Source organism: Paenibacillus sp. FSL W8-0439, from assembly GCF_038008995.1.
GTDB classification, from domain to species: Bacteria; Bacillota; Bacilli; order Paenibacillales; family Paenibacillaceae; genus Paenibacillus; species Paenibacillus polymyxa.
In genome coordinates, this window is record NZ_JBBPAK010000001.1 from 517,501 (window position 1) to 575,171 (window position 57,671).

General features: G+C 45.3%; 45 protein-coding genes, 18 tRNA genes, 2 rRNA genes and 3 pseudogenes (2 of these 68 only partly in view). 47 read left to right on the plus strand and 21 right to left on the minus strand.

The features are described 5' to 3' along the window. From MKX36_RS02245 to MKX36_RS02335, 19 genes are all read left to right on the plus strand, one after another. Positions 1–1,326, plus strand: a 23S ribosomal RNA gene (locus MKX36_RS02245) (it extends 1,600 nt beyond the left edge of the window). A 147-nt stretch (positions 1,327–1,473) separates the two neighbouring features. After that, positions 1,474–1,590: ribosomal RNA gene (gene rrf / locus MKX36_RS02250) — 5S ribosomal RNA — on the plus strand. 80 nt (positions 1,591–1,670) lie between these two features. Further along, positions 1,671–1,746, plus strand: a tRNA-Ala gene (locus tag MKX36_RS02255). Between the two features lie 4 nt (positions 1,747–1,750). Beyond that, positions 1,751–1,826: transfer RNA gene (locus MKX36_RS02260), tRNA-Asn, on the plus strand. A 3-nt stretch (positions 1,827–1,829) separates the two neighbouring features. After that, a tRNA-Ser gene (locus MKX36_RS02265) sits at positions 1,830–1,921 on the plus strand. Positions 1,922–1,940: 19 nt separating this feature from the next. Continuing rightward, a tRNA-Glu gene (locus tag MKX36_RS02270) sits at positions 1,941–2,012 on the plus strand. Between the two features lie 9 nt (positions 2,013–2,021). Beyond that, positions 2,022–2,097: transfer RNA gene (locus tag MKX36_RS02275), tRNA-Val, on the plus strand. A gap of 29 nt (positions 2,098–2,126) precedes the next feature. Continuing rightward, positions 2,127–2,200: transfer RNA gene (locus MKX36_RS02280), tRNA-Met, on the plus strand. Between the two features lie 25 nt (positions 2,201–2,225). Further along, positions 2,226–2,302 (plus strand) — tRNA-Asp (locus MKX36_RS02285). 13 nt (positions 2,303–2,315) lie between these two features. Continuing rightward, positions 2,316–2,391 (plus strand) — tRNA-Thr (locus tag MKX36_RS02290). A gap of 4 nt (positions 2,392–2,395) precedes the next feature. Continuing rightward, positions 2,396–2,481, plus strand: a tRNA-Tyr gene (locus MKX36_RS02295). A gap of 102 nt (positions 2,482–2,583) precedes the next feature. Beyond that, a tRNA-Gln gene (locus MKX36_RS02300) sits at positions 2,584–2,658 on the plus strand. A gap of 4 nt (positions 2,659–2,662) precedes the next feature. Then, positions 2,663–2,738: transfer RNA gene (locus tag MKX36_RS02305), tRNA-Lys, on the plus strand. A gap of 12 nt (positions 2,739–2,750) precedes the next feature. Then, positions 2,751–2,831, plus strand: a tRNA-Leu gene (locus MKX36_RS02310). Between the two features lie 11 nt (positions 2,832–2,842). Then, positions 2,843–2,917: transfer RNA gene (locus MKX36_RS02315), tRNA-Gly, on the plus strand. Between the two features lie 5 nt (positions 2,918–2,922). Next, positions 2,923–2,999, plus strand: a tRNA-Arg gene (locus MKX36_RS02320). Between the two features lie 12 nt (positions 3,000–3,011). After that, positions 3,012–3,091, plus strand: a tRNA-Leu gene (locus MKX36_RS02325). 7 nt (positions 3,092–3,098) lie between these two features. Further along, positions 3,099–3,175 (plus strand) — tRNA-Pro (locus MKX36_RS02330). Between the two features lie 8 nt (positions 3,176–3,183). Next, a tRNA-Gly gene (locus MKX36_RS02335) sits at positions 3,184–3,254 on the plus strand. Positions 3,255–4,056: 802 nt separating this feature from the next. Here MKX36_RS02335 and MKX36_RS02340 read toward each other — a convergent pair. From MKX36_RS02340 to MKX36_RS02385, 10 genes are all read right to left on the minus strand, one after another. Next, on the minus strand, positions 4,057–5,343 hold the full coding sequence (locus MKX36_RS02340) for a DUF418 domain-containing protein (RefSeq protein WP_340864140.1): 1,287 nt from the start codon (positions 5,341–5,343) through the stop codon (positions 4,057–4,059). Between the two features lie 212 nt (positions 5,344–5,555). Continuing rightward, positions 5,556–8,366, minus strand: a complete 2,811-nt coding sequence (locus MKX36_RS02345; protein ID WP_340864141.1) for a M14 family metallopeptidase — start codon at positions 8,364–8,366, stop codon at positions 5,556–5,558. Between the two features lie 110 nt (positions 8,367–8,476). Continuing rightward, a complete protein-coding gene (locus MKX36_RS02350; RefSeq protein ID WP_016819428.1) occupies positions 8,477–9,487 on the minus strand; it encodes an LCP family protein in 1,011 nt (336 codons plus the stop codon). Between the two features lie 47 nt (positions 9,488–9,534). Continuing rightward, complete coding sequence (locus MKX36_RS02355) at positions 9,535–10,233, minus strand: SGNH/GDSL hydrolase family protein (protein WP_107734761.1); 699 nt, start codon at positions 10,231–10,233, stop codon at positions 9,535–9,537. A gap of 27 nt (positions 10,234–10,260) precedes the next feature. Next, positions 10,261–12,069 (minus strand): acyltransferase family protein, encoded by a 1,809-nt coding sequence (locus MKX36_RS02360; protein ID WP_340864142.1) that lies wholly within the window; start codon positions 12,067–12,069, stop codon positions 10,261–10,263. A gap of 184 nt (positions 12,070–12,253) precedes the next feature. Further along, complete coding sequence (locus MKX36_RS02365; protein WP_016819431.1) at positions 12,254–13,399, minus strand: hypothetical protein; 1,146 nt, start codon at positions 13,397–13,399, stop codon at positions 12,254–12,256. 3 nt (positions 13,400–13,402) lie between these two features. After that, on the minus strand, positions 13,403–14,863 hold the full coding sequence (locus tag MKX36_RS02370; RefSeq protein WP_340864143.1) for a sensor histidine kinase: 1,461 nt from the start codon (positions 14,861–14,863) through the stop codon (positions 13,403–13,405). Continuing rightward, positions 14,853–14,993 (minus strand): hypothetical protein, encoded by a 141-nt coding sequence (locus MKX36_RS02375; protein ID WP_162835289.1) that lies wholly within the window; start codon positions 14,991–14,993, stop codon positions 14,853–14,855. Before MKX36_RS02375 ends, MKX36_RS02370 begins: the two co-directional genes overlap by 11 nt. A gap of 208 nt (positions 14,994–15,201) precedes the next feature. Beyond that, positions 15,202–15,699 carry a CcdC family protein gene (locus MKX36_RS02380; RefSeq protein ID WP_016819434.1) on the minus strand — a complete coding sequence of 166 codons (498 nt, stop codon included), beginning with the start codon at positions 15,697–15,699 and terminating at the stop codon, positions 15,202–15,204. 164 nt (positions 15,700–15,863) lie between these two features. Further along, positions 15,864–16,340 (minus strand): disulfide oxidoreductase, encoded by a 477-nt coding sequence (locus tag MKX36_RS02385; RefSeq protein ID WP_016819435.1) that lies wholly within the window; start codon positions 16,338–16,340, stop codon positions 15,864–15,866. Between the two features lie 230 nt (positions 16,341–16,570). Here MKX36_RS02385 and MKX36_RS02390 point away from each other — a divergent pair, with 230 nt between their 5' ends. Then, positions 16,571–17,197 carry a nitroreductase family protein gene (locus MKX36_RS02390; protein ID WP_013369121.1) on the plus strand — a complete coding sequence of 209 codons (627 nt, stop codon included), beginning with the start codon at positions 16,571–16,573 and terminating at the stop codon, positions 17,195–17,197. Between the two features lie 104 nt (positions 17,198–17,301). Here the strand turns inward: MKX36_RS02390 and mprF are convergent, their stop codons facing one another. Further along, the gene (mprF, locus tag MKX36_RS02395; protein WP_107734762.1) at positions 17,302–19,944 is read right to left on the minus strand and encodes a bifunctional lysylphosphatidylglycerol flippase/synthetase MprF; all 2,643 of its coding nucleotides are present in this window, start codon (positions 19,942–19,944) and stop codon (positions 17,302–17,304) included. Between the two features lie 213 nt (positions 19,945–20,157). On the opposite strand from mprF, the gene MKX36_RS02400 reads away from it, so the two are divergent. The 4 genes from MKX36_RS02400 (at position 20,158) to MKX36_RS02415 (ending at position 24,176) form a co-directional block, all read left to right on the plus strand. Continuing rightward, complete coding sequence (locus MKX36_RS02400) at positions 20,158–20,919, plus strand: AAA family ATPase (protein WP_017428075.1); 762 nt, start codon at positions 20,158–20,160, stop codon at positions 20,917–20,919. Between the two features lie 46 nt (positions 20,920–20,965). Beyond that, complete coding sequence (locus MKX36_RS02405) at positions 20,966–21,484, plus strand: GyrI-like domain-containing protein (RefSeq protein WP_340864144.1); 519 nt, start codon at positions 20,966–20,968, stop codon at positions 21,482–21,484. Positions 21,485–21,698: 214 nt separating this feature from the next. Beyond that, positions 21,699–22,901, plus strand: a complete 1,203-nt coding sequence (locus tag MKX36_RS02410) for an MFS transporter (RefSeq protein WP_016819439.1) — start codon at positions 21,699–21,701, stop codon at positions 22,899–22,901. A 222-nt stretch (positions 22,902–23,123) separates the two neighbouring features. Further along, a complete protein-coding gene (locus MKX36_RS02415) occupies positions 23,124–24,176 on the plus strand; it encodes a lactonase family protein (RefSeq protein WP_340864146.1) in 1,053 nt (350 codons plus the stop codon). 126 nt (positions 24,177–24,302) lie between these two features. Here the strand turns inward: MKX36_RS02415 and MKX36_RS02420 are convergent, their stop codons facing one another. Beyond that, a complete protein-coding gene (locus tag MKX36_RS02420) occupies positions 24,303–25,259 on the minus strand; it encodes an ArsR/SmtB family transcription factor (protein WP_016819441.1) in 957 nt (318 codons plus the stop codon). 274 nt (positions 25,260–25,533) lie between these two features. Further along, positions 25,534–26,502, minus strand: coding sequence for a hypothetical protein (locus MKX36_RS02425; RefSeq protein ID WP_340864147.1), 969 nt, complete (start codon positions 26,500–26,502; stop codon positions 25,534–25,536). A 143-nt stretch (positions 26,503–26,645) separates the two neighbouring features. Here MKX36_RS02425 and MKX36_RS02430 point away from each other — a divergent pair, with 143 nt between their 5' ends. The 3 genes from MKX36_RS02430 to MKX36_RS02440 all read left to right on the plus strand — a co-directional run bounded on the left by MKX36_RS02430 (position 26,646) and on the right by MKX36_RS02440 (position 29,518). Beyond that, entirely contained in the window at positions 26,646–27,119 is a 474-nt protein-coding gene (locus tag MKX36_RS02430; protein ID WP_330721778.1) for a GNAT family N-acetyltransferase, read from the plus strand. An 85-nt stretch (positions 27,120–27,204) separates the two neighbouring features. Beyond that, positions 27,205–27,837 (plus strand): NAD(P)-dependent oxidoreductase, encoded by a 633-nt coding sequence (locus MKX36_RS02435; protein WP_340864148.1) that lies wholly within the window; start codon positions 27,205–27,207, stop codon positions 27,835–27,837. 34 nt (positions 27,838–27,871) lie between these two features. After that, the gene (locus MKX36_RS02440; protein WP_340864149.1) at positions 27,872–29,518 is read left to right on the plus strand and encodes an NAD(P)H-hydrate dehydratase; all 1,647 of its coding nucleotides are present in this window, start codon (positions 27,872–27,874) and stop codon (positions 29,516–29,518) included. On the opposite strand, the gene MKX36_RS02445 is transcribed toward MKX36_RS02440, so the two are convergent. Then, complete coding sequence (locus tag MKX36_RS02445; RefSeq protein ID WP_045245087.1) at positions 29,502–29,996, minus strand: hypothetical protein; 495 nt, start codon at positions 29,994–29,996, stop codon at positions 29,502–29,504. The two genes, MKX36_RS02440 and MKX36_RS02445, sit on opposite strands and share 17 nt — an antisense overlap. Positions 29,997–30,166: 170 nt before the next feature. On the opposite strand from MKX36_RS02445, the gene MKX36_RS02450 reads away from it, so the two are divergent. Further along, positions 30,167–31,003: an HAD hydrolase-like protein gene (locus tag MKX36_RS02450; protein ID WP_290403668.1), complete on the plus strand. Its 837-nt coding sequence runs from the start codon at positions 30,167–30,169 to the stop codon at positions 31,001–31,003. A gap of 228 nt (positions 31,004–31,231) precedes the next feature. Here the strand turns inward: MKX36_RS02450 and MKX36_RS02455 are convergent, their stop codons facing one another. The 3 genes from MKX36_RS02455 to MKX36_RS02465 form a co-directional block, all read right to left on the minus strand. Continuing rightward, positions 31,232–32,986 carry a methyl-accepting chemotaxis protein gene (locus tag MKX36_RS02455; RefSeq protein WP_290403667.1) on the minus strand — a complete coding sequence of 585 codons (1,755 nt, stop codon included), beginning with the start codon at positions 32,984–32,986 and terminating at the stop codon, positions 31,232–31,234. 171 nt (positions 32,987–33,157) lie between these two features. After that, positions 33,158–34,189, minus strand: a complete 1,032-nt coding sequence (locus tag MKX36_RS02460; protein ID WP_016819449.1) for a ribonucleotide-diphosphate reductase subunit beta — start codon at positions 34,187–34,189, stop codon at positions 33,158–33,160. A gap of 20 nt (positions 34,190–34,209) precedes the next feature. Then, positions 34,210–36,543 carry a ribonucleoside-diphosphate reductase subunit alpha gene (locus tag MKX36_RS02465; RefSeq protein ID WP_016819450.1) on the minus strand — a complete coding sequence of 778 codons (2,334 nt, stop codon included), beginning with the start codon at positions 36,541–36,543 and terminating at the stop codon, positions 34,210–34,212. Between the two features lie 521 nt (positions 36,544–37,064). On the opposite strand from MKX36_RS02465, the gene MKX36_RS02470 reads away from it, so the two are divergent. The 3 genes and pseudogenes from MKX36_RS02470 to MKX36_RS02480 all read left to right on the plus strand — a co-directional run. Further along, entirely contained in the window at positions 37,065–37,412 is a 348-nt protein-coding gene (locus MKX36_RS02470; RefSeq protein WP_016819451.1) for an MTH1187 family thiamine-binding protein, read from the plus strand. Between the two features lie 73 nt (positions 37,413–37,485). Then, a tRNA-Thr gene (locus tag MKX36_RS02475) sits at positions 37,486–37,557 on the plus strand. Between the two features lie 66 nt (positions 37,558–37,623). Then, positions 37,624–38,244 (plus strand): annotated as a pseudogene (locus MKX36_RS02480) (transcriptional regulator); the annotation flags it as partial. A gap of 567 nt (positions 38,245–38,811) precedes the next feature. Here the strand turns inward: MKX36_RS02480 and MKX36_RS02485 are convergent. After that, complete coding sequence (locus tag MKX36_RS02485; RefSeq protein WP_019685981.1) at positions 38,812–39,159, minus strand: winged helix-turn-helix transcriptional regulator; 348 nt, start codon at positions 39,157–39,159, stop codon at positions 38,812–38,814. 160 nt (positions 39,160–39,319) lie between these two features. Continuing rightward, positions 39,320–40,066, minus strand: a complete 747-nt coding sequence (locus MKX36_RS02490; RefSeq protein ID WP_013369142.1) for an SDR family NAD(P)-dependent oxidoreductase — start codon at positions 40,064–40,066, stop codon at positions 39,320–39,322. Positions 40,067–40,558: 492 nt separating this feature from the next. Between MKX36_RS02490 and MKX36_RS02495 the strand changes: the two are divergent. The 8 genes and pseudogenes from MKX36_RS02495 (at position 40,559) to MKX36_RS02530 (ending at position 47,576) form a co-directional block, all read left to right on the plus strand. Beyond that, positions 40,559–41,768: pseudogene (locus MKX36_RS02495) on the plus strand (IS110 family transposase). Between the two features lie 202 nt (positions 41,769–41,970). Continuing rightward, positions 41,971–42,147 (plus strand): hypothetical protein, encoded by a 177-nt coding sequence (locus MKX36_RS02500; protein WP_340864150.1) that lies wholly within the window; start codon positions 41,971–41,973, stop codon positions 42,145–42,147. A 200-nt stretch (positions 42,148–42,347) separates the two neighbouring features. Further along, on the plus strand, positions 42,348–43,760 hold the full coding sequence (locus tag MKX36_RS02505; RefSeq protein ID WP_340864151.1) for a transcriptional regulator: 1,413 nt from the start codon (positions 42,348–42,350) through the stop codon (positions 43,758–43,760). A 178-nt stretch (positions 43,761–43,938) separates the two neighbouring features. Then, positions 43,939–44,157, plus strand: a pseudogene (locus tag MKX36_RS02510) (hypothetical protein). 54 nt (positions 44,158–44,211) lie between these two features. Further along, entirely contained in the window at positions 44,212–45,219 is a 1,008-nt protein-coding gene (locus MKX36_RS02515; RefSeq protein ID WP_340864152.1) for a hypothetical protein, read from the plus strand. A 1,152-nt stretch (positions 45,220–46,371) separates the two neighbouring features. Next, positions 46,372–46,770 carry a YmaF family protein gene (locus tag MKX36_RS02520; RefSeq protein WP_016819453.1) on the plus strand — a complete coding sequence of 133 codons (399 nt, stop codon included), beginning with the start codon at positions 46,372–46,374 and terminating at the stop codon, positions 46,768–46,770. A 477-nt stretch (positions 46,771–47,247) separates the two neighbouring features. After that, the gene (locus MKX36_RS02525; protein WP_049828238.1) at positions 47,248–47,472 is read left to right on the plus strand and encodes a phage terminase small subunit-related protein; all 225 of its coding nucleotides are present in this window, start codon (positions 47,248–47,250) and stop codon (positions 47,470–47,472) included. Further along, positions 47,469–47,576, plus strand: coding sequence for a hypothetical protein (locus MKX36_RS02530; RefSeq protein WP_017428056.1), 108 nt, complete (start codon positions 47,469–47,471; stop codon positions 47,574–47,576). Before MKX36_RS02525 ends, MKX36_RS02530 begins: the two co-directional genes overlap by 4 nt. A gap of 345 nt (positions 47,577–47,921) precedes the next feature. Here the strand turns inward: MKX36_RS02530 and MKX36_RS02535 are convergent, their stop codons facing one another. Beyond that, complete coding sequence (locus tag MKX36_RS02535) at positions 47,922–48,833, minus strand: AraC family transcriptional regulator (protein ID WP_031462742.1); 912 nt, start codon at positions 48,831–48,833, stop codon at positions 47,922–47,924. Positions 48,834–48,995: 162 nt separating this feature from the next. Here MKX36_RS02535 and MKX36_RS02540 point away from each other — a divergent pair, with 162 nt between their 5' ends. The 7 genes from MKX36_RS02540 (at position 48,996) to MKX36_RS02570 (ending at position 56,004) form a co-directional block, all read left to right on the plus strand. Beyond that, positions 48,996–49,757 (plus strand): SDR family oxidoreductase, encoded by a 762-nt coding sequence (locus MKX36_RS02540; protein WP_340864153.1) that lies wholly within the window; start codon positions 48,996–48,998, stop codon positions 49,755–49,757. Positions 49,758–50,042: 285 nt separating this feature from the next. Continuing rightward, positions 50,043–50,870: a TIM barrel protein gene (locus tag MKX36_RS02545; RefSeq protein WP_340864154.1), complete on the plus strand. Its 828-nt coding sequence runs from the start codon at positions 50,043–50,045 to the stop codon at positions 50,868–50,870. Positions 50,871–50,886: 16 nt separating this feature from the next. Then, a complete protein-coding gene (locus MKX36_RS02550) occupies positions 50,887–52,233 on the plus strand; it encodes an amino acid permease (protein WP_340864155.1) in 1,347 nt (448 codons plus the stop codon). A gap of 161 nt (positions 52,234–52,394) precedes the next feature. Beyond that, entirely contained in the window at positions 52,395–53,408 is a 1,014-nt protein-coding gene (locus MKX36_RS02555) for an SIS domain-containing protein (RefSeq protein ID WP_019685995.1), read from the plus strand. Positions 53,409–53,503: 95 nt separating this feature from the next. Continuing rightward, positions 53,504–54,286, plus strand: coding sequence for a fructoselysine 6-kinase (frlD, locus tag MKX36_RS02560; RefSeq protein ID WP_340864156.1), 783 nt, complete (start codon positions 53,504–53,506; stop codon positions 54,284–54,286). A 63-nt stretch (positions 54,287–54,349) separates the two neighbouring features. After that, the gene (locus tag MKX36_RS02565) at positions 54,350–55,078 is read left to right on the plus strand and encodes a GntR family transcriptional regulator (RefSeq protein ID WP_016819462.1); all 729 of its coding nucleotides are present in this window, start codon (positions 54,350–54,352) and stop codon (positions 55,076–55,078) included. 275 nt (positions 55,079–55,353) lie between these two features. Next, a complete protein-coding gene (locus MKX36_RS02570) occupies positions 55,354–56,004 on the plus strand; it encodes a glycosyltransferase (RefSeq protein WP_340864157.1) in 651 nt (216 codons plus the stop codon). A 356-nt stretch (positions 56,005–56,360) separates the two neighbouring features. On the opposite strand, the gene MKX36_RS02575 is transcribed toward MKX36_RS02570, so the two are convergent. Beyond that, positions 56,361–57,344, minus strand: coding sequence for an SPRY domain-containing protein (locus MKX36_RS02575; protein ID WP_017428050.1), 984 nt, complete (start codon positions 57,342–57,344; stop codon positions 56,361–56,363). Positions 57,345–57,553: 209 nt separating this feature from the next. On the opposite strand from MKX36_RS02575, the gene MKX36_RS02580 reads away from it, so the two are divergent. Beyond that, positions 57,554–57,671, plus strand: the 5' portion of a protein-coding gene (locus MKX36_RS02580; protein WP_025363880.1) for a hypothetical protein. The gene runs 116 nt beyond the window's last position; 118 of the gene's 234 nt are visible here — the first part of the coding sequence; the start codon lies at positions 57,554–57,556; its stop codon lies off the right edge, out of view.

Genomic DNA, 57,671 nt, shown 5'->3' on the forward strand with positions numbered 1-57,671 from the left:
CATGATCTCAGACTGCCAAGAAAAGCCTCTAGCCAGGAGAAGGTGCCCGTACCGCAAACCGACACAGGTAGGCGAGAAGAGAATTCTAAGGCGCGCGGAAGAACTCTCGTTAAGGAACTCGGCAAAATGACCCCGTAACTTCGGGAGAAGGGGTGCCTCGGTAGGGTGAATAGCCCGAGGGGGCCGCAGTGAAAAGGCCCAAGCGACTGTTTAGCAAAAACACAGGTCTGTGCGAAGCCGCAAGGCGAAGTATACGGGCTGACGCCTGCCCGGTGCTGGAAGGTTAAGGGGAGTGGTAAGCCTTCGGGCGAAGCTATGAACCGAAGCCCCAGTAAACGGCGGCCGTAACTATAACGGTCCTAAGGTAGCGAAATTCCTTGTCAGGTAAATTCTGACCCGCACGAATGGCGTAACGACTTGGGCGCTGTCTCAACGAGAGATCCGGTGAAATTTTAATACCTGTGAAGATGCAGGTTACCCGCGACAAGACGGAAAGACCCCATGGAGCTTTACTGCAGCTTGATATTGAATTTGGGTACGATCTGTACAGGATAGGTGGGAGCCGTTGAACCTTGAGCGCCAGCTTGAGGGGAGGCATCCTTGGGATACCACCCTGATCGTATCTAGGTTCTAACTTGGTACCGTGATCCGGTACGAGGACAGTGTCAGGTGGGCAGTTTGACTGGGGCGGTCGCCTCCTAAAGAGTAACGGAGGCGCCCCAAGGTTCCCTCAGAATGGTTGGAAATCATTCGAAGAGTGCAAAGGCAGAAGGGAGCTTGACTGCGAGACCTACAAGTCGAGCAGGGACGAAAGTCGGGCTTAGTGATCCGGTGGTACCGCATGGAAGGGCCATCGCTCAACGGATAAAAGCTACCCTGGGGATAACAGGCTTATCTCCCCCAAGAGTCCACATCGACGGGGAGGTTTGGCACCTCGATGTCGGCTCATCGCATCCTGGGGCTGAAGTAGGTCCCAAGGGTTGGGCTGTTCGCCCATTAAAGCGGTACGCGAGCTGGGTTCAGAACGTCGTGAGACAGTTCGGTCCCTATCTGTCGTGGGCGTAGGAAATTTGAGAGGAGCTGTCCTTAGTACGAGAGGACCGGGATGGACGTACCGCTGGTGTACCAGTTGTTCCGCCAGGAGCACCGCTGGGTAGCTATGTACGGAAGGGATAAGCGCTGAAAGCATCTAAGCGTGAAGCCCCCCTCAAGATGAGATTTCCCAATTAGTAAGACCCCTTGAAGACGACGAGGTAGATAGGTTGGGGGTGGAAGTGCAGTAATGCATGGAGCTGACCAATACTAATCGGTCGAGGGCTTATCCTAAGATAAGGCGCAATGAAGTTTCGGATCCAGTTTTCAGGGTGTAAAAGCATTGCATCGTATAAGTTCGAGTAGCTTATATGAGGCAAGCGAACACACAGCATTTGGCGATGCTGATTCCTGAAAAAGAATTTGCGAGGCAAATTCATGTTTGGTGGCGATAGCGGAGGGGTTCCACACGTACCCATCCCGAACACGACCGTTAAGCCCTCCAGCGCCGATGGTACTTGGACCGCAGGGTCCTGGGAGAGTAGGACGCCGCCAAGCATAAGCCCCTTCTCTGGGGATTTTTTTTCGCCTGTAAGACTGACCTCTATATAGTCAGAATTAAGTGTTATGTCTAAGATGGGGCTATAGCTCAGCTGGGAGAGCGCCTGCCTTGCACGCAGGAGGTCAGGGGTTCGATCCCCCTTGGCTCCACCAATATTCCCTGATAGCTCAGTTGGTAGAGCACTCGACTGTTAATCGAGTTGTCACAGGTTCGAGTCCTGTTCGGGGAGCCATATGGAGAGGTGTCCGAGTTGGCCGAAGGAGCACGATTGGAAATCGTGTAGGCGCCAAAAGCGTCTCGAGGGTTCGAATCCCTCTCTCTCCGCCAGCTCTTATAATAGATATGTGGCCCGTTGGTCAAGGGGTTAAGACACCTCCCTTTCACGGAGGTAACAGGGGTTCGAATCCCCTACGGGTCATAGTAGTATGGAGGCTTAGCTCAGCTGGGAGAGCATCTGCCTTACAAGCAGAGGGTCGGGGGTTCGATCCCCTCAGCCTCCACCATTAATAGTATTAAGAAATACCTTTGATGTCGCGGGGTGGAGCAGTTCGGTAGCTCGTCGGGCTCATAACCCGAAGGTCGTAGGTTCAAATCCTGCCCCCGCAATTAATTTCCTGTTGGAAATGCCTCTGGAACTGTGGTGTAGAGGCCTAACATGCCTGCCTGTCACGCAGGAGATCGCGGGTTCGAATCCCGTCAGTTCCGCCATTTAATTTAATATGCCGGTGTAGCTCAACTGGTAGAGCAACTGACTTGTAATCAGTAGGTTGGGGGTTCAAGTCCTCTCGCCGGCACCATTTTGGAGGATTAGCGAAGTGGCCAAACGCATCAGACTGTAAATCTGCTCCCTTACGGGTTCGGTGGTTCGAATCCATCATCCTCCACCAGTTTTATTGCCATGGTGGTCGTGACGAATGGATTAACGTACTGAATTGTGGCTATGGCATTTGTGGGTGCAAGTCCCATCAATCGCCCTGTTGAATACATAATGGGGATTAGCCAAGCGGTAAGGCAACGGACTTTGACTCCGTCATGCATAGGTTCAAATCCTATATCCCCAGCCATTAAGAGCCATTAGCTCAGTTGGTAGAGCACCTGACTTTTAATCAGGGTGTCGAAGGTTCGAGTCCTTCATGGCTCACCATTATTATTGTATGCGCGTGTGGCGGAATTGGCAGACGCACTAGACTTAGGATCTAGCGTCTTTGACGTGGGGGTTCAAGTCCCTCCACGCGCATACCTGTTTTTGCGGACGTGGCTCAGCGGTAGAGCATCGCCTTGCCAAGGCGAGGGTCGCGGGTTCGATTCCCGTCGTCCGCTCCATATTTGCGCCCTTAGCTCAGCTGGATAGAGCGTTTGACTACGAATCAAAAGGCCGGGAGTTCGAATCTCTCAGGGCGCGCCATTAATTTCATAAGCCGGTGTGGCGGAATTGGCAGACGCGCGCGACTCAAAATCGTGAGGGAAACCGTGGAGGTTCGAGTCCTCTCACCGGCATCTATTTCGGGATGTAGCTCAGCTTGGTAGAGCACCTGGTTTGGGACCAGGGGGTCGCATGTTCAAATCGTGTCATCCCGACCACTTTTTTTGCGGGTGTAGTTCAATGGTAGAACTCCAGCCTTCCAAGCTGGTAGCGTGGGTTCGATTCCCATCACCCGCTTTATATAGATGAAAGAAGAGATGGCATAAGCCATCTCTTCTTTTTGTATTTATTAAGCTATCGTTTCCCGTTAGATTACGACCGCTTATAATAGCTCTTCTTATTAATCCAGTTAATGCACGAGGTGGACCTTGGTTAATATTTATTTTTTGCTCTAAAAGGTTTGTAGAAGGCACGAATGTCCTGAGCTAAAAGCTCAGGCTCTTCCATGGCAGTAAAATGCCCTCCGCGAGCGATTGAAGTCCAGCGAGTTACATTTAGGTTGCGCACGCCCATTCTTTAGGCGTTAACAATATATCTGCTGGGAATAATGTAATTCCGGTTGGCACTTTTATGTAGCTCAATGACGGCAAAGAATGTGAATTTTCATAATACATACGTGTAGTAGGTGGCTTTATTGGTCTTATGCGAAAAATAAGGGTCATAAAATGAGTCCAATGTTCGATATCTTTGTTCAGCATCTGGAGCAGTCAGGAGTGTCCGATAGGAGCGTATTGGATGGATAAGAAAACAAAGACTATATAGCAGCTTAGAAAAATCAGCGAGACAAGCAGAATTCAGAAAACAGTCAAAGAAATCCCAATTACGATACTGGGTGTTGCTAAAACGGTGGGGATAAGCCCCCCGGATAATCCGGGGGAAAATAGCAAGGAATTAGTTCCTTCCTGATAACTCTGTTCAATGATCATCTTATTGCCCTAGTTAATCTAGACACCTTTTGTAGGCTTTTTATACAGATAGCGAACTTTTTATCTGGTATCTTTTTTGATCAGTCCGTTATATAGAGTATCAAGAAGGCTATCTACTTTACAGTTTGTGAGACTGGTTGGGTAGGGCTGAACAATCGGTCAAAGCGGCGCATCAATCCTTCAAGCGGACCAACAGGACGCTGAGCAATCAATAATCCCAGCAGTAGTGTTGCAACTGAGATCATTACGTTGCCGAATGGAATTCCATCCAGACTGTGCTCAATCTTTGTCAGATCAAGAATCCACACCACTACAAACTGAAAGGCATACATGGTCAGGGCGACACGTCCGACTGCTGCGAAAGGCATTAATACAGCGGAGGTTTTTTTGGATACGAGGCACGTAACTCCCATTACCAAAAATGAAATTCCTAATCCTATCATCGTCTGGAATGTCGAAGCGGTGTGCGGAGCCGTTCCCAAAAGGAGCTGCCACATCGGTGATTCCGTATTAAGAGGCCAAATTGCGTATTCATCCGGCTGTACAGGAGCAGTTCCTTGCACACTTATCAGCCATTGTTCAAAGTGAAGATTCCAATTCGGAAGCACAAAAGCGGCCATTACTTTGCCAATAACAAGCATAACGATACCGCTGCCTGCGAGTGAGAGGGCTGTACGTAATCTGGTGAGGTCAACGCGACCAATGGCCATACCAGCAACAAATGCAGGAGTCAAGGCGAGGGCAGACATCGGACCTCCCGCGATATCACCAAGAAGATAAGCTTTTGAGAAAATGCTTGATCCAAGAATCATTAGCGGCGGGGCCGTTACGAGCAAAACGACTGCTGTTGTAACAATGGTGCGGGTCGAACGACGAAATAACATGAGGGCCAACACAAACATAGCTGCATAGGCAGGCAAAATGATGCCGTATGAAGTGTTCAGCATAATAAGCAAATAACCAATAATATCAACAAACACCGCACGGGCCAGCATTCGTGCACGAAAAGCGGTCGCCTTTGCTCCTCGATCCATCATACGCTGTCCCATAATAGAATAGGAGATACCGCCGCACAACACAAATAATAGGGTGGTATTTCCGGAAACAATTGCAGAAACGCTTGGATTTGATCCGAAATGCTGCAAATACATTCCCAGCACGGCCAGTCCGCGCGCAGCATCAAGCGCAACGAGACGTCCTTTGATGCTGTGTGTCTTTCTCCGTGGCTCTGTCACAGAGCTTTGGGGGAGATTATCGGTTTCTGTACTGTCGTGAGATGAGGTGGTCCCTGATGTGTCCACTGCTTTATTATCCATGTTATTAGCAACCGGATCTTCAATCTTTGTGTCCCCCTCATATTTTCTGACAGATCTGCTTGTCAGTTTGATGCTACTTAGCAAATTACATTCCTCCCTAAAATATTGAATTCATACATTCCATAAATCCCTGTTGTGAACAGGATTCATTTCACGTTCTAATCCAAATATAGCCTTCAGATGTCGCTAAAATTTGATCAAGTTGTAAACAAAATGTCACAGAGGACAATAACCCTTATCACAAAGACAACCTTACTCACGGCTGATCACCGGAATAAGGTTGTTTGCAAAATCATTCAGGGTTTGCTGGGAACGGCATTGAAAATCGAATTGGCCAGTAGTCGGAATTGATGCTGCGGATGAGCGCCATTGGTTAGATCGTTGGAGAAAACTGTGATATTCTTTTTGTTTTCCATATAGGTGAAGGCCATGATCTTTCCTCTTGCAGCATCGTGACCTGGCCACCAACCTGCTTTGAAGAAGTTTTCTTTATTGCTAATGGTTGCAAGAACTTTTGCGGCTTTAGGTAGCTTCGTAATGTAAGAACCTGTAACGGTGTAGAAATATTCTTCGTTATCGTAAGGGGCTGTAATCACATGATCCTGTTGGACATTCGCCAGGAAGACCCCTTCGTATTTTTCCCATGTCGGTCCAGCAAACGCAAATTGAGGAATCCAGTTTTTCACGTTACCCATCCCCATATTTCCATAAGCAATGTATGGCTTTCCTTTCTCAACAAGTTTGTCGGAATCGAATGTATTCACGAGCACATCGGCATGCTGCTGATCATCGGTCACTTTAAAACCGAGATTTTTGAGCACATAAGCCGGTTCGCCGAGAGCGGCTACTGTAGAAGGTTTAAGAACTTTGCCAACGGGTTTGTTATTGCCGAATGCCGTGACATCAAGATAGTATTTTGACACCAGCGGATGCAGATCATCATAGGCCACTGCAAAGTCACCCGCTTCATATCCTGTTCCGCTTTTGGATAGCATCGTAACCACTTTGCCGGATTTAAGTAATTCATTGACCGTTTTGATGGCATCGTTATTGGTGTTGCGGATTAAAACATAGGCAGAATCATTCGGCAATGATGTGGCCGGAATCGATACGGAAGTCACCGGAGTCGTTTTGCCCGCAAACACGCCGGCTTCTCTAATCACATCACGTTCAAATCCTCGCGTGACGGGAAAGTTCTGCACAATCTCGCCAGCTACGGAAGCATAATCTGAGACGTTAATACCGTCATATAAAACCATGTTTGCGATGCCGTGTTTAGCCTGATGCATATTTATGATAAATGAACCCGCGGGGTAGGTCTTGCCAGCAGTACTTACAGCCTCTGTCGAGCGTTCAACCGTTACTCCATTGCGGATAAGATACTCAATCATCCGATAGGCTTCCAGCGGATTTTTTTGAAGACTTTTATCGATCGGCAAAACGTAATACTCAGGAAAAAAATTCTCATTACCGTGACGGGGGCGACCGATGATCTGATTTTTTGCATTGAATAGATACCGATCTACGGCATGATCATCGATATTATTAACTCCACGTTCATATACTTTTAGCTGGTTCAAAAATAACTTTTCTTTCTTTTGCATAACAAAATCAGTTGCTGCAGCGACACTATAATACAATGCTTTGGTCGACTCTTCATTCGATTCAGGTGTTTCCAGCGTATGTCCCATTGCACCATGGTGCATGGCGAAGACAGCTGTATAGGCTGGAGATGCATCATCCCATCCTGAAGCAGTTCCCTTCGAAACATATTTAGGATTTTCAACTGTTTTACGATGCTCTTCATAAGGAATATGGTAGTAATCATACTTCGTGTTTGCTATACCTGCTTCACCCATCGCTTTGGCCTGTTCTACCATGTTATCCATAAGTAGATCGTACTCAATATTCGGATCGTGAGGCGGTGTGGTAGGCTCGATCAGAAAATTCTTATCAAACCCATGCAGATCTAAGAAAGAAATCGGCGACCACTTGGCGATTTGCTCTGTGATACTGCGTGTTTCAGGCTGGGTTTGATATGAATTATCCCGATTTAAGTCAAAATATTCAGCATTATAACGTTCGGTATGAACCCTTCCATCTGGATTTTCTGTATACAGGAACAGGAAAAACACATGTTCAAGCGCATCATCCATATTGAGAGTTACCGTACTCGATTTTCCATTGGACAAGTTGGTCTTGTACGTAACATTTTTATCGAGTGCCATAGTCTTAAAATAATTGATAATCGCATCAAAGCCTGGCGCTTCATTCGGATGAATATTGTTGATCCAGATGGGCACTTGATAATCTCCGAATGCACCGGATTGAATATCGTTCTCCAGCTTTGCAGGATCATTCAGCATGGCAGGGTGAGTTACATTCTGATATTTGTCAATCGTTGCTTGATCTTTGGCAACCATAGTCATAAAAATATCGCGGCCTTCAACGGATTTGCCGATCGACAACGTTTTAATGTATCTGTCGTTTTTTTGAGCTGCCTGTGCCGTAATCGCATCAATCTCCGGCTTCAGCTCATCATAGGTACGGAAGCTGTCGTACGGGACCAACTTAATAGGTGCTTGGGCAACGGTTTTGCCGTTGACTACTGCAGCCAGTTCATAGGTTCCCATCAATGATGCGTACAGTGGACGCTGCAGACTCGGCTCGGCAAGATTCTCCGTACCATAGGTAAGACCGAAATTGATACTGGCAGTGACTTCTGCGTGTTCGGCTTTGACCTGAGTAACGGTGATAAAGGGGGCGCCATTATAACCGCGATTCTTGTACGATTTCCATTCCGATAATGGCTTACCACCATAGGTCCAGCTTATTTTCTTTATATCGGTACCCTTCGGAAGCTTAAATCTAGCCTTAATAGTTCTTTTCTTCGTCATGGATGCCACATGGCTATCCAATTTTAGTGTCGGGGTATTTTTAACCTGCGTTGAAATTATTTTTGTTGGTTCACTCTTATCGTTCAACAACGTGCTTTTTGCACGTTGCGCAGCATCAGCCATAGCCATGTGCGGAGCAGTGATCTCCAGAAGCATGGCGGCGGATATAGTTAATGCCAAGCAGAACCTTACGATCTGTTTTGTACCCATTCTTTTTCCCCCTATAGATAACCGGAAGATCATGTTATGCTCTTCTTTATTCACATAGAGCATTTAACAGACTATTGTCCGGCAAATACGATCTAATATATTGTCTAACCCTATTCAAAATCTGTTTTCTGCTCCTGCCCCGAAGAATTGTCTGTAATCGAATTTGAGGAGTCGGAATTTATGATACTTTGCACAAATTGCTTCAAATCTGTTCGACTTTTTACATCCAGAACAGCCGCCTTGCCCACATAAGTTTCTTTTAATAGCTTCATTGGCGGTATTTGTTCATTTCCGTTTAATGTACTTTGGTACCCTACTGAAGCCAAATTCCACATATCAGAGACTGACAAATTGGTATCGATATACGGACTGATTTCCTCTAGAATAGAAGGGAATTTCATAATGGAAGTCGTTGTTTTTACCTTCTCGGCTAATGCCGTAATAAATTGCCGTTGTCTTTTTGTTCTGGAATAATCGGACATGGCATCATGACGAAAACGGACATATTGAAGCGCCGTTTTGCCGTCGAAATGCTGCTGTCCCTGTTTTAAATTAATATCATACTCATGCAGATCGGCCTTGCTTTCATAGTACATATCCTTCTCGACATAAAAATCGAGTCCGCCTACAGCATCTACGAGTTTAATAAACCCCTGGAAATCCGTGTATACATAAAAATGAACTGGCACCCCCAGCAATTCGCTGACTGCTTTCATCGCCGTATCGGGTCCATGCGTAACAGCGGTATTAATTCGATTTTTGCCGTGCCCAGGAATATCCGTATAAGTGTCTCGAAGAATCGAAAACACATGAATACGCTTATCGGTAGGATTCAACGAAACGACCATCATGCTATCGGATCGGGGTACACTGCCCTTGTTGTTCTCGCGAGTATCCACGCCCATCAGCAAAATATTTACAGGTTCGGTTCCCTCCCATTCCGGTGCTTTTAGTGCTTCGACTTTATCAGTGCTCACTTTAACAAATGGGGAGTTTTCCGGGGTTTTACTAAGTCCTTCTAACCCTTTGTAAATGGAAAAGAAATAATAAAAGATAAAGCTTACAGCAGCGACCCCAAGTAACAACGTTACAATCAATATCCTCTTTTTCCTCTGTGTCATGTCATTCTTCCTTTCTAGATGTATAGACGCGCAGGCCCCTTTCTGTATTAAGATTTTTGCAAGGCTGCTACGAGGAGTGAAGTGTAATATCGGCTACCATCTGGTTTTAAATGGACACCATCTTTATAAAAGTATTCGTCTTTGCCTACACTGGCCGAATACCAGTCCATCACGCTGACGTTGTTAAACTCATCGGCGACCTGTGCAATCGTGTCATTCACCGTGTTTTGCCATCCTTTCGGAACCCGGGTGGTGACCAAGATTACCTGTCTGGCTCCGGAAAGGGATTGCAGTACGTCGTGCAGTTGGTTTTTGCTAAACGGACCATTGGTGCCGAGTTCGATAATGACCTGGTCTCCCAGTTTGCCTTGGGCGGCCAATTCATTAATGACTTTTACAGCTTGAGACATCTGCCGGCCAACCTTACCGTCAACCGTCATATTCGGAAGCTGCTCTTTTAAATAAGGCTCAATTCCGACCGTAACCGAATCTCCAATCATCGTGACGCCCTCGCCGTTTAAGGAAGCAGATGATTGAGCTTGTTCCCCGCTGGTGCTAGAAGCCGCACGCTTTTGTGCAGCAGTCTGCATCTTATCAAGATTGTATAGAGAAGAGTCCTTGCTGCGGGATTCGTGATCATCTGAATTTTGCTTTGCGTGCATATGGAGAACTATGGCACCTAAAAAGATAAGGATAATCATAAATCCCCATAATCCGCTTACCATCCATCCATTTTTTTTGTTCATAGCTAGTTCATCCTTTCCTTTAACATGCTAGTAGGTTTTATCTTGTTTGATAGCATCAATTAACAACGAGGCATAATACTGAGCGCCTTCTGGTTTCAGGTGGACACCATCACCATAAAATAGATCGTCCCGGTTTTCGCTGGCTGAATACCAGTCGATAAGCTGGACATTTTGAAATTCACCAGCAATTTCACGCAGATTGTCATTTACGGTATTCTGCCAACCTCTTGGTACTCTAGTTGTTATCAGATAAATTTGCTGGGAGTCCTGCAGTGAAGCCAGCAAGGACTTCAGTTGACTCTGGTTAAAAACGCCGTTGGTGCCGAGTTCAATAATGATTTTATGGCCAAGTTTACCCTGTTCCCGCAGGCCATCAAGCACATCACCTGCCTGTGACATTTGACGTCCCACCTTGCCATCAATGATCATACCGGGGAGCTGCTTTTCCAGAAACGGGGCGGCATCCAGAATAACGGAATCTCCGATCGCAGTGATCCCCGCTCCTTCTGCGGAGTGGCTTGTATTTTCAGCGGGATGATTTTCATCGGAACAGCTGCATTGCAGTTGTTCTGTCTGGACGGGGTCCCGGCTTACGGCTGCTGGTGCATCAGGTACAGGATCTGGAGCTGGTGAATCCGTCTTCCATGATGCCAGGACGAGAATGATGGCGATAACAATGACGACAAGGCCTAGCTGGCTGCCAGCGCCTGACCTGCGGAGTGATTGCAGGCCAGTCCAAAAGGTTCCACGGCGGATGGGCTCTTCGATGTATCTGTAGGAAAGACCCGCCATTATGAAACTGGCCGTTACCTGCAGAGCCATGCGCATATAGCTGGCATCATCGGTATTTACCACGGGACTTGATAAAATAATGATTGGATAATGCCATATATACAGACTGTAAGATCGTTTACCGATCCAGCTTAGAGGCCGGCAGCCGAGTAATCGTTCCAGTCGGTTGGCTGGATGAACCAGTACAGCGATAACAACCGCAGTAATGAGTGATAAATAAAGAAAACCGCCGCGATACAGCGAATCATCATACTCGTTGGTCTGAGCAATCAGGATAAACAGCATTACAATGCCCAGCACGCCATTCATATCCAGCATGGTGCGGGATGAAGAAGATACATTGTTGCTCAGTCTCCAACTGGGCCAGACAACCGCCAGAGCCGCTCCGATCAAAATAGCAGACGCGCGCGTGTCCGTCCCGTAATACACCCTGCTCGGGTCTGTTCCGGGTTCGTATATAACGGCCATGGCTATGGCGGATACGAAGGCGCAACCCAGAATGTATAACATAAGTCTGCCTCGTCGCGGTGCAAGGCACAGACCAATCAGTAGAACGAGCGGCCAGATGACGTAAAACTGTTCCTCAATGGAAAGCGACCAGAGGTGCCCGATAGGTGAAGCCGGACCAAAGCTCTCAAAATATGAAACATGATGAAAAATGAGATACCAGTTGTTTACGTAAAAAAGCGAGGATACAAAATGGCCTTCTAATGCTTGCAGTCTGGAAAAATCGGTAATTAAAAGCCACAATGCCACTGCAGTCAGCATAAAGAGCATTGCCGGCAGTAGTCTGCGCATTCGTCTGATCCAGAACCGCACAATGGAAAAACCGTTGCGTGTCCTCCATTCATAAAGGATCTGATCCGTAATCAGATAGCCTGACAGGACGAAGAAAATCTCCACTCCTAGCAGCCCACCCTCTGCCCATCTAAGATGAAGATGATAAGCAATAACAGCAAGCACAGAGATGGCCCTTAGCCCATCCAGACCGGTCATATAACGTTTTATGGGTTGATTTAGGTGCAGATTCGGATTTTCATTCACTATGGTCCATTCCTTGTCCTTATAGGCTAATGATCTTGCTTCATTTACTATAGAAAAAAGATGTCGCGAAAGTTTGATCAACATGTAAACAAATTGTCACAACGGTTGCAAAAAGAAAAACCTTATTCCGGCTGAACAACCGAAGTAAGGTTTTTGACATCCACAAATATAGAAATCCTAATCGCTATTTCAACTCAATGATCAATGACTCCTTACTAGGAGAATCCGTTGGCGCAGTCTGCGAGGAATCCAACTGTTTTTGTCCTTGAAGTAGTACACTTTTATTGTTCGGATTCCAATACATATGCGTTGGCACAATTCCGCGATACACCGGTTCGTTGTACAGTATATTTCTTCCCTGCACCTTGGCTACGTAAGTGACATTTTGATCATACACGGTGTATGCGATATTTTTCCTGTCAGGCGAAAATTCAAAATCAAGCACTTTTTCCAAAATGACAGAGAGCTCGCCGTTTCGCTGATCATATTCGTACAATGAATTATCCGTTCCGAGAAACACAAACTGGTCGTTATTCATCCAGGCTACTGAATCTCCACCAATCTGACGCTCGTATTGAAATTCAATATTCTTTCCCGAAACCTTCCCAAGGGTTAGCACCTTTTTCTGGCCTTGTTTTGCACCAAATAACTGTAGCAGTACGCTGCGGCCATCATTTGCAAGGTTAACACTCAAAAGTGTGTCTTCCTTTAGGATCCCTTTTAACTGATATTTGCTGGAAGTTTGAGACCCAACATCGTAGATGTATAGGCTATCAGCTCCATGATCAACCAGGTTTTCTACCAGGTAGCTGATATACGAACTGTTGGACGACCAGGAAACATATTGTACATAAGATTCGTTCCTGGTGCTGATCCTGTCTATTTCCTTTTCCTTGCCATCCTGCAAGGAAATAAGCTTTAAGGTTGTCTCCGAGGAAGAAGGGGAAACTTCGCAAATATATTTCCCATCGGGAGAAAGTATTGTATTGGAAGTTACCTTGTCGATTTCGGATATGACCTTGCTTTGCTCATACGGATAAGTTAAACGTTCCAGCGTGCCTCGCTTCAGTATGGTCATGGCCCCGAACGATGCGATGATGGCATCTCCAGACGACCAGCCCAGCAGCTGACCCCGATTTGCAAAACGATCCGGAAGCCGATATATTTTTTGGACCTGAAACGGACGAGAGCTTTGATCGGTACTGGAAACTTCATTGCTGTCGGCGATGACGACAGTCTCTGTTTTTGGTTCTGAACCGCATCCTGACAGCAGTAATATCACGAGAGATACGACCAGCGGCATTACAACATATTTATATTTATTGCCCATTATTCATTCTCCGTTCCCCGCGGTTTCCAGCGCTTTAAATTCTACCGTAACGATAGTTTCATTATGCTCATTTGTAATTAAGATGGAACCGGCAAGTTCTTCAACAATAGATTTCACAATGCTGAGTCCCAATCCTACACTGCCTTCTTCGGCGCTGTCGGAATGAGCCGGATAAAACGGCTGTAATAGGCGTGACAGATGTTCTGCTTCAATTGGATCGCTTGGATTGCTGAAGATCAAGCGAATCTTTTCTTCTGCCCGCACCGCTTTTACCGATACTGCCGAAAAAGGCAAACTGTATTTAATCGCATTATCTATCAAATTGATGAACATCTGTCTGATTCTGTCCCGATCGGCCAACATGATCAATTCCTCATTAATCTCATATTCAATGGTTTTTTTATAGCGCTGAGAGCGGATCATCATTGATTCACACACATCCTGCAGGATCAGCCCGATATCCACCCGTTCAAGCTCTTGGAGCATGATATTTTTGCGTGAAACTTCCAGTAGTTTTAGCACCATCGCATGCAGGCGCCTGCTCTCCTCGATAATATGATTCATTCCTTTATCAAAAAAAGCACGGTCTTTCTCACCGTTAAGCCTGATCAGCTCCGCATATCCCAAAATGGAGGTTAACGGCGTTTTCAGTTCGTGAGTAATATTGTCAAAAAAGCGCTTTTCCTGCTGGTGAAGCTGCTTTAAATGGTCCCGATCCTTCTCAATAATATGAATTTGTCTGCTAATTTGACCAATCATATCGTTAAAATTCTCAGCCAGTCGGCCAATTTCATCCTTGCGTTTAAAATGTAGGCGGATATCCAGATTTCCGTTTTTTACCTCGGTGGAGGCCTGCGTCAGTCTGGTCAGCGGGATGGTAATATGCCTGGAAAGAATATAGGAAAACAGAAAGGCTGCCGCAAAAATCGCTAGGGCAATATAGAGGGTAATCTGTCGAATCTGTCCGGTTTGTTCGTAAAGTGAGCTGAAATCTTTGTAAAAACGCAGGATGCCCACCTTTGAACCGTCTATAACAACCGGATAGGAGAAAAGAACAGTCGTCTTATTACGATCATAAGTAATGCTGTACGCTGTATTGCCGTCAATCGCTTGCTGCAGATCGCTTTGCATTTGCTGCTGAAATATGGAGCTGTCTGGGGCATAAAGCAATTTGCCTTCCACCGTATACACGCCAATACTGCTGTCCGTAGTATGGTTCAGATTAGTGGCTATCTCCCTGGCGATTTCTCCAAAATACAGCTCATTGCTGCTGAAATGGTTAATCAGGAAAGCCTGGCGTACATACACATTGCTATTATTTTTCAGTCCGACGAGTTCGGAGGTAACCAGATTCTGATTGCTTGTCTGGATAAATTCCTTGACTGTCTGATTAAGCACGACAAAAGAAAGCGAGAAAATCAGAAAAAAACCGATCAGAAATTTGATGCTGATTTTACGTATCATGCTTAACCACCCATTTTTTAAAATTTGTATCCGGCTCCGAGGACGGTAGTAATGCATCCCGTGGTCCGTACAAAAGCAAGTCGGTAATCGGAGCATCATTTTCAGTAATAAGAATCTTTGCTTTATTCATCGTAATCCTCATCTCTAATTTTAATACGGCAGGTTCATAACATCGTCCATTATATTAATCATTCAGGAGAAAACAATCAAATGTATAAAGAGAGAACCGACAGCCCTCGATAGACTAAAAAGACCAAAAAGACACGGTTCCTGTGGGGAGAACGTGTCTTTTTGGTCTATACAGCAACATGCGAGTGTGCACGTTAAATATCCGTTGGTCAGATGCGGACTTCCGTCTCGTCCGGAACGAACTGACGATATTGAAAATACATACGAAGCCGCCAGTGTAACAAGGTCCCGAAGGCTAGGATGAAAAATAGCCCTGCTGTTTGCGGAATGGTAATGTAATGCTGAATAAATTCATGCAGCAGCAATCGGACGATCAGTAGGCTGATCAGGATAAAAAAGAAGGTGCGTGAGCGTTGCACGAAAACCAGCCCTTCTTGCAACTCAAATTTAGTGCTGCGGATCAACGGGTAGGAAAAAATAAACCAGCCGACCAGAAAAGCGCCCAGCGCCCAAAGCCAGGGAACCCGTACTTCCGGTACCACAAACATCATAAAACCGGTGCTCATGCCGAGCGGAGGAATGATGATTTTTTTGGCATTAATCGGGCGATGACCTGTCTTCATACGGATGAAAATAGCCGATATAGCGATTAAGATCATACCGAAAGTTGCGCCATATTGCAGCAATGGGGTGCTGATATGAAACATGGACTGGCCCCCTCTATAAGGAATATAAGCGTTATTGGACAGACTGCAAACCTTTTACATTATAGCACATATGCAATGGATATATTTAGTTACAGTCTTTCCTCCGGCAAGCGGATTATACGCCTCTTGGTGGTAACCGGCCCTATAATCGGGTCTCTTTCATCTTATGCGAGTTCTGTTGCTTGTACCTCTCCCGTAGCTGATTTTTTCTCCTGACGTATGATATAACCCATCGCTACAATAATAAGGATAAAAGCAATGAGTGCAAGCAAAGGAATGGTGATGAAATCCAGCCAGTTCAGATAATCCTGTTCGCAGGATACTCTACCGCAAGCCGTCGAAGTTTGCGTGGCTGCTTTGGCGGCTGCATGGATACGCTGAATGATAAAATGATAGGCCGAAATCGCACCTCCAATGATAGCTAACGGCATAACGTAAATCCGTATTTTTGTGTCACCTCGAAAATATGCGATTCCGAGTAGAAGGGTCAGGGGATACATCAGAATACGCTGAAACCAGCACAGTTTACAAGGTTCATATCCCAAGATCTCGCTGAGATACAGACTGCCCAATGTCGCCACACAAGCTACTACCCAGGCGGCAAATAAAGCAATATCCGTTTTTTTAAACGATCCGATCATAGTAACGCTCCTTTTTAAATTCAAATGAGAACAGTATGAACTCATCGTGTCTTGTCCCATCGGCAGGCATTTGCCGATATGCATGTCTTTATCCGTATTGTACTGTATTTTGAGTGCGGGGTCATACTTAAACATATTGACATCATTCACTATCATTTTTATAATTGCAGTAGTTTGGGAAGTTAATGAAGATTCAAGATATATATTAAGAAATTAGGAGTGTGCCCAGAATGTCGAGCAGCCGGAAAAATGAAACCTTATCTGTTATTAGTGAAAGACACGCGGTAAAAAGCTATGTAAAGGATTTTAAAATGCCAGAGGAAGATCTGGAAGCAATCTTGACTGCCGCGGTAGAAGCTCCTTCCGCATGGAACCTTCAACATTGGAAATTCCTCGTTATCGAAAGCGAAGCAGACAAACAAAAATTGTTGCCTATAGCCTACAACCAAGGTCAAGTAGCAGAGAGCTCTGTTACGATTGCCGTACTGGGTGATCTGGAAGCGAACCGTAATGCTGTCATTTATGATCAAGCGGTAGAAGCAGGCGCATTGCCAGCGGAAATCCGTGACGCATTGGTAGGACAAATCAATGGCGCGTACCAAAACCCGCAGGTAGCTCGCGATGCAGCGATTCTGAACTCTGCTCTTGCAGCACAAAACATTATGCTGGCTGCTAAATCTTTGGGCTACGATACTTGCGCAATGGGTGGATTTATTCCAGCACAATTGATCGAGCAATTCAATATTCCGGCACGTTACCTGCCAACCATGCTTATTAGTGTAGGTAAAGCACAAGTACCAGCACGTCCATCAGGACGTTTCCCACTGTCTGACGTTGTTGTAAAAGGCAGCTTCTAAGACGAATAGTGAATATAAAAGGGTGTTCCTGCAACCATTGTGGCGAGGAACACTCTTTTTTACGTCGTTTTGAACTGTCAAAATCCTTTTATTTCGTACCTCGTTTAGTCTGAGCGTTTGGACACGAGATACACCAGTTCCAGCGTCAGGATCGGTAGAAAAACAGAAGCTGGATAGGCTAGATAGCGCGGCTCCCACTGCGGCTTGAACTTATCCTTGAAGCGTCGGAGCCCCTGGAAGCCGTAAAAATGTCCCCCGTATTGAAAAACAAGTCGAGCCAGCTTTTCCTCGCGCAGTGCCTTTTCGCTTTGTCCTACCTGGGACAGCGGTGCCATGCCCAGATTAAATGTCGTATATCCACTCTCCTTGGCCCACTCAATGACCCGTGTGAATAAGTAATCCATCGTTCCATTGGGTGTGTCAGGCAGGTGACGCATCAGATCGATAGAGACCGTCTGCCCATGATCATAGGCAGGGGCCATCGTGGCGAAAGCAATAACCTTCCCTTCAGAGTCTTTCAGCAATGCAATTGGAGCCAACTGAAGGTAAGATTCCTTGAACCAGCCGAGTGAATATCCCTTCTCCTTGCGCCCGTCCAGCCAAATATCCGAAATATGACGCATCTCCTCAATCAATGACGCCTCTAGAGGAGGCTGGATCATTTCGAATGAATAGCCTTCGCGGTCAAAGCGATTTTTGGCGCTTCGCAGTGCCTGATTGCTTTTGCCCGTTAGTGTAAAGGACTCCAGCGGCACGAGCGCTTCCTCGCCCAATTTAAAAAAGCGATAGCCGTTCTCGTGATAGATGGACAAATATTCCGGGGATGCTTGATAAAATACAGCCGTCAAAGCATAGCGATCCGCGAACCGTTGGAATTCCTGAATGGCTTCACTCACACGTTCTTTTGGACCGAGGGGGTCACCTAATACAATCAGTTTGTCCCGACTGCGAGCATAGGGGAGAACTACCTGTTCGTCCTTGGTCCAATACAGATATTTATCGCCGAGAAAAAGCATATGAGAAACGAGATTACCACCCTGTCGTTCCAAAAATTCTTTTAGCTTAACCAGTTCCTGTGCGTCGGGTAGATTGCTGATGCTACGTTGAGGACGAAGAAAGAAATATACCGTCAAGAATACCCATGCCAAAATCAAACTAAATACGGCTGTAACTCCGTAATCGCTGCGGTTCATAAAAAAGTCCAGGTGGACCTTGGCATGCAAATGACGCATAAATGGAGTATTGGAGCCTGCCCCGATTATAAAATAAGCACCAGTTACGAGTAGAGATAATCCGCCCCATATTAAAATGTTGTGCCGATTCAGCGGCGCACTGACCCGATAAAACCGTGAACGCGAAATCCACAGCATTAATGCCACGAACAGCAAAAATAAGGCTTCTTCAAAATCCAGACCTTTCGTGAAGGTGAAAATGGCTCCTGTCAGCAGCAGTATCAATGTTAGCCGCAATGCTCTGCGAATACGCAGAGAAATTCCGTGGGACAAAACGACAAGCATAATTCCGATGATAACCGAGATTTCATGCGATAAGCGCATAACTGGTAGAGTGAGCAAATGTTCAGCGAAACGGAGCCGATACAGTAGACCAGGCGTGGCGGCCGATAACAGAAGCACCACGCCGGAGATGAGTACCAGCTTGCCAAGCGCCCACACCCCCAGATCGGCTAAAAACCGAAATTGACCAGGCCAGCCCCATACCTTCTGCCAGGCATTCAGGGAGTAATCCCAGCCTGTCTCAGCGAGCTGGCTCAGGCGCTCGTTACGCGGGATCATTTCCAGCGCGGCTAATACCAGGCCGATGAGCCACGGAATGATGAAATAAAAGACGCGAAAGACCAGCAGCACAGCCAGCGCCCGGTCCGAGTTGGCTCCTGCCATTTGCAGCCCAAGCAGGGCGATAATATCGAATGCGCCGACGCCTCCGGGTGCAAGACTGATTAACCCTGCAATTGCGGCTATCACATAGATACCGAACACAGCATGGAGCGGCAGCTCATGGAGCAAGTGCGAGCCAATCCATGCAAAGGTAAGACCAGCCAGAAGCCATTCCAGTAGAGAGGCGCCAATGGAGGCAGAGATGGTGAACCAGGAGAGCTGTCCTTCTCCCTTGTTGAACCAGGTGGCATACTTTTTGGAGCGCTGCATGATCAGAAATAGAGGCAGGTATAGTGCCATACCCCACAGTGCCCAATGAAGCCATGGGTGAGCATCCAGCACAGGCTGCACTGGATACAGATGGACAATAGCACCCCAAGCCAGCAAAGATAGTCCGGTAATAACGACAGGTGAAAGAAATACGACCGCCGAGGTGATAACACCCAATGGCACACCGCTCTTTTTATACAGCACAGTGCGCAGTCCAGCTCCTGTAAAGCCGGCGAAGCCGAAGACATTATTGAAGGTATTGGAGATCCAGGCGTACCGGAATGTCGTTCCAGGCTTAACCTGAAGCTTATAATGATGCCTGATTACATAATCGTAAGCACTCATAGCTGCCACGGCTGCCAGGGAGAATAAGCCAATTTCGATGAGAAATGCAGCATCCATTCGCCGCAGCTCATGAAGCATCCGTGCCAGATTAAAGTCTTTTAGCTCTCGTCCAGCCTCCCATATAATAAAAGCCAGTACAGCCAGCGGTAGCAAAATACGCGTTAATCGCTGCCTATAGATGGTCATGATGTACTGTACGATTTTAAAGGATTGGATCGGTTTGTGATTTGACTTCATAGATTCACCTGCTTGAAAAAGGATAAGATTGAGACTGATAATGCGCGAAAAATTTTCTGCCCAAATAAAAGGCTTCGTTATATTATACCTGTAATAATAGCTTGAATAACAACAGAAGGGTTACGAAATGGGAGTTCAGATTGATTGCTGTAAATAATTCCAATATAATGATGGAATACCTAGTAAATTGCTTGGCATTGGAGCTGACTGGATATGAGTATATGGGATCGTAATCTTTTTATACGTCGATTGGAGCTATTATGGCCTCCAGATGCTGACAGGAGCCAATACCCTTTTAACTTAAAGGCTCTTCAACAGTGGAATGAACTCAAATTCCATCCTTCCGTTACCTATATTGTTGGAGAAAACGGTGTAGGTAAATCGACGCTTATGGAGGCAATCGCAGTCGCGTGGGGATTTAATCCAGAGGGTGGCACTAAAAATTTTAACTTTTCTACACAAGCCACGCATTCCGCGCTGCATGAGCATATTCGGTTGGTGAGAGGGATCGAAAAGCCGAGAGACGGCTTCTTTTTCCGGGCGGAGAGCTACTATAATGTGGCGACTCATATCGACGAGCTGGATCGAGAAGGAGGAGGGCGACCCATTCGAGATTCGTATGGGGGGAAGTCGCTACATGAGCAGTCGCATGGCGAGTCTTTTTTTGCTGCATTTGTGCATCGGTTTGGAGGACAAGGATTGTATATTTTGGATGAGCCAGAGGCAGCACTCTCGCCCTTACGCCAGATGGCCATGCTTGCACGGATTCATGAGCTTGTGCAGCAGGGATCGCAGTTTATCATTTCTACACATTCCCCCATCTTGATGTCTTATCCAGATTCGGTCCTGTATCATCTGACACATGAAGGGATCGACACACGGACGCTAGAGGAAACCGATCATTACATCATCACCAAACAATTTCTGAATAACAAGGAAAAGTTGTTGCAGGAGCTATTCGAAGATTCACCATAAGGATATAGGAAGTTTGGTAGTATCCACTTGATGAGGAGGAAACCGTATGAGTTCAAATCTGGATGTAGTTATTCAACGGATAGCGGCTTTCAAGATAGCAGCGCTGACTGCGCAAGCCCCTTTTGCCGAATTGGGTGATGAGGTACGCAGACAGTGGCGACAAGTGCAACAGAACGTCCCAGAGAACCACTCAGGTCGTTTGGACGCAGATATAGGCTATGTGTTAACTCCCCAATGGACAGTTGTTGAAGAGAATGGAAGTACGGCAGTCAAGGTGGGCGTTAAAGTGTTCTCGTGGAATGAAGTGCCGGATAGTCTTGAACGCATTGAGGTGCCTGAAGGAGAGTATGCGGTGACCCGTTTTCAGGGAGATCGGGAACGATTAAATACGATCTATGATGACCTATTTGCTTGGTTGGATCGTAATGGCTATGAGCGTAATACGACAGAGGGGGTATATTGGATCGAGTCCAATCGACTGAAGCCGGTGAACCCTTTTGATATTCCATCCGCAGAAATTCAGAAATTTGATTATGATATTGCGATCGCTATTGTACAAAAATAAAGGATGGTGAAACGTTATAAGAGGGACAACCTCATGATTTAGTGGTTGTTCCTTTTTGCTACCTTGTCAAAGGTAACATTCAGGGTTATCGGAAGTATTTTATGATTGTTATTTGCCTCCCGCTCTATTAATATAATGAAGAGTTTTGCGGAAATAGTTGCAAAATAAGAAATTCGTATACGAAATAAAGAACCTGAGGAGGACAAAACGCAACATGTCGGATTCACAACAGTTGAAAATGGGGCCGCTCGTCATTTTGATGATTAATATGTTTATTGCCATGCTGGGGATTGGACTCATTATTCCGATCCTCCCCAAGTTCATGGGTTCCTTGGGAGGCAGTGGTGAAACGGGAGGCTATCTGGTTGCCGTGTTTGGCTTGACCCAGTTTATGTTTTCGCCGTTAGCTGGGGAATGGTCCGATAAATACGGACGTAAAAAAATGATTATTATCGGTTTGGTCATCATGACGGTATCTTCTGTATTGTTTGCGATTGGCAACTCGTTGACGATGCTGTATATTTCCCGTTTGCTCGGAGGCGCAGGAGCGGCATTTATGATTCCTCCAATGATGGCTTATATTGCCGACATCACAACAGTCCATAACCGAGGCAGAGGAATGGGGCTGTTGGGGGCCGCTATGTCGCTTGGTTTTGTGATCGGTCCTGGTGTAGGCGGTTTGCTGGCAGATATCTCGCTTCGTACACCCTTATACGTTTCGGCGGCGGTATCCGGTTTAGCGGCACTGATTTCATTGATTTTACTGCCCGAAACCCTGTCGTTGGAGAAGCAGTTGAAGTTTCGAAATGTTAAGGTGAAAAGAGACAATGTGATTAAACAGTTTGCGCTGTCTTTCCGCAAGCCGTACTTTATGTTGCTGATTATGATATTCACGTTAACTTTTGGCCTGACGCATTTTGAAACGATGTTTCCGTTCTTTGTAACAGGCAAGTTTCATTACAATGAACGTGATATTGCTATCATTATTACGGTAGGTGCATTGGTCGGGACCGTGATTCAAGCTGCGGTCATTAGTCCGATGTTGAACCGTTTTGGTGAAAAAGGTGTGATTATCGGTTCTTTTCTGTTTTCCGCGATTTCCCTTGTGCTTATGCTGCTCTCAGGGAACTTTTATTATGTACTCGGAGTATCACTTATCTTCTTTACCGCTACATCGTTGCTGCGACCAGCCATTAATACGGCCTTATCCAAAATGGCAGGAGATGAGCAGGGAGTTGCAGCCGGGATGAACAATGCTTATATGAGTATTGGTAATATTCTGGGACCTGCGCTTGCGGGTACATTGTTTGAGGTGCATATCAATTTGCCGTACATTTTTGGGGCGGTCATTCTCATGCTTAGTTTGGGGCTGGCTGTAAAATGGAAAAGTAGAGATACGCAATCCACAGCGGTTTAACGTTATTTTCTCTGTAAACATAGTCTCTTTTGGTGTGAACTGTGACGTTCTTATGAACCACAGGTTGCAGCGGAAGAGGCTATTTTTTTGCATACATAGCCACTTGTTAATGAAACGGCAGAATCTTGGGTAATAATGCATGATAAGTTTATAACCAGATAAAAAGTAGAACTTAAAAGTCGGATAACATGTAAGTAATACGCTAAAAGGAGCTGAGATCGGATGGAAGAGCGGAATGAGCAGTTGTTTTATATAGGAACTTATGCGTCTCGTGAAGAAAGAGGAATTTATATAGGCGCTTTGCATATGGACAAAGGTGATTTGCGTATGGTTGGAGGTGTGGAAGGAATCGAGAGACCTTCTTTTCTGGCACTGCATCCGAATGGGGCGAAGTTGTATGCTGCCAGTGAAACAGACCAAGGCGAACTGTACACATATCAGGTGAACAACCAGACGGGGGAATTGCATCCTTTGGATCGAAAAGGAACGGAGGGAGCACATACTTGCTATGTATCCGTAACAACAGATGGACGCTATGTGCTGGCTTCTAACTATTCTGGGGGCAATGCCGTTGTATTCCCTGCGACAGAAGCAGGAGGACTGGGAGACATGTCGGGGCAGGTTCAGCATACGGGGTCAGGGATTCGCCAGGACCGTCAGGATGCGCCACATCCACACTCGATTATTCCTGATCCTTCAGGACAGTATGCTATGGTATGTGATCTGGGGCTGGATCAGATTATAGGTTATCGTTTGACAGAGGATGGGAAATTGGTAACCCACCGTGAGACAGATTTGCCACCTGGTTCCGGCCCACGTCATCTGGTTTTTCATCCCTCGGGTCGATATGCCTTTGTCGCCAATGAATTGAATAATACCGTCGCTGTGTTTGGTTATAACGAACGTAATGGTAAGCTTACCTTGCTGCAAAGTCTGTCCACACTGCCAGAAGGCATTATCGATGTAGAAAATACAGCAGCGGATATTCGGATTACTCCCTGTGGACGTTTTCTGTATGTATCCAATCGAGGACATGACAGCATCGTACTCTACCATGTCGATCTAGACAGCGGGAAGCTGAAGACGATTGAATGGGTCGAGAGTTTCGGCAGTACGCCGCGTAACTTCAACATCTTGTCTGGTTATTTGCTAGTGGCGAATCAGGAGGGAAACAACATTGTATCCTTTGCTATCCATGAGGATGATGGACGGCTGACCCGAACGGGATATGTATTGGAGGTTCCTTCACCGGTATGTATTGAACCTGTACGTTAATTACACAGCGCATGGCAAAAAAGGGTCGAAGGACCAGTAAAAGAGGATAAAGTAAAACACGGCGCTTTGTCTCCCAAGAAAGGCATGGGCAAAACGCCGTGTTCAGGTTTTGAAGGAGTCTAATGATTACTTGCTGCTCTCGCCAGCTTCTACCGTTGCTGTTTTGGTATGGTTTTCCGCAGGTTTGTAGTACAAACGGAACAGGATATCCTGGTTATAGTTACCGAATCCAGTACCGAACAGGGTTACCCCTCCAATATGCTGGGCATCATCCAAAATAGCGATACGGAATTTCCATTGTTTCTGGTCAATCAGCACGTCGCTTAGAGTCACATCGGATATCTGCTTGCCATCCATAAAGGTGCCTTCAGACGTAACGCGAAGTCTCTTAAGTAGGCCATACTGATTGATAAAATCAGGCCACCATGAAGGTGTATATTTACCACGATTATCCCCAAAATCCCCTGGACTGGTCCAAGTGCCCAAATTCACATCATTTAGGAAAAATGTGATGTCTGAAGGCCAATTATCATTGGTAAATGGGGCTTCTGATGATAATTCCATTGAAATTTCCAGTTCCTCAGCTTTTTGACTGGACAATAGGAAATTCGGCACTTTATAATCCATATACCCTTGGCTAAACCACAGAATTTTGGAATTGAAGCGCTCAGGGTCCAAGAACGAACGAGGCTCATCAAATTCTCCGATAATCTTTTCGACGGTGGCTAGACCGCAGGTGGACTGAATCTCAAAATCTGTAAAGTGTCCGACGGAAATCTCCGTCTGATGAAATTGCCGTACATCCTGCTGATAGCGTGGCATGGCGATTTCAATTTTGTCCGTAGCCAATGAGCATACTTTCTGAACCCCGCCTCGTCCGGGCAGCATTTTAGTCGAAATAATGGATGCTCTTTCCAGTTTCTTGACATGCATTGTCATAATCGCACTACTGAGTCCCAGCGCTTCCGCTAGCTCACGTATATTCATCGGTTTCTCCGCAAGCAGAACAATCATATTCAGCCGAACCTCACTGGCCAGCGCTTCATAAACGGGAAGTGATTTTTCAGAAATGTCCAGTTGCATAATTCCTCCAATTCTAACGCACATCATAAATTGATGGTAGTTTAACATATATGGATTTTTTTCAATATTCATACATATAAAACGATATGATTTACATTTATATAAACAATATACCCTTTCCTTGATCGCTGGCACAAGCCTAACCCGGCAAAAAGCCAAAAATTGTTCAAAAAACAGGACACCCCATGAACTCTTTCTTTGTGTGTTGGGATGTCCTGTGATGGTATGTGATTTGCGGGATGTATACGGGATCTATTTCAGGCGCAACGGGTGTTTAGGACCGCATATGTTCATCAGCCACAGAAGAATCAGCGGTTGTATCTTTATCAGTTGTGTGTAATTCCTGGTGCTGCGAACCATCGGCCTTCATCAAGCCGGGATGACCTACATAAGGACGATCACTTCGCGAGCGACCTCGGGTAAGTCGGAAGCCAATCAAGAACAGCACAAGCTGTGCAGCCAGTATGTAGGGAGATGCTTCTGGCCCGAGCCACTGAAACAGGGCGACAACGGCGATGACCATACACAACAGGCTTGTTGGGAAATGGGATGCCGTCACGTCCAGATCATTTTGTTTACGCAGGGTCATCAGACGATAGACATACAGCAAGGCGATTAAGCCAGAAACGAACCTTATCCATGCATACCCTATAAGCCATGAGGCAGATTGTGTGGTGTCGGGTAGACTAACATCGACATGACTGTAGGTTATCAGTTCTATAACCAATCTTGAGATTAACCAGACCATTCCCGCCAGCGCCAGCGGACCGGCCGCTGGGCGCAATAGTTTCCATAATGCTGTTCCCCAGCTTGGAGCATGGGATTCCAGTAGAACAAGTCGTCGTTCCTCGATCAGTTTGTTCATTTCACGCTCCAGTGATTTGAGAAGCAATTCCCGGCGGAATGGATCACATTCCCGAAGGGATGCTTGAACCTGCTCTTGAAGGTGAGGGGTCAAATAGGGGGCGGCCTTAGCCTCCTGAAGAGCATGAATTAGTCCATTCTGGTGCTGCTGCTTTTCGCTGTTGTTGATCGCGTTCTGGGTAGCCGTTTGGAGATAACCAGCTAACCGGCCATAGATACGCAGTGATTCCTGTAATTCTTCGAGCCGCTGCTGACGCGAATTGCGAAGCTGGGCTGCACTGTGAACATACAGCCATACCAGCAAGGACAACGCCAGCAGGAAGGCGATCAGACCGGGTGAGATATATGCGGCTAATGCCGCGAAGTCCGTCGGGGACACCCGCAATCCCTCCTTCCATTGTTCTTTCTACACTATTGCACAGACCACACAGGCATTTCAAGGGCTTGTATATCTCTAAACTAAGAACTATGAAGTATTTTTTGGTAAAATAGACAAGATTACAGCAGGAAGGGAGATTCGGCATGAATAAAAAAATTGAATTTGCAACAGAACATCATGAGACATCGAATCAACCGTACGAGCTGCTTCGCGTAGATTACGCCATTCCAGCCGTCGAGGAATATCGGGCTTTACGCAAGGAGGCTGGTTTATCGCAAATTACGGAAGAAGCGGCAGCTAAGGGCCTGCCGAACAGCCTATTTACTGTAACGCTACGTCTTGGACAGGAATTGATCGGGATGGGCCGGGTGAGCGGTGATGGCGGTGTGTTTTTTCTGGTTACGGATATTGCAGTCAAGCCTTCCCATCAGGGGAAGGGCTATGGGCGTAAGCTTATGGAAGAGATTATGGAGTATTTGAGACGGGAGGTTCCGGTGGGCAGCTTTGCAACGCTGATTGCGGATAAGCCAGCCGACCGGTTATATGCGCAGTTCGGCTTCCAATTGGTCAGTCCGGGGTCGGAAGGGATGTACTGGCGCCAGCCGGGGGGACTGTAAGCTGAAATCCTGTACGAGTTTGAGCTGGTTATAAAACGGATAATTAACAGTAAGAAAATTATAGATAGGAAGAAGGCAACTTAATATGAAAGTAATTATTTTTGGAGCAACAGGAACAATTGGCAAAGCGTTAGTAAAGGAAGCGATCAAGCGTAAGTATGAGGTGACGGCGGCAGTGCGCGATCCGCAACGAGTGACGGAGCAAAGTGAATATTTGATGGTGGTTCAGGCGGATATTCTAAACCCGAATTCCGTTACAGAGGTAGCCAAAGGGCACGATGCTATCATTAGCGCCTATGGTCCCAAGTTTGGAGCTGAGGAGGAACTGCTCGAAGCAACTCGTTCTTTACTGGAAGGAACACGGCGTTCCGGCGCGGAGCGCATACTTGTCGTTGGCGGAGCGGGCAGTCTGAAAACAGAATCCGGTGAGCGTCTCATGGATACCGCTGAGTTTCCGGAGGAAGTGAAGCCGCTGGCGGCTGCGCACGCTGATGCCCTGGAGCTGTACCGTGCTGCGGATGTAGACTGGACCTATTGCAGTCCTGCCGGAATTATTGAACCAGGTAAACGTACAGGACAGTTCCGTATTGGCTTGGATCATTTGGTGGTTGATGAATTAGGTCATAGTCGCATCTCTGTCGAGGATTATGCGGTAGCCCTGATTGATGAGTTAGTAGAAGGGGAATTTGTCAATTCCCGCTTTACCGTCGGATATTAATCAACAGGGATGGCTATATGGGAGGCGAAAAAGCATGTATATGGTGACCGCCGAACAAATGCGGCAACTGGATCGGTACACGATTGACAAGCTGGGAATCCCGGCCCTGATCTTGATGGAAAATGCCGGGCGAGCAATAGCTGACGAGGTACTGAAGCTTTGTGCGGAGAGACGTGAAACAAGCGATGGCATAAATGTGGTCACACACACAGGACCGGGGGATGTACCAGGACATGGCGGTGTTATACGGACGGATTCATCGAGCGGTGGGCAATATGACGTACGTGAACGAGCACACTGGTATATCCTCGTAGGTAAAGGCAACAACGGCGGTGACGGACTGGTGGCAGCCCGCCATCTGACCGATGCAGGTCTGCGTGTCACCGTTGTGTATGCCGAACCGCCTGCAAAGCTACGCGGTGAAGCGGCTGCCCAGCGCGATATCATCGCGGCGCTGGGTATCCCGGTTATCCTCTATGGTCGGGATAACCTCGACCTGCGCGGTGCCTCTGGCATCGTCGATGCCCTGCTGGGCACAGGCACGCAAGGTCCACCGCGCGAACCTTACGCCTCGCTGATTCGCGAGGCTAATGCCAGCGGCGCGCCGGTCGTGTCGGTAGACGTGCCTAGCGGCCTCGACGCCGACACAGGTGCGCTGCACGAGCCGTGCATTCATGCGCGTGTCACCGTATGCCTTGCCTACTTGAAGTGTGGGCTCGCCCAATATCCGGGCGCCGGAAACGCTGGTGATGTGGTGGTACGCTACATCGGTATCCCGCCCGGCCTTGCCCGTGAGCGTGGCGTGCAGCTGCGGCTCCTGACCAGCGATACGCTGCGCGACGCGCTGGACGTGGACGTCAGCCGCAGTCGTGTGCCGGACGGGCACAAGGGCACCTACGGCCACGTTCTGGTCGCAGGCGGGAGCCTGCGCATGAGCGGTGCGGGCCTGCTGGCCGCACGTGCCGCCTTGCGCATCGGCAGCGGGCTTGTGACGTGGGCGGTGCCAGAAGCGCTGTTGCCACGCGTCATTGGCGCCGCACCAGAGCTGATGCTCGCTGCCGCAGCAACAGGCAGCGACGGCGAATGGAACGCCGACTCCGCAGATGAGATGCTACAGCTCGCGCAGGCGCGCGATGTGCTGGCCGTCGGGCCTGGCCTCGGCCGCTTCGCAGGGGACACTGGCTGGCTGCGCCGCCTATGGGAGGAATACAGCGGTCCGCTCGTGCTTGATGCGGACGCCTTGAACATCCTCGCCTCGGCGGGGCCTGAGCTGGATGCATGGAAGTCGAGAGATGCGGCAATCGTGTTAACGCCGCATCCCGGTGAAATGGCACGTCTGCTGGGAATATCGACAGCGGAGGTGCAGCGTGACCGTATCACCCATGCCCGGGAGTACGCCCGGACACGCGGAGTCACGCTGGTGCTCAAGGGAGCACGCACGGTCATTGCGTGTCCCGACGGAGCGACCTACGTCAATACCACAGGCCACGCCGGGATGGCGACAGGCGGTGCGGGCGATGTGCTGACAGGCATCATCGCAGGGTTGTTGGCTCAAGGCTTGAACGCTTCACAGGCAGCAGCCTTTGGCGTGTATCTGCATGGTGCGGCTGGAGAAACGGCCGCGCGCCATCGCCAGCATCCCGCCTCAGTGGTAGCTGGCGACATCATTGAAGCCCTATAATCCATAGCAGCAGTGGCAGGAGGAAGGCCAGCATGATCTGTACTCCATATTCACGGTTCAGCCAGTGCCTTCCGCCATAATAGAGCAGTGTAATCCCTGCACCTGCCATGCCGTTGCTCAACGAGATGCCCGTTCCAGCAGGCGACATCAAAGATCCTAGCAGAAGAAAGACACTGAACCCTACGGCAAGATATAGCGTGAACTGCTCAGGCTTGCGAAGCCAGGGTAAAAGATCACGTAGTGCATCAGCGGCAAGAGCCGCCGGAAGGGCAAAGCCATAGGCCCATAACTGCGCGGTCAGTTCACCGCTATTGCCTGCTATACTCACAGGTAATCCCGTTATTTCCTCTGTCAGATAGCAGTAGACCCATAACAGACCAAAAACCAATCCTCCACAGGCAAGCTTATTCAGCGCATAACAACCAAGCTCCATCCGCCAAGGCATTTTAGAATTAAATTCATTCCAAGGCTGTCTCATATTGCGACTCCCTCCTCATTTCAATCGGTAAATCAAAACCATTCAAGGAATTTATTCTCAATTACAATCCGCTTACCGTTTGCGACATTTAAGTTTACGTTAGCTGTGTATCATGTTCCTAAGCAAAATAAAGATTGCGGATAGCCGCGGTACGGAAAGGCGGGGATTGCATGATACAGGCGGTTATTTTTAATCTGGAAAGTACATTGTTAGACCCCGGAGGTCGGGGCTTAATCCAGGGAATGTGCGACATCTTCAGATGGAAGGGTATACAGGTAACTGAAGAGCAGGTATCTCATGGACGGGGACTGCCCATCCGGGATCATATTGCGAATGTGCTCGGACTTTCAGAGGTTCGTAAAAAATGGTTGGAGTGCTTTGGTGCGCATCCTGGCAGAGTGGATATTGAGCATATTTATCTTGAGCTTGTCCCTGTTCTTCGCTCTTTGATCCAAGGGGCTGAGACTGCTGTCGGTATAGATAGGGCGTTGCAGGAGCTTCAAGATCGCCGCATTCAGTCAGGCGCTACTGCATCCTGCCCGATGGAAATGCTGAGTCATGTATTCACGCCTGCACAGTCACCCTATACGCTGGATTGTATGGTAGCCCCATGTGAAGTTTCGCAGGGGAGGCCTTATCCGTGGATGATCTATGAAATTGCACATCGCCTGCAGGTATTCCCGCTTAGCGATATTGTGAAGGTAGGAGACACAGCAGCCGATATGCAAGAAGGACGGAATGCCGGCGTTTGGACGATTGGTGTGTTGAACCATAACGAGAGTGCTTTGGCCGCGAACCACACTACAAGCTGTGAAGTGGACGATAGGGTAGCCGAGGAACGACGCAGACAAAGTATATATGGTTTGAAAAGGGCAGGGGCCCACATCGTGATGAACTCGGTCGCTGACTTGCCGCGTATTTTGCGTGAAATTGAAATGCTCCAGCATACGGGAGGCTATCCTTCTTATATGAAGCCGAAGAAAACAGCTGCGATTCCCCCATCGTGAGCATAACGGCTATAACTCTTAAGTGCTTAAATTGACCTTCTAGGTTATATATGTATGCATCTACCTGGATAAAGGTGTACTCAGCTCGGCTTTCTAACCTCAAAAGGAGCATTCGCTATGTTAGCGAATGCTCCTTTTGAGTGTACTTCTTTTCGTCTGTAAAATGACCCGTAAGATGGACACTTTCAATCAAGTGTCCATCTTACGGGTCACAGTTCACCGAAATCATTACTGGTCGGAATTTTTCACCCGGAACTGATCAGCATGACGCTGTAGATTGTTGGAGAGTGTGGTCAGATTACGGGCTACTTCGGATAGTTCTTTTACTGCTAGGGCCTGCTTCTGTGCGCTTGCGGATACATCTTCTGTCATTCCGGCAGTTTGCTGCGCCGCGCTGGCTGTGTGCTTCAGATGTTGATCTACGCTGTGACGTACCTCCTGCATTTCTGTAGTCAATTGGGCCAGATGTGCAGCCAGTTCCTCAACTTCCTCTGATACCTGGGTGACTTTATCAACAGACTGTAGACATAATGCAATTTGTTTTTCTTGTTCATTGACAGTGTTTATATTTTCATCAAATTGATCGCCCATTTGCTCAATTTGCTCGACAAAACTACTTAAGATTTCGTCAATTTCACGAATAGATATGGCAGATTGTTGGGCAAGTTGTCCCATTTCATGAGCTACGACAGAAAAACCTTTACCAGCTTCCCCTGCACGCGAAGCTTCAATCGAGGCATTAAAGGATAAAATCTGCGTCTGCTTTACGATGCCCTGTACCTGCTGTCCAATGTTAGCTGCTTCGCGGGACTTTTCAGTTAGCGCGTGTGACATACGCTGCATTTGCTTGATTCGCAGAGCGCTTTCTCGTCCCTTCTCCAATAGTAGTTCATGTTCACTGGCTACCTGATTACGGACTTCATTGAGATGGCGCGCCGTATCCGTAAACTGGTGCACATGGCTTCCGACTTCATCCAGCGTTTGTCCTAAGCGGTCAGATTGCTGAACCGACTCTATCGTTTGATCTGCTTGGTTTGTAGATACATCGGCAATTTGTTGGAGTGTGCGGGACAGTTCCTCGGTTTGGTGAAGGGTTCCTTCTGATGTCACGACGATATTCTCGGATGCTTGCTGAAGTGTACTCGAACTGCTTTGAATGTCCACAATCATATTGGACATGGCTTCTACCATCCGGTTCGTCAAGCCGCTGATTTCACCTAGCTGATCATACGTAACTTGCTGCGATGTAGCCGTAAGATTGCCATCAGCTACTTGCTCCAGTGTATCTTTAATAAACCGCACTTGACGTAGTATTCGACGTGTTACCAGCATCATTGCCGCAATGGAAATGATCAGAATGATGGAGACCACAGGGATAACTAGCCGATAGGCCTCAGGCAATGTTTTCTCGTATACTTCAGTTACAGAGGCTAGAGATCTGTCGATTCCCAGATAGCCTATGATGGTTCCATCTGTATCTTTAATGGGTGTAAAGGAAGAAAACATCGTTCCCCAATCAGGGTCCGTTGTGATATCTGTAGTTACCGTCTCCCCTTGTTTCAATCTATCTGCCGTTTCTTTACGGGTAAAACTTACAGGACTTCCGAAAGGACTGTAGTCTTTGTCGTCCCAAGCAGCTCCGTCCACTGTAAGCTTCCACTCATCGCCAACACGATTGTACATATACATATACAGGACTCCGCTTTGCAGCCTGAGCGTATTTAACTCGTTCCGAAGTTTTTTATACTCACTGCTCTGCTCGGATGGATTCGTGTTTAAGCTTTTGACGGCTGATTTGTCCAGTAGCTTGGCCGTATTCACCGCCAACGCTTCATTGTTTAGCTGCATGGTTGATAGAGAAGCATTCTGAATAGATAGTTTGGTCGTCCACAGAATCATGACGCCAATCACAACTAAAGGAATGAGCAAGATGAAGTAGAGTTTGGATTGTAATCCCATTCTTTTTTTGACTTTGCTTTTCATAATATGCTCCTTACTATATTATTTCACCTTCCTATATATCGTGTTTAACTAGGAAAATATGAATAGTAATTCATATGTTTCATGAATTTTTTGCATATTTACGCAAGTTTCATCCCCATAGAAAAAAGCCTTAGCTCAGCAATAACCGAGTTAAGGCTTGTAGCTTATGATTTACAAATCGTCAAATCCATTGTCATCTCCGACCTTGCCATAATTGCGTGATTTTGCTTCAAAAAAGTCCGTTTTTGTTGCATTCAGCGCTTCATCGGAAAATGGCTTGATCCAAGGCATACAGTTTACATCTACACCTTCGTATGCTTTGTCCATACCCAGAAGTCTCAGGCGCATGTTTGCCATGTATTTGATATAATCGCTCAGCTCGTTCAAGTCAATGCCGCGAACCTCTTTGAGCGTGTAATGCGCCCAATTCGTTTCCAGTTCCACGGCGCGATTGATCATACGATAGACATAGTCCGTATTTTCCTTGGTATTCAACTCAGGGAAATCAGCCAAAAGCTGCTTGAACACTTCGGCAAAGAAGTAGCAATGCTGATTTTCGTCGCGCTGAATATACGAGATCATCTGGCTGGTGGCCATCATTTTTTGGTCACGGGCCAAATTGTAAAAGAAAGCAAATGTACTGTAAAAGAATATGCCTTCCAGAATCAAATCCGCTACCATGGCTTGGAAAAAGGTTTGCGGGTTCTGCTCATCGCGGAACTCTTGATAAATGTCCGAGATGAATGTGTTACGCTCCAGCAGGACAGGATCATTTTTCCAGTATTCAAAAATTTCCTTCTGCTCCTGCTCTGATACCAGGGAAGACAGCACGTAAGAGTAGGACTGGTTATGCACGACTTCCTGTTGTCCGATAATGGCCGAAATAGCTTCCAGCGAGGAATCGGTAAAATATCGTTTTACATCTCCGACAAACATGGTTTGCATGGAATCCAGCACAGCTAGCAGGCCAATATTAATTTTGAATGTGCGCTGCTCTTCGGCATCCAGCATAGGGAATTGGGACGCGTCCTTGGACATCGGAATTTCATCTGGAATCCAGTGGTTTAGCAGCAGTACTTTATATAGTTTGTACATATGCGGCATCCGAATATCGTTCCAGTTCAGGATACCGGAGTTTTCGCCTTCAATAATACGGGTAGAGCGGTTAGGCGCTTCCGTGTTAAAAATCTTTTGTAACTGCATGAGAGCCTCTCTCCTTTAGTTTAGGATGCGCAGCTTTCGCATTCTTCAATCGTCAGTGCGCGGCTGCGTACATAATAGGTCGACTTCATACCCGATTTCCAGGCATGAATATGCAGCGCTAAAAATTCGGTAGCTTTAATATCTGGGCGTACATACAGATTAAAGCTTTGACCTTGGTCAATATGACGCTGACGTGCAGAAGCCATGTTGATCGAAGCGTGTTGATCCAGCAAGAAAGCTGTTTTGTAGTACCAGATGGTTTTTTCATTCAAATCTGGTGCAGGGTTAGCGATCTTGTAGGTTGTTTTCTCTTCATAGGAAAGCAACTCATACAGTGGATCAATACTAGCGGTAGAGCCTGCGATGATGGACGTAGAACCGTTAGGCGCGATGGCGAACAGCCATGCGTTACGGACACCGTTTTGTTGGACTTCTTCCGCAAGCTCGCTCCACTCGGACGTAGTGACGAATTTGCCTTCACGTGTACCGTCTGTATAGCCACGGGAAGTGAAATAATGCCCAGTCGACCAGTCAGAACCCTCGAATTTGGCATAACGGCCTTTTTCTTTCGCCAGCTCCATGCTGGATTTTACGGCCAGGTAGTTAATTTTTTCATACAAATGATCATTATAGGTTACCGCTTCATCGGACTCCCAGCGGATGCCCTCAAGTGCGAGCAGATGATGCAGCCCAAATGTACCCAAGCCGACAGCACGATATTGGCTGTTCGTGTATTGTGCTTGCAGCACCTCAATGTTGTTGATATCAATAACATTATCCAGCATACGTACCTGAATCGGTACGAGACGATCCAGCACACCTGCCGGAACGGCACGAGCCAGATGGATGGAGTTCAGGTTGCACACCACAAAGTCGCCAGGAATTTTGGAGATAACAATGCGTGTTTGACCGTCCTTGGTGACCAATTCTTCTTTTTCTACTACCGTTGCAGATTGATTTTGCATAATCTCCGTACACAGGTTGGAGGAATACACCATACCATGGGCGCGGTTCGGATTAGCCCGGTTTACTGTATCGCGGTAGAACATGTACGGCGTACCTGTTTCCAGCTGTGATTTCATCAAACGCTTCATGATGTCAATGGCAGGCACCGTAATACGAGAGAGGATCGGATGCTGTGACGCCTCCTCATACTTCTCACGGAAGGAGCCTGAACCGAAGGCTTCATCATAAAAATCCTCCAGTCCCAGGGGACGACCCTTGTCATCCTTCCAGCCCATCACCTTCTTCACTTCATGCGGACAGAACAGATTCCATTCGCCCCGTGCTTCGACCCGCTCCATGAACAGATCGGGCAGACATACGCCGTGGAACACGTCATGTGCACGCATCCGCTCATCACCGTTGTTCAGCTTCAGGTCCAGGAACGCCAGAATATCCTTGTGGAATACGTCCAGATAAACGGCAATTGCCCCTTTGCGTGTACCCAACTGGTCTACGCTAACAGCTGTATTGTTCAATTGGCGAATCCAAGGGATAACGCCAGAGCTTGTATTTTTATGTCCGCGGATATCGGAGCCGCGCGCACGCACTTTACCGAGGTATACGCCGATACCGCCACCCATTTTGCTAAGACGGGCTACATCGGTATTGGAATCGAAAATACCTTCCAATGAGTCGTCTACGGTGTCGATAAAGCAGCTGGAGAGCTGTCCGGCCACCTTTTTTCCGGCATTGGACATGGTTGGTGTAGCTGCCGTCATGTACATGTTGCTCATCGCCCAGTACGCTTCCTTGACCAACTCCATACGTTTGTCGGCCGGCTCTTGATGCATCAGGTACATTGCGATAATCATGTAGCGTTCTTGTGGAAGCTCCATTACGCGTCCGTCAAAATCATTGGCCAAATAGCGCTCAGACAGCGTCAACAGTCCAATATAGTCGAACAGAAGGTCATTCTGCGGCATTATGGAATCGCCGAGCTCATCAATCTGCTCCTTGGTGTAGCAGTCAAGCAGTTCCTGACGGTAGATTCCTTTTTGCACTAGATCGGTGATCAGTGGATAAAAAGCGCCGTAAGGCTCGTCTGCATAGGATTTGTAACGGCGGTGAGTAGCCGCTTTTTTATATAGGGAAGTGAGCAAAGCACGCGCAGCGGCAAATTTCCAGTCCGGTTCTTCCTTGCTAACCAGTTCTAGAGCAGCCATTGCAAATGCGTTGCTAATCTCATCTCCAGTGACTTCGTCCCGGCGGAGCTTACTAGTTACACCGCGAATGAGTCGATCTTTATCCAGCTTGTCCAGCCCGCTGAGTACACGGTCAGCATATACGGATATACGTATTTCATCAAAAGCCAACTGGCGATTGTTTGGTTTGGTTACGAGTTGTGGCATAGGATTAATTCCTCGCTTTCTTGATTTGGAATCATACTTAGGGAATAGGCATGAAAATGATCTGAGAAAAGAAACTGGTGAAAAAAGCGATGGTCAGACAGCATTTTGGGGCTGTATGTAATCCAATAACATAGAAATAGCGATGCGCCTGCCAATGAAGGAAAAAAAGATGGTTTCCGTAGGAATCATCGGCTACATCACTATATTTAGAGGTGTTATGAATATTTAACCCAACATATTGTGTGTATAAACTTAAAATTTCAAATAAGTGCAAGGAGTATTATAGCAACATTCGAAGCCATACGTAAAGGAAAAGGAATGGAAAATCAAAATATGCAGAGAAGTCGCGGGCTGTATTTGAATTGAGACGGAGTGAACGGTACAATAAATGATAAAGATGTTTCCTACTAAAATAAGCCGTATACATATGGAACTTTTTTGAAGAACAAGGTTGCTTTATCGACTGAGTTTTTAGAATTTTAAAAAAGATGATTTTTTCAATTTAAAGGAGGAACTTGGTGATGGCCATTGCAGAAGTGACAGTAATCCCGATTGGAACGGGGAGTACGAGCCTGAGCGACTACGTTGCTCAAATGCAAAAAGTGTTGAAGACGCAAAAGGGAATTACCTATGAACTTACCTCTATGAGTACGATTATTGAAGGTTCGTTGGACGATGTGTTCACTGCTATTGCTGCGCTACACGAAGCGCCATTCCTAGCAGGAGCCAAACGCGTTTCCACCTCAGTCAAAATTGATGATCGCCGTGACAAGCCTTCCTCCAGTCGCCAAAAGCTGCGATCCGTCGCAGATAAGCTATCCGGAACCACGGCAGGGAATGTTACAGAATTAAATCCAAATCTTAGTTGATAAAGTTGATGTAAGTGATTGATTTTTATGTAACTAAGAGTATAATAGTTTTTGTTGTCAGTCACACTGACCTGCTGGTGTAGCTCAGGGGTAGAGCAACGCACTCGTAATGCGTAGGCCGGGGGTTCAATTCCCTTCACCAGCATAGCTATCAACTCAAGCACAGCGCGGCTTCCAAGCTTTTTGGAGGCTGCGCTTTTTTGTGATTTTGGACAATCAACAAGCTCTACAATATACATACGCCTATGCGGACTTGGATTGGGTTAGAGAGACTGATGATGATACCCTCTATTGGGTAGAAATGTATCAAGATTGGGCACGATGCAATATTTATGTAAATAAGCTCTTGTCTGGAGATGTCAGCGTGCTCTCAGATTATGTCGAATACATAGCCGAAACAGCAGATACCATGGAAGGTGAGAAACTTTCAAAGCTGTTAAACGTTATGATAGCTGCTAATCAATATAATTTGGATGTTGATGATGTACTTTCAAGGTTTAAAAAAGACATTGATGCCTTTACTCAACTCCCGACATCTACTGATATGTACAGCCAACAAGTAGTACCCGACTACATTGCATGGTTTGGTTACGAACTGGCCTACTATTATTTAAACAGAGAAAGGTACAGTGATGGTTTTAAACAATTGTTATTTGCAATGGTAAAGTCACATATAATAAATAATGAGACTTACTTTATAAATTGTATTGGCTTGTTTATGCGTTTCCAAGTCTATGCGACTCCTGAAATCAAAACAGAGTTCTCCAATCTAATTGAAAAGGTGTGGGTAGGTAATGTTGAGAAAAATAGGACTGTTAATTGTTGCGAGTAGCTTTTTAGCTTTCATGACTGTACCTGGTATCCAGATTCTTGTACAGGTTGGAGGTTCTTAAACGTCATTAAAAAGCTCTGCTAACCTTAAGGTCGGCAGAGCTTTTTAGTTGAAAAATTGCTTACAGACGGACATTTAAGGCGGAACTGATATGAATCCACTTTTTAAATGTTCGCAGAAAGTAAAGTTTTGATAACTACAATAAAAGAAACAACGGTAGGCTAGGACGAGAAAATATGCCCTAGACTGTCGCTGCTTCATCTGCTTCATTGAACTAACGTTTCCCGTTAGCGTAATGGGTTCATTGTCATTAGCCTCAACCGCTTACCTGTTTGCTCAGACTCCTGACAACAGCTGGGGCATGATGCTTTTGACATAATCCAAGACGTACTTATTAATCTCTGAGACAAGTTTTGTATCCTTAGTTTTGTAGTGCACCTTGTTAATTACGAAGTAACCTGTACTAGAATATTGCTCATCACTCGAAAACATCAACGTAAAACGATAAAACAAAAAAGCCGCTAAAATAGCGACTTCAAATGGGACTATGCTCTTGTCCCCCGACAGTTAATCCAGATACAAAATCTCAATCTCGCCCGGAGCGAAGGATTGCTCTGCGTAATTCCCCCCCCAATCACAAAGCGATCTCAAAATGGGTTCAAGTGATTGACCCAGTTCCGTCGTTGAATATTCCACCTTAGGCGGTACCTGATTGTACATCTTTCTGCGAATTAATCCGTCTGTTTCCAGTTCCCGAAGAGTTTGAATCAGCATCTTTTGCGATATATTATGAACGAGTCGCTTAAGCTCTCCCGTCCGTTTAGGTCCTTTTATTAAATAGTACAGAACAAGCCCCTTCCACTTTCCTCCGATAACCTCTAGTGTAACTTCCAGTTCACAGAAAAATGTTTTCATATCAATTCACCATCTCCCGATCTAAGAATATCCCCTTCATGTATCGCTTGATCCTTCAAGGATCACTGAAGGAAAAATTGAACGTTACATGGAGGGGATAATACAATCGCATTTAAGTTGATTTAAAAGTCTTTGTCGTTTGAAAATTATTATGTCCTGGTTAAACTTGAGCTACTCCGCCATCTACGAATAATTCAACGCCGTTCATATAGCTGCTTTCATTAGAGGCTAGGAACATGACAGCATTGGAGATCTCTTCAACCTGCCCCACTCTGCCGAGCGGAATATCATTTTTTGCCTGTTCCAGTAAATGATCTAGTTCAGAGCCAAATAACTCATCGTACGCCGGCGTTACGATTGTTCCCGGACTAAGGATGTTTATACGAATTTCGGTCCCTCTCATATCAAGAATCCAGCTGCGGACGAGCTGTCTGATCGCTGCCTTGGATGCACCATAGATACTAAACGCTGGCATCCCCGTCGAGCCAGCAGTGGATCCCGTTAGAATAATCGAACCTCTTTTATTTGGAAACAAAGCTAATGCCTTTTGTACTGTAAAGATGGTTCCTTTCACGTTGACATCGAAAGTCTTGTAGTATTGTGCTTCTGTAATTTCTCCTAATGGAAGAAATGACCCTAGTCCGGCATTTGCAAAGAGAATGTCCAAGTGTCCCTTTTCTCGCTTAACTGTTTCGAATAAAATATCTAGATCTTCCGATTTAGATATGTCACCTCGGACACCTGTAACATTCTTTCCGATCTGCTTTACTGCTTCATCCAGTTCACGTTGTCTGCGTCCCGTGATAAAAACGTAAGCCCCTTCTTTTACGAACTGTTGTGCCGACGCGAGACCGATGCCGCTTGTACCTCCGGTTACAACTGCTACCTTCCCGTCAAATTTCCCCATTCTATTACACTCCTTTTATAATGATTTATATGGTATAGGATGCTCTGTCTGCTTCATGAACCTCCTATGAACGATAGTATGGGGGAAAAGTTACAAGAAAAACAGTACCCACTTTTTTGTGATATAGTCACCAAAAAGTGATAATTGAGGCGGCACAAGCGTTTGTTTTTACAGCCTAACAGATGGAAGTGAGCTCCATTAATTACTCACCACATGATACCACGTATTTGAACTATCCTGCCCGTTCGTATTATGAGATCAACCAGTTCTTTCTGGTTGATCCTTTTTTCATTTGCATAGAGGATTAAGGTAGCCTGGTCGAACGTACCTGCCCGTGGGACTTGATCCCGAGCACTATAGTGTTCGCCCTACTTGTCATGACCATGATTGAGGCTGGTTGGGACGTAAGATCCCGTATAACAAGCGATGCTATGGAGCGACAAGAAGAACCTTAGGGATGCCGGGGAATCTAAACTTACAGGGAGAGATGAAATGAATCCAGTTGTCGGTCTAGATATTTCAAAAGAAGAAAGTCATGGACAAGCCTTTTTAGCGCGCGGAAAGCCCTTCAGAGGGACATTCCACTTCGAGCACACTCGTGATGGCCTAGCAAATTTACATCAAGTTTTGAAGGATGTTGAGACTGCATCCAAACTACGTCCTCTGCTTATTCTAGAAGCAACCGGCCATTACCAAAGTCCCGTTGTTCAGTTCCTAGAAGAACATCACTACATTTACATTATCATTAATCCGCTCATCTCAAATCGGCTTAGAAAGTCTCAACTTCGTAAAGTAAAGACGGATGCTGCGGACGCTTACCTATTGGGAGAGTTGTACTACAAGGAAGAGTTTGAACCTTTTAAAAAAAGAGGTGTGCAACTTCTCAATCTGCGCTATCTTACAAGACAGTATGAGTCCCTTTCAAAGATGTGTGTACAGACGAAGCTGCAATTCCAAGCCGTTTTAGATCAGGTTTTCCCAGCTTACAAAGGCGTCTTTGGAGCTATGTATTCCCGTATTTCACTACGGTTTTTAAGTAAATTTCCAACCTCATATTCAGTTTTGCAGACGGATGAAAATTACACTCAAAGCTAAGATGAAAGAACTACTTTCTTCGAAACGGGGGCGTTCAGAGGGCTGGATTAACCAACGGGTTCAGCGACTGCTAGACGCGGCAAAGCAAAACCCATTTCAGCAAACCATGTATGCAAGCCACTTAATCAATTTGAAAGTTCTTATTACCCTTATTCTTCAGTACCAAGAGCATCTTGCTGAACTGGAACAGAACATAGATGCTCTGGCTGAAGAAATTGAAGAGTATGAATTAATTCAGTCGATTCCCGGTATTGGGCATAAAATTGCTGCAACAATTTTATCTGAAATTGGAGAAGTCGACCGATTTGATCATCCTAAAAAGCTAGTGGCTTTTGCAGGCATTGACCCGAGTGTCTTTGCTTCCGGTAAATTTACAGCAACTCGAAACCGAATCACGAAACGTGGTTCCAGGCAGTTGCGTTACGCACTGGTAATGGCTGTCCAGTGTGGGCTTATACGCTCCCGAAATATGCGACTCAAAGCGTTCTATGATCGCAAGAGAGCAGAAGGAAAACCACATAAAGTAGCTCTAATCGCACGTGCAAATAAGCTCATCCATTGGCTCTATGCAATCTTGAAAAACAAAAAGGAATTTCGTCCAATTTAAAAGATTATTATTGGCATAACCTTCCAAGGCACAACGGAAATTGGAGGGTTATTTGGCATGCTCATTTTAACTATACCACATGATTTAGAATCACTTTACTGGTAATCTTGACAAGCTATTAGCTGGTATAGCTTAATGAAGCAACGTCAGTCTAATACTTTATGTCTAGAACTTTATTTCCTTTTGACACCAGTCATAAGTTTTGGGCTTGCTGGCCGCACTGCTCACGAGTTTGCTTACTGTATTTGGAACAAGTAACGACACGGTTATTCAAGTGACTGGCGTTATTGGTGCATTCGGTGTAGTGATTGCTTACATTCTGGCCGAGGCTTATGTAGATGGTAAGTCGGCTGAAACATCAACCACTGACGATCTGTAAATTTACGATCTTTTGGAAATACGAAACACTCTGCTGGCTTAATGCTGGTGGGGTGTTTTTTTTGTTTACAGAAGTGCCTTTATGACAAACGTAGCTTTTCTACGCGATTCGCAAAAAAAGATTGACAACTGTTAATTGCTGGACAAAAATAGTAAATGATTATAAAATACTGGAATTTTTATGCGAAGGGTGGCTATGGCATGAAGCATACACCTACGATTCGAGCAGAATTAGACAGATACCTACAACAAGAAGGATTGAGTTTAACACAATTTGGTCATATTGCGGATATGAATAGGGGAGCAGTAAGTGCTATCGTGACAGGAAACAAACCTTTGTCTGTTAACCAACTGGATCGAATTACTGAGGCTATGGGTTTATCCGAAGGCTATTTTTACGAACTGTTTATAGAAAACTACATCATCGACCATCCTCCGAACATGAGGCGAATCGAGCCCTTTTTGTATCGCTGTGCAGAGTTGGACAAGTTGGATGCGATCCGTCGAGTGGTGGGAGACATCATGGACAATCTACTATATTCACCCAAGCTATTTGAAATTGCAGAAGAATTGTTGGCGCAGGGACAATATGAGGCTGCACTACTGCTCTATGAGGGTGTGGCTGAAGCGGAGAAATATCAACATTCTGAGCGTTTGGCAGTCTGTCAATATCGTATATTCACGATTCAAGTTGGAGACGATCAAAGCCGTAATCTCAAGGCAGCAACGCTATTTGAATCCTTCGTGGAACGTCTGGATGAAATAGAACAGCTTGATGCGCTTAAGGATTTGGCTAACGTGTACAGGTCTTTGCGTAAATGGGACAAGGTAGAGGAAGTAGCAAAAATAATGAGGACTAAAGCGGAAATTCAATATAATTTGAAACACGAACCCAAGAGTCGACAATGTGATTCTACTAACAAGCTGACTCGTCCTTTGTTTGTATACATTTCCTATGCTGACCTGCTGTGTGCAGGTGTCTACGAAGCCCAAGGCGATTACCACCAAGCTCTACAATATACATACGCCTACGATAATTTAGATTGGGTTAAAGAAACAGATGAAGGTACCCAACACTGGATTGGCTTGTTTAAGCACTGGGCAAAAGCTAATATTATTGTCAATAAGCTTTTATCTGGAGATATAAAGGTGCTACAAGATTATATTGAATACATCGATGGAGCGGAGGATACAACTCAAGATGACAAGGTCATCCAACTGCTGAATATTATCATAGCGGCTAACCGATATGATATTGATGTTAGTAACATAATTAAACGCTTTGAAGCGGATATTGTATCATTATCGCAACACTCACCAAGTGATATGTATACTCAACAAGTGGTACCAGATTATTTTGCATGGTGTGGTTACGAGTTGGCTCATTATTATTTACATCGAAATTTTTACGATGATGGTTTTAAACATTTGATGTATTCAATGGTAAGTTATCGTACACTAAATAATGAGACTTATTTCATAAATTGTATGGGGCTATTTTTACATTTTCGAGAACATGCGACTCCTGAAACCAAAGCAAATTTTTTAAATCTTATTGAAAAGGTGTGGATGGACAATGTTAAAAAAAATGGCACTGTTGATCGTCGCGGCTAGCTTTTTGTTAATTGTTACTGTACCTATTCACTCGCATGGTATAGAGCCTCAAGTACAGCATGGAGGGGCTTAAACGTATGCAAAACAAATCCCCGCTAACCTTAACCTGGTCGGCGGGGACTTTTTTAGTGCAGGAATTACCACACATATGGCAGAATAACTATCTGAGTTGAACGGCATGAACCATACATATAGAGTGTTGCAGTCGGATATTGAACTATTTGCAGCTGCATTAAGCCATATGTAGTCCAGACGTTGGGTGAGGATCTGATAGATATAGTGGATTACGGTTGGCGCAGTGGAGAAGATTACACCAGAGTCAATTAGGATTAACGGATCTTATTTTTTCCGTAAGCAGTTTGAATTTAGAGTAAATGTGAAAGACTCTGCTAGGTAACTTGTAGAGTTTTTTTCTGTGTAAGTATCTATAAAATTATAAAAGGGGCGGCTTATGAAATTAGTTAATTTTTATAATAAAGTGATTGGTAAAATGATAATATTGGTAGAAAAATACAAAAATTATATTCCTCTCTCAAAATATCTTCTTATTTATCTGAGAATACCCTTTTTCTTAAAATTAATTATTGGTTTTTTGTTTGGGTTAGTATCATGGAAAACTTATTATGCAATAGGTTTTATAATTCTGCAAAGTAGAGCTAAGAATGAAGTCCTCTCGATAATCAAGGCATATCAAAATCCTATTAAATTTTCAGATGAATTGATTTATAGTTATTCTTTTATGTTTTGCTTTTTATTTTTGTTTTCATTAATTCCAGTTTATATAATATATTTTTATATTTCCTACTTAAAAAAATTTTTTAATAGAAATAATAATAGTAAGGTAAAAAAGTTTTTTCAGTTTTTGTTGATTACAGCTTTTTTTCTAATAGCAGAGTTTCTGTTTGGTTATATGATTGTAATTAAATCTTCCCCATATGTAGCATACTTGATGCTATATGAATCTAAAAATTCAACTTTTGTAGAATATATTATTAATTATTTACTAGGTGAAATAGATTCTTTACCTAACATAAATATCCTAAGTTATGATTTTTTAAGTTCAAAGATAATGGCTTCTTTAACATTAGGAAATATAATACTTTGGGCTTTGATCACCATCTTGGTTTATTTATGGATTTTGATGAAAAAAGTTAAGCACATTTTATGGTTTTTTACTTGTAATATTTTCGTGTTAGTTTTATTTCTTGTAGTCTTTGTCCTTTATACTCATACTTTTTTTCAATTAGGAAACTTCGGGAAAAGTATTTCTGACTATGATTTAGACTATGTATGCATTGAGTATGAGTTGAATGGAAAAAAAGAATTGAAGGGACTCAGGGTTTATCAAGGGGACGGACATATCGTTATACGAGATTCGTCAAATCAAACACATGATATTTCTTCGGATACGTTTCATATCAAGACAATATCTTCAATGAGTACTAAGTGTGGAAAATAAGTACTTACACTTGCACTATTAAGATCAAGTTATAAAGTATATTTTTCTTCTACCAAATCTTCTACCGTAATACGGATATTTATACTACCTGCGGGAACCTTATTCCTGATAGATCAGGCTATAGGAGCCTTTTAAAGCCTATTAGAACTCTATTTCAACGCACTCGTAATGCGTAGGCCGGGGGCTCAATTCCCTTCACCAGCATCTTATAAAATTCAAGTACAGCGCGGCTTCCAGGCTTTTTGGAGGTCGCGCTTTTTGTTGGAGCGAGCATTTTTCTAACGTTCCCTTATGGTGGATGAATACCGAAAGCGGGTTGCACCAATGGCTGCCAAGTGGAATGAATAGCGCAAAAGCAAAGTCAATACGGTACCGCCGAAAGATGGGGAGCCAGTAAACGGTCAGCAAGAAGAACAACAACATGACGACGGTGTCGCGATGAAGGAAAGACATGGATGCAGATAAGCATCGGCTTGAGCAGCGGCCAGATAAGGATTCCAAAGCTGGGCTAAAACACAAATATTAACTATGCATTAACGCCTAAGGGAAAATTGAATAGCATACACCGTAACGAAAAAATTCCTGAGGGAGTGGGTAAAATGAAGAATGCAAATCAGAATAGACAAAGTGGGAAACGTGGGTTAGGAGGACCGACGTATCTACTAAATCCAAATCAAGTGGCCTCGTTTATAAATCAAACGGTTGACTTTACACTTAATAGTGGGCAAAGAGTTTGTAGAGTCTTTATACATTCTGTATCATCCGAGACTAACCCTCAAAACTCAACTTATGGAGACTTCACTTATCTAGTTTTCCAAAATGGGAAGTTCTATATGATATCAAATAATGCAGCTAACATCTCGCAAATAGGATTGGCCGGTTCGATTTGTATGTAAAATGAAAGTGAGCACTCTAAACGGAGTGCTTTTTCTTTTGCATTTATACGACAGGATGTAAGCCATTTTGAGTGCTCTTCCCGTTACATGGGAATGCCGGAAGGAGTGCAGAAGAGAACAGAGAGAGGGCATGCACACGCTCTGACAGCCTATTAGCCACCCACCCGAATAGTGGAAACCAACTCCAATAGCCTTTTGAACATTTACACTACCTCTTTCATAGTATATGGCAGTTGATAAAGAGAGGAGGCTACTGATGGAAATACCAATAACAGGTTTTGTTGTTCATTCCGGTGATTCCGGCTCTAACCATTCGCATAAGCTTTTTATTAGTTCGTGGGATGGTAGACCAGTTAATGTTCACGTACATCCTTTTAAAGGGAATACATCACTTGATGTGGGACACTACCACCATTACGCTGGGGTAACAGAACCAGCTCCAAGTGGTGTTCCGCATGTTCATAATTATTATGCAGAAACATCATTTAACGATCAACATACGCATTTAATTAGAGGAACTACAGGACCAGCCATTCCCTTGACTGGTGGTGGGCATTACCATCATTTTGAAGGGTATACAACAGTAAACGGTAGAATTCCTCATGCCCATAGGTACAGTGGAAATACTGGAGATGAGAAAGAATATCGACATTAATCAATTAGAAAAACTCAACCCGCTACAAATAGTGGACTGATAGAGTTGGTGCTGACGCTTAGATAGCAATTTGGATGGGAGTTTCAATTTAGAAAGCACTAGAATTTTACCTGCAAGGACCTATTGATGAAATGAGTGTATATTTAGCTCCTGTAGTAGAGGCAGGTACGAACCAGCAAACAATTGTTGAAGTAATGCCCAAATATGGTGAAGCTGTGGCCGCTATACTGTAACGTCCCCCTGATTATCGGCGTATCCTCCGGCTGGATAGCGGCCCGCCTCGCTTGGCATTTTTGCGGACTTCCGCTATTGCCGTGCCCCAGATGAACTTTAATTAAACCAAGCTATCAAACAAAGGAAGAAAGCTCCAACCTTTTCTGGTTCGGGGCTTTCTTTGTTTTGCCCAAAGGTCACATCATATTATTAAATAAATTAAAATAATTGCATTTACATTCGTGGGGGTGGTGATTGTGTAACATGGCGAGAGAACGGAGTCCTGAGCGGGACAAGGCAAAACAGATGTGGCTAGAGAGTGACGGAGCGAAGTTACCATTGGAGGAGCTTAAACATAAGCAGAGTAACTCCTCGCTAACCTTAACTGGCGGCGGGATATTTTCTTTCTATTTACCTGCATGCCCAGTCACAGTGTGTATTCACACATATATTAAGGTGACGACAAATAAAGGAGGGCTAAAGTTATGAGTGGATGCGCAGGTCCAGCTGTTTGCGGTGCGTGGACTTCTACAACAGCAATCTTGGTGCTCTATATCCTTTTGGTTATCATCCTTAAATCATGTTGGGTGTAACTTTTTGAAAAGATTGTATAAATCCCGCATTCATCAAGTTTCTTCCGAGATTTGCCCGAAATTAAATTAGATAGAGAGCTCTGCTAACCTTATGGTTGGCAGAGCTTTTTAATTAAAGAAATTGCTTACGTTACGGAGAATTTTAGTTCACCTGGGTTCGTAGGCACCGTTTGTTGGTCCCTGTGTTTATGGCAAAGAACGGGGAACGGGGTAAGAATTGAGAGAGGACAAGTTAGGGAATTATCTACGGGACAGACCCTATAATCCGAGGTCTAGGATACCCGTTACGGACTACTGCCGGTTAGTTTAACGGTGTACTTTACTTCCAAATTACAGGGCGATGGGCTATTTATTATTTAAGGCAGAACCAATATTGAATTCTATGTCACGCAGGTGACTGATATCTCTCATCGGTGGGCGTCCGAATAAGCGGGCGTATTCTCGGTTGAACTGGGAAGGGCTTTCGTAACCGACGCGAAATCCTGCCGTAGCAGCATCGTAGCCTTCCTTGAGCATCAGCCGACGTGCGCTCTGCAATCGAATGATCTTTTGATACTGAAGTGGGCTCATACCCGTTACTCTTTTAAAATGCTTGTGAAAGGTTGTTGGGTTCATGTTCACTTTTTTTGCTAACTCTTCAATGACTAGCTGTTCAGAATAGTCACGATTGATTACATGTATTGCATTTGAAATACCTTGTGCATAGCTTCCGATCACAACGAACTGCCTGAGTAACGTTCCTTGCTCTCCCTCCAGCACACGATAAAATATCTCCCGGATGTAGAGTGGAGCTAGTATCTCGATATCCGTGGGTGAATCTAAAAGATTGACGAGGCGTAGAATCGCATCTAACAGAAAGGAAGTGGACGGATTAACCAAAATGCCCCTTCCTGTGTCTCCCTTTTTCTGTGAACTAGATTTCTTGCTTATATCTATAATGACATCAGGGCTAAGTGTTAATTGTAAACTTAGGTACGGCAACTGCGGAGAAGCATGAGTAATTTTCCCAATCACTGGTAGATGTACGGATGCGACCATATAACTGGACGAATCGCATATGAAGCTTTCCCCAACAAATGTGACGGTTTTAGAGCCTTGGGCAATTACGTAAAGAGAGGGCATGTTGAGGGTATGCGTCGGTTCCGTTTCCGCGGATGTGCGCCTGAAACAAAGCTCTGGAATCGCAGTTTGGTGTAAACCGTCCGTAGACGTATGCCGTGCAATTTGCTTAGCTAACTCCGTAATGAGTTGGTTCAAACTTATTCACCAATCCTTTTTCATTTAAGCTGATATGAATATTGTAACTCATACCGGACAGGATTAGGCAAGGAACGCGTATGAATCGTCTACCTGCTTTATTTTGATATTTCTTATAATTCAAGGCGAAAGACAATTTCCAGATGAAAGAAGGATTCGGCTATGAGATTAATCCAGAATACAACCTTGTCCGGAATCAAAGATAAAGTTGTTGTTATTACGGGTGCAAGCAGTGGGATTGGTGAAGCGACTACGCTTTTACTGGCTGAGCATGGGGCAAAAGTCGTACTTGGGGCACGACGACCTGATCGTCTTGAAGCTCTTGCGGCCCGTATCGCGGAGGCTGGGGGTGAAGTCGTGTATGCTAGCACAGACGTCAGACGGCGGGAGGACGTAAACAAGCTCATCCATTTGGCATGTGAGCGATTCGGCACGATTGACGTTCTCGTGAACAATGCCGGCGTGATGCCGATTTCCCCCCTTGATGACTTGCGTGTAGAGGATTGGGAGAACATGATCGACGTCAACATTAAAGGTGTTTTGTACGGCATCGCCGCAGCACTGCCTGTCTTTCGCAAGCTGGGTTCCGGACATTTCGTCAATATTGCTTCTACAGCGGGACATAAAACTGTACCGAACCAGTCTGTGTATTCTGCCACGAAATTCGCTGTCCGCGCCATCTCCGAGGGTTTGCGACAGGAAGCCGGTGATAAGGTGCGGGTAACGATCATTTCACCCGGTTTGGTTCGGACGAATTTCGCTGAAGGAGTGACGAATCTGGAGGTGAAGGCCAGACTCGAAGAGTCTCGTGACCAGTTCGCATTGCCACCGGAGGCGATTGCTCGTGCCATTGCGTACGCGATCGAGCAGCCGGTTGACGTTGATGTGAACGAGATCGTAATTCGCCCCACATCTCAAGTGTAAGGTATAAGTGGGATGATAAGTAAGCCAGTGCTCCAGCGAACGTAATGTGGACACGATAGCAAGAGCACTTAATCCTTAAACAGGACAAAAAAAAGCAGGCCAAACGAGCAAATGTACTCGTTGAGGCTTGCTTTTTTTTGCCCCTATAGGAGCTGAGCAACCCACATTAAGAACCGGCTGAATGGCTTTTATTTATTTTTAAAAAGGCATTGAAATCTTTGTAACCCTTAGTTATAATACAAGACATAACAAATTAAAGCGCTTACATTAGAGGGGGTGAAGCAAATGAAGATTGCGGGAATGAATATTACGTATAGGCATTTTCCTTTCGAGCACTTCCTGGATCACGTGACTGAACTCGGGATCGAGCACATCGAGTTGTGGGCGGGCGAGCCTCATTTATACGTCTACCGGAAAGTTCTTGGCAACTTGAGGCACATAAGGCAGCAACTGAAATCCCGAGACATGAAGGTCGTCTGTTATACGCCGGAACAGTGTGTCTATCCCTTCAATATTGCTGCTTCCGATTCCCAACTGCGGCAGAAGAGTATCGTATACTTCATAGATAATCTGTACGCGGCTCTGGAGCTGGAGACCAACATGATGCTTGTGACTTCAGGAATAGGGGACTTCGCTGTATCACAATTGGAATCATGGAAATATGCAAGCGACTCCATCTATCAGATATCCAGGGTGGCGGAGAAGGAAGGGGTGACTTTAGCGTTGGAACCTCTGACCCGATTCGAATCGAATCTAATTATCGATGCTAAGGGAATCAAGAGGATGCTGGAGGAGATCCGTTCCCCGTCATTAAAAGGGATGATCGACACCGTTGCGATGCAGCTCGCTAGCGAGACACCCGAAGATTATTACTCCCTACTCCCGGAGATGGTCCATTTCCACCTGATCGACGGTGACGGCACGTCTGATGCGCATCTCGCTCTGGATGATGGGGTGCTGAATTGGCGGGAATATCTAACCAGTCTTCAGAGCCATCATTACGAGGGAGCTTGTACACTAGAGATTATGGGGTTCAATTATTATCAGAATCCACAGGAAGCACTTAGGGAATCAGTCAGGAAAATAAGGGGAATGGAAGTCTTATCACCTTGATTTGGAGGAACTCGTTATGAGTAATGACTCTCTTACACGAAAACTGGGCTTTTGGTCGGCCCTAGCCATCGCTGTTGGTACTACGGTAGGTTCCGGAATCTTCGTCTCTTCCGGTGATGTCGCAAAAGCTGCGGGTATGCCTTCGATCTCAATTCTAGCCTGGATTATTGGTGGAGTTATTGCGATTCCGCAGGTCATGGTGCTGGCCGAGTTGGCGACTGCCTACCCGCAAAATGGAAGCGGTTACGTATACTTGAATAAAGCAGGATGGAGGCCCTTGGCCTTTCTATACGGATGGGCAACCTTCTGGGCCCTCGATCCTCCGTCCATTTCAATTATGGCTCTGGCCATTGTTGCATACCTGGCGAGCTTCTTCCCTTTCTTCGTTGGAATTACCGGTAAACTGCTAGGAGTAGCGATCATTCTGATCATCACGTCCATCCATTACCGGAGTGTCAAGGCAGGCGGTAGTTTTCAGGTCATTATTACGGCTATCAAAATCATCCCTTTCCTGATTGTCATTGTGCTGGGCCTCATGTATATGAACTTTGACAACTTTGCTTACACGCCCGTCGCAGGAGCGACAAGTTCAAGCTTAATTGGTGGCGTATCTGCCACGACGTGGGCTTACACGGGAATGGCCGCCATTTGTTTTATGGCTGGAGAATTCAAAAATCCAGGGAAAGTTCTCCCTCGGGCCTTAATTAGTTCGGTACTGATTGTATTGGGTTTATATACGCTGCTTGCGGTATGTGTCACCGGCCTAATGCCGTTCGATAAACTGATGGGTTCCAGCTCCGCTGTGTCCGACGCCGTCAAGTACATTCCCGGATTATCCGGCATGGCCTCATCCTTTGTAGCTGTTACCGCGATTATTGTTATCCTGGGTTCCTTGAGTTCTTGCATTATGTTTCAGCCTCGCCTGGAGTATGCCATGGCAAAAGATGGGCTGTTCTTTCAGCGTTTTGCGAAAGTTCATCCCAAATTCGAAACACCAAGCTTTTCGATTATTGCTCAGGTTACGTTGGCCTGTATTCTTGTGTTCTTCAGCAATTTAACCGAACTGCTGGGTTATTTCACGCTGATTCAGCTGGTCATTAACATTCTGGACTTTGCCGCGGTCTATAAATGCCGTAAGAGAGAGGATTATAACCCGATTTACCGCATGCCAATGTGGAGAGTAACTACTATCCTGGCTATCCTTGGGGCAGGATGGCTGGCTTGGGGAACCTTTACGTGGGCTCCAGTGCAGGGCATGATTGCCGCGGCGATAGTCATCGCAACGGGGTTGCCTGTGTATTACTACTGGGAGAAGAAGTATGGATCTAAAAGCAGTCATGACAGCAGCAATATAGTCATTTAACCCGGATGAAATGAAGGGAGCGAACTCTAACTTACTGATTTCCTTCAGATGATACAAAAAGAGTTGTTTTAATTGTAATGTCTGGTTATACTACTGTATATAACAAATAAAATTGAATGATATTGGAGAGGAACCGCTCCAGTATAGGGAGGGAACGTAAAATGTTGAATTTTGATGAACAGTTATTCCTTAAGCTTGTGGAACAAGAGGGCCTGGCCTTTAGAGGACAAATTGAAGAGATTGTAGACGGGATTGCCAAGAAAGGGTACAGCAATATTTTTCTGATTGGTGCGGGTGGCACAATTGCGATGATGTATCCTTATGAGTATATTCTGAAATCAAACTCGACCATTGATGTGCATGCGGCGATTGCCGCTGAGTTTATGGTGATGAACAACAGACACTTCAGTAAGGATTCCGTATGTATTTTTACATCTGTGTCGGGAACCACGCAGGAGACCGTTGCGGCAGCCGAGTTCTGTAAGGAACGGGGAGCGACTACGATTGCACTTGTGGCAGAAAGGGACACTCCGTTAACCAAAATTGTAGATCACTGCATCACTACTGGCTCGGAGAAACATTCCTTCGATACATTCTTCATGCTCCTGTACATGGTTGTGTTCCGGTTCATGTATAACAACAATGAGTTCCCTCAATATGAGCAGTTCACGAAGGAAGTTGCCTTATTGCCGCGTGCGATTCTGGACGCAGTCAAGACCTTTGACCCTAAAGCGGAAGCTTTTGCAAAAGAACATAAAGATACTGACTATCATATGATGGTTGGCTCCGGCAACCTGTGGGGGAATACGTACTCCTACGCGATGTGTATCCTGGAAGAAATGCAGTGGATTCATGCGAAGTCGATTCATGCGGCGGAATTCTTCCATGGCACGCTTGAGCTTGTGGTTGAAGATACCAGTGTTATTCTGCTGAAAGGCGAAGATGAGACAAGACCTCTGATGGATCGGGTGGAGAGATTCGCCGAGAAGATTACGAAGAAGCTGACCATTATTGATACCAAAGACTTTGCCATGGAAGGCATTAGCGAGGAGTTTAGAAAGCATTTTGCCGTAAGTATCAACTGGTCTGTACTAAGCCGTATCAGCGCCTACCTGGAGCGGGAGAGAAATCATCCGTTAACACTTAGAAGATACTATCGCCAAATGGAATATTAAGATACGCAGTCTTTAGTTCATTCTATATTGATGCATTTGATTTGAGCACTACTTTGTAGTGCTCATTCTTTAATAGCAGGGAAGGCGGGAGCAAGATGAGAATCATTACAGTCGGGGATAACTGCATGGATGTCTATCAAGCAAGCGGCAAAGCCTATCCTGGAGGCAATCCGGTGAATGTTGCCGTCTATTTAACTGAAATGGGTGCAAAGACGGCGTATCTGGGCTGGGTGGGCACCGACATTTATGGGGAGATCATGATCCAGGCTATTCAGGACAAGGGTGTGGATACTTCCCGAATTTCAAAAAAGGACGGAAAAACAGCGGTAACCCACGTGGAGATGGTGGAGAATGACCGGAGGTTCGGCGAATACGACGAGGGAGTTATGGCACAGTTTTTCCTTACAGCAGAAGAGATCGATTTTGCTGTCAATTATCAGCTTGTCCACTCAGGGATATGGGGACATGCCGATCCGTACTTTCCTCTCTTTAAGGAAAAGGGCCTGATCACTTCCTTTGATTTCTCGGATCAGTTGCAGGATGATCGGGTACAGACATTAACGCCCTACGTAGACTATCCATTCTTTTCGTACACTCAGGATGATGACTATATCCGCCAACTTTTGGTAAAGGTCAAGCAAAGAGGAGCGCAGATTGCTGTGGCTACCTTGGGGGAGAATGGTTCGCTTGCTTACGATGGGGAACAATTCTTTCCACACGGCGTAGGTAAGGTGAACGTCGTGGATACGATGGGAGCTGGCGATTCTTTCATTGCCGGGTTCCTTTACGGTAGAATGAAAGGGTTTTCAATAGAGAACTGCTTGGAGCTTGGGACAATTACAGCTGGGAAGACGATAGGTTATTTCGGTGCATGGTGACTGGAGATGATCATCAATGTATAATACTTATTATAATCATTGATGGATAAGGATGAATTTACCATGAATTTGAATCCTTCAACCCCCCAGCCGCTGTACATGCAGATCAGGCAAATGTTGAAGAACGATATCCAGGACGGACGGTACAAACCGGATGAACAGATTCCAACCGAAGCAGAACTCTGTGATACTTATAGTGTAAGCCGAATCACTATACGGAAAGCAATTGAGGAGCTCGTGCGGGAAGGAACCCTGACGCGAATTCCTCGTAGAGGCACCTTTGTAGCCTCCAATAAATTTCATAATGAACTGTTATCCGTAAGCGGTTTCTCGGAGTTCAGCCACCAGCTGGGCATGATTCCAAACTCACGGATATTAAGAAGCGAAGTAATCCCGGCATCTGAAGAGGTGGCTGGACATCTTCTTATTGAAGAAGGCAGCCCTGTGTTGGAGCTTGAACGCTTGATGTATGTAGATGACCGCCCACTTTTTTATGATATAGCCCATTATTCGCTGACCCGGTTTCCGGATTTGGAAAAAAAGATCGCAATGAAAGAATCGACTTACAAGATTCTGGCGGAGGATTATAACACCGAGATCGTGAGCAATGACAAGATCATTGATGTGATCGGTGCGACTAAAGATTATGCGAAATTTCTGGAATGTGATATCGGGGCGAACTTATTCCGGATATTGAAAATTGCTTTTGATGCAAACGATGAGCCTGTTCATCTCTCTACATTTATGTGTGAGACGAATCGGGTCAACCTGACGGTCCACCGGGCAAAATAGGTTATGCCCATCAGCATGGCTTATTTTCCAAAAAGGATTTAGCTTCGAAACGATTATACGGGTACTCCAGGACGTAGCTTTATTCATCAGAATTGCTTCTTTTACTTGGACCATGGAGTCATAGGCTCTGCTGGCTTACCACCGGCGGGCCTTTTTTGTGTGTTGAAATACGAAATCAAGTTTTTGTAAGATGATTGCAGGGGTGGTATAGAATTAGATGTTTCAACCATAATAAGACAGCCTGTTTAATCCAAACGTAAGAGGAGCAGAAGAATGTGAAAAATAAATGGTTACTGGCATTGTCGTTAACCTTGGCGCTCGTTTTTAGCATGAATCCACTAGTTGTCGTGCAAGCGAAGGCGGGGGAGGATAAGGGGAACATTTGCCTAAGTCCCAAAATGGTGCAACTGAAAGTCGATATGCAGAAGGTATGGATCGATCATACGATATGGACGAGAAGCTATATTGTCAGCGCCATATCTAATCGTCCAGACCAAAAGGATGTATTGGACCGACTTTTACGGAACCAACAGGATATAGGCAACGTGATTAAGCCTTATTATGGGGAAGCTGCTGGGAATAAGCTGGCTGATCTTCTGAGAGAGCATATTTTGATCGCAGGGAAAATCGTAGCGGCTGCCAAAGCGGGCAATCAGGCGGACGTGAAAAAGCTAGAGGCGGATTGGCATACAAACGCCGATGATATCGCCAAATTTTTAAGTGCAGCGAATCCGAACTGGCAGTTCAAAACGCTACAAGATATGCTGTATACGCACCTTCAGTTGATTACGGAAATAGTCCTTAACTGTCTCAAAGGAGATTGGAAAGCAGATATTGCAGCAACCGATAAAAATGAGATCCATATGATTCATTTAGCGGACTTCCTGACAGAAGGTATTGTCAAACAGTTTCCTGAAAAATTTTAAGCGAGCATTATAGACGCTGCAAAGCAGATTAGCTTTTTATAATCACCCCAAAGGTGGCTATGGAAAGCTTTTTTCATGTTATGAGATAGACATTACCTGACAGCTAGCGTTTCTTTGGAAAAGCATAATAATTAATGACTTTTAATTAGAGTATGAACAAGGTGTACACTAAAAATATGGATCTTAATCCAAATCAAGTTGGAAGGCAAGTGTAGGTTTATTGAAAATAGGCGGTTTACAAATCTTTTGCCTAAAAGGTATATTGTCTGTAAAGCAATTTAAGCGTGACTTAGATATGAGTAGATGAAAAAAGGACTTCAATGGCATATTAGCTGATATGAAGTCCTTCATAAAGTTTATTTGGTTGAATACTCACTTACTTCGAATGTGAGAATTTTGTTGAAGATTACGTAGTCTTTGCGATTGCTGAACGGGCCTTTGTTATTATTATGTTTATCGATGGCAAAGAATGAAGCACCTCTGCCCGCATCTTTAGCGTCATACCAAGCGATGAAGGCATTCAATTCTTTTTTACTCAGATCGAATTCTTTATCAAATCCATTGTCCATCGTTACAGTTAGAATGGCGCGGTCACCAGTTGGTTGTGAGGAACCATCTGTATCCGACGGATCTGGCGTTGTGGACGACCCAGGTGTTGTAGATGAACCAGGCGCCGTAGAGGGATCAGGTGTTGTAGATGGATCGGGTTTTGTAGATGGATCCGGTGTTGTGGACGGATTAGGTGTTGTTGATGTACTTGATTCTTGGTAAGGCAAAAATCCTTCAGGAATTGGATATTTAAAATCACTTGCCCCAAAATTAGCAGTATAAGTAGCAGGTTGATCTTGAGGGTTTCTTATATAAGGATATACAGTCTTACCTAGTGAAGAAGGAGTATATTTCGAGACTCCTTGTGAGATACCATTTTTATAAAAGGTTAGTGTGTCATTTTCTAGATTTAAAGCAACAGATATAACATCATTTACTGTATACACATTCCCGTAACTATAACTTCCAGCTTTAATAGAGTCATTTGTAGGCCCATAATTTACTCCGTTATACCCTTCATACCTAATTGGTGGTTTGCCTGGACCGAATAATCCAACTTCACCATATCCACCATCAAGCTTTATCTCCCAATACCATTTCCCTGAGCTTTTACCTACATTAGCAATATCGGTTTGGTTCCATTCAGTTATGGTTTTTGTTAGAGATCCATCGGACCAAGTCACATTTGTAGTCTCAGCTTTTGTAACGTTAGGGAACAATGAGAACACCGAAACTCCAATAAGTAGGGCTAACAAGATACTCCCCATTCTTTTAAACATTTTATTATTCATGACTTCCTCCTAAAATTATGTATTAACAGGTGAATTATAAAACTGAATTGGGATAATTGTCCAAACATTAAATGATATATATTCAAATATGAGTTATATTATGGAATTTAATTTTTGAATAAGGAAAATGAGATAACATACGCAGAAATGCTTGTTGCAGAAGGAATCTATATATAATCTACCGAATGAAAATATTTGAGGTGATCGTTGTGAAACGTACATATAAAGTATTGAAGACAGATATGGAACTGTTCGGAGCCGCTTTGGTCCAGGCGCATGTATATGTGGTATCCGTTGATGAGGAATTACGCGTGACATTTGAGGATT

Coding starts and splice junctions, on each gene's coding strand:
- MKX36_RS02345 (WP_340864141.1), bottom strand. CDS start 8,366: ATGGGTACAAAACAGATCGTAAGGTTCTGCTTGGCATTAACTATATCC.
- MKX36_RS02350 (WP_016819428.1), bottom strand. CDS start 9,487: ATGACACAGAGGAAAAAGAGGATATTGATTGTAACGTTGTTACTTGGG.
- MKX36_RS02355 (WP_107734761.1), bottom strand. CDS start 10,233: ATGAACAAAAAAAATGGATGGATGGTAAGCGGATTATGGGGATTTATG.
- MKX36_RS02365 (WP_016819431.1), bottom strand. CDS start 13,399: ATGGGCAATAAATATAAATATGTTGTAATGCCGCTGGTCGTATCTCTC.
- MKX36_RS02370 (WP_340864143.1), bottom strand. CDS start 14,863: ATGATACGTAAAATCAGCATCAAATTTCTGATCGGTTTTTTTCTGATT.
- MKX36_RS02375 (WP_162835289.1), bottom strand. CDS start 14,993: ATGAATAAAGCAAAGATTCTTATTACTGAAAATGATGCTCCGATTACC.
- MKX36_RS02380 (WP_016819434.1), bottom strand. CDS start 15,699: ATGTTTCATATCAGCACCCCATTGCTGCAATATGGCGCAACTTTCGGT.
- MKX36_RS02385 (WP_016819435.1), bottom strand. CDS start 16,340: ATGATCGGATCGTTTAAAAAAACGGATATTGCTTTATTTGCCGCCTGG.
- MKX36_RS02390 (WP_013369121.1), top strand. CDS start 16,571: ATGTCGAGCAGCCGGAAAAATGAAACCTTATCTGTTATTAGTGAAAGA.
- mprF (WP_107734762.1), bottom strand. CDS start 19,944: ATGAAGTCAAATCACAAACCGATCCAATCCTTTAAAATCGTACAGTAC.
- MKX36_RS02400 (WP_017428075.1), top strand. CDS start 20,158: ATGAGTATATGGGATCGTAATCTTTTTATACGTCGATTGGAGCTATTA.
- MKX36_RS02405 (WP_340864144.1), top strand. CDS start 20,966: ATGAGTTCAAATCTGGATGTAGTTATTCAACGGATAGCGGCTTTCAAG.
- MKX36_RS02410 (WP_016819439.1), top strand. CDS start 21,699: ATGTCGGATTCACAACAGTTGAAAATGGGGCCGCTCGTCATTTTGATG.
- MKX36_RS02415 (WP_340864146.1), top strand. CDS start 23,124: ATGGAAGAGCGGAATGAGCAGTTGTTTTATATAGGAACTTATGCGTCT.
- MKX36_RS02420 (WP_016819441.1), bottom strand. CDS start 25,259: ATGCAACTGGACATTTCTGAAAAATCACTTCCCGTTTATGAAGCGCTG.
- MKX36_RS02430 (WP_330721778.1), top strand. CDS start 26,646: ATGAATAAAAAAATTGAATTTGCAACAGAACATCATGAGACATCGAAT.
- MKX36_RS02435 (WP_340864148.1), top strand. CDS start 27,205: ATGAAAGTAATTATTTTTGGAGCAACAGGAACAATTGGCAAAGCGTTA.
- MKX36_RS02440 (WP_340864149.1), top strand. CDS start 27,872: ATGTATATGGTGACCGCCGAACAAATGCGGCAACTGGATCGGTACACG.
- MKX36_RS02445 (WP_045245087.1), bottom strand. CDS start 29,996: ATGAGACAGCCTTGGAATGAATTTAATTCTAAAATGCCTTGGCGGATG.
- MKX36_RS02450 (WP_290403668.1), top strand. CDS start 30,167: ATGATACAGGCGGTTATTTTTAATCTGGAAAGTACATTGTTAGACCCC.
- MKX36_RS02455 (WP_290403667.1), bottom strand. CDS start 32,986: ATGAAAAGCAAAGTCAAAAAAAGAATGGGATTACAATCCAAACTCTAC.
- MKX36_RS02460 (WP_016819449.1), bottom strand. CDS start 34,189: ATGCAGTTACAAAAGATTTTTAACACGGAAGCGCCTAACCGCTCTACC.
- MKX36_RS02465 (WP_016819450.1), bottom strand. CDS start 36,543: ATGCCACAACTCGTAACCAAACCAAACAATCGCCAGTTGGCTTTTGAT.
- MKX36_RS02470 (WP_016819451.1), top strand. CDS start 37,065: ATGGCCATTGCAGAAGTGACAGTAATCCCGATTGGAACGGGGAGTACG.
- MKX36_RS02485 (WP_019685981.1), bottom strand. CDS start 39,159: ATGAAAACATTTTTCTGTGAACTGGAAGTTACACTAGAGGTTATCGGA.
- MKX36_RS02490 (WP_013369142.1), bottom strand. CDS start 40,066: ATGGGGAAATTTGACGGGAAGGTAGCAGTTGTAACCGGAGGTACAAGC.
- MKX36_RS02505 (WP_340864151.1), top strand. CDS start 42,348: ATGAAGCATACACCTACGATTCGAGCAGAATTAGACAGATACCTACAA.
- MKX36_RS02515 (WP_340864152.1), top strand. CDS start 44,212: ATGAAATTAGTTAATTTTTATAATAAAGTGATTGGTAAAATGATAATA.
- MKX36_RS02520 (WP_016819453.1), top strand. CDS start 46,372: ATGGAAATACCAATAACAGGTTTTGTTGTTCATTCCGGTGATTCCGGC.
- MKX36_RS02525 (WP_049828238.1), top strand. CDS start 47,248: ATGGCGAGAGAACGGAGTCCTGAGCGGGACAAGGCAAAACAGATGTGG.
- MKX36_RS02530 (WP_017428056.1), top strand. CDS start 47,469: ATGAGTGGATGCGCAGGTCCAGCTGTTTGCGGTGCGTGGACTTCTACA.
- MKX36_RS02540 (WP_340864153.1), top strand. CDS start 48,996: ATGAGATTAATCCAGAATACAACCTTGTCCGGAATCAAAGATAAAGTT.
- MKX36_RS02545 (WP_340864154.1), top strand. CDS start 50,043: ATGAAGATTGCGGGAATGAATATTACGTATAGGCATTTTCCTTTCGAG.
- MKX36_RS02550 (WP_340864155.1), top strand. CDS start 50,887: ATGAGTAATGACTCTCTTACACGAAAACTGGGCTTTTGGTCGGCCCTA.
- MKX36_RS02555 (WP_019685995.1), top strand. CDS start 52,395: ATGTTGAATTTTGATGAACAGTTATTCCTTAAGCTTGTGGAACAAGAG.
- frlD (WP_340864156.1), top strand. CDS start 53,504: ATGAGAATCATTACAGTCGGGGATAACTGCATGGATGTCTATCAAGCA.
- MKX36_RS02565 (WP_016819462.1), top strand. CDS start 54,350: ATGAATTTGAATCCTTCAACCCCCCAGCCGCTGTACATGCAGATCAGG.
- MKX36_RS02575 (WP_017428050.1), bottom strand. CDS start 57,344: ATGAATAATAAAATGTTTAAAAGAATGGGGAGTATCTTGTTAGCCCTA.